The organism is Thalassolituus maritimus (assembly GCF_900156675.1).
Lineage (GTDB): Bacteria > Pseudomonadota > Gammaproteobacteria > Pseudomonadales > Oceanobacteraceae > Thalassolituus > Thalassolituus maritimus.
Map to the genome: position 1 here is coordinate 1 of NZ_FTOH01000007.1, position 55444 is coordinate 55444.

Consider the following 55444-nt stretch of genomic DNA (forward strand, 5'->3'; position numbering starts at 1 on the left):
CTTGACCATATAACACCCAAACTGGTGTATAAACAGTTAAAGACACGAACAGGCAGCCGCCGGTTCGCGAGAGAATCTCGACTCATGTATCCAACCTTATTTTTTCACTTTGGCACGCTGTAGCGATAAGACCGAAGAAGTGAAAAAGCCAGTTTGCTTGACGACAATAGAGCTGTGGAACCACCTGAATCCATTCCGAACTCAGAAGTGAAACGCAGCATCGCCGATGGTAGTGTGGGGTCTCCCCATGTGAGAGTAGGTCATCGTCAAGCTCTTATTCGAAAGCCCCGATAGCTGACGCTATCGGGGCTTTTTTCATTGCGAGCTTGCCGAACACGTCAAGGTCGGGCGCGACCCCGGTCTGTTCAAAACCCCTGATCACTAACGTGGTCAGGGGTTTTTTCTTATCTAGGGTTTATGCCAGGTTGCCTGCTGGGGTATTGGGTAGAATACGATAATCACTTTTACTACCTATCGGGCATGCCGGTGATTGCATCCTGCATAACCGGCATTTCAGATACGTCGGACCGCGCCATCTATGGCGGTCACGAGCGTCATGTGGACGGCGATGCACCGAAGGTGCCAGCCTTGAGCGCCATAGGCGTACCCACAGCACTCACTGCGTTCATGGGGCAGGCCCTGGCGAAGCCAGACAAAGCGTAGCTTTGGACTCATTGAGGTCATCGTCAAGAACTAGGCGTCCCCGTCGGATGCGACTCCAATCTATTCAAAACCCCTGATTGCTTACGCGGTCAGGGGGGGGGCATTGCCCGAGAAAAACAATCCCGCAAGCTTCGCGTTGCGCCTCTATGAACCTGTCCGTGGATAAGCGTTCCAAACGCCTAACTTGGCTATATACTGAGTTTCAGAGGCTGGACCGCTTGCCTTAGCTATTGTGGTTCATAATGAGACAAATGGCGTCTATCTATGGGTTTATGCCGCTGATGCTCGAAATCGACGGCTCGTAAACGTCTTCTCACTGTAAAGAGTACGCTCGTACCGCTATTACCTCTTGAAGCAAAATCCCTAACGAATATCCTATAGGTAACGAGTATTCCAATAATAAAAACAAGCTGTCACCGAGTATCTATCTGTCCTGATGTAGACTGGTTCTACAGTCGAAACGGTGTCTCTTGACCGACAAATGAGGTCGTGAAGTGAAAAACGTTCTCCGCCATCCGTTAACAATCGCAATGACAGCATTGTCTTTGCCAGTCTGCTCTTTAGAGGCTATCAGCGACCGGGAAATGGCTGATGTGTCTGGCCAGGCATTTATCACTATCGATGCATCATCATACAGTGACGGCACTGGTGAATGGGCAGGGCAGTACGAGTTCACCAAGGTGAATCTAGGCTTAGATATTGAAACCCTGATGACTATCGACACACTTAAGGTCGGTGAGTTTGAGCGGACAGTAGGTGAAGACGGTACTGTGCCGATGACCGACGCCCAAGGTAACCCTGTGACTCAAAATGGGAACTTGGTGGCTCATGATGCTGATCTGATCATTGAGAACTTCGGCCTTGGCCGGGTAACCAACTATAAAGATGCAGTAAATGCCAGTATCGAAGAGTTTAAGATCCGTGATCCCTACATTGAACTTGCGTATAAAGTAGAGAACGGTGTTCGGAAGGTTGCGGGAGTACGTATCGGCTTCTCGGAAGCTCAGGGTTGGTTGTCAGGAGATCTTATCTCTTTAACAGGTAATTTGAATGGCCGTATTGAAGGGCCTGCCTCGGTGGTATATGACCAGAACTGTAATGGTCAGGGTACTGCGAGTTGGTTGCAATGTATTGAACTAGGTTTGGCAGATGCTTTGGGTACGCAGTTGGTAAGTACAATCGACTTGGTTGATGGTGCTGTAGGTACCGCTGGTTATAGTTATGGCGCTGGTCGCGAGTTAAATGAAGATGGTGAGCTTCAAAACCCCGATAGCCCATATCTGGACGTCCCTTACCTTAAACGAGCTTCCTGGGCGGGTGTTCCGGGGGGTAGGAGCTTCACAGCTCCAGGTTCTGCGCTTGAATTTATTATTCCCGCGCTTACTGGGTCAGAAGACTGTACTGTTACGGGTACTCCCGCTTGTTTCCCTCTAACTAACTTTCAGAGTGTCTATGTCGGCGATGAAAGTGTTGACTTTGAGAATGGCGGCGGAGCTACAGGTGCGTTTGTATCTCTTCAGACTACTTCTGTTCCGTGGGAAGATTTTTCGGGTATCGAAGGCAGTGATCGCGTATTAACTCAGAGAGGAGCGTTTTTGAATATCGCTAAATTCGATTCTGGCTCTGGTGTGAAGTATCCACTCAACCTTGATTTGTTCAGTGCAACGAACGGTACGCCACGTCAGGCTACCTGTGTTGGTAGCCTGAAGGGGTGCTAATTATGAAAATCTTGCGATCTATGTTAATCACCTCGATGGTTGTCTCTGCTGCGGCATTTGCTGACTTGCAGGCTCTTGATGATAGCCAGATGAGTGCGGCAACTGGTGAGGGGCTTGGGTTTGCCCTTGAAGATTTTGTTTTGGACACGGAAGGAGCTGAGCTTTCAGTAACAGGCATACAAAGCTCTGCGGGCGAAGAGATCGATATTAAGTGGACTAGCCTTTATGTTATGGGGGAAGGCAGTGAAGAGGGCTCCATTCGTACTCCAGGGCAGATTGGCAGTTACCTCCATCCGTACGTCATTCGCTCATTACGAGGCAGTGGTGGCCTCGATCCTAATGATCCTCTGTATAACGAAAAGTACGGTCAGATTAACAATGAACTGGCTCTACTTGAACTTGCAGCTGATGAGTACCAATCAGATGTCCAGAATAGCGCAACTTTTGCCACATTCTCGTACTATCAGGGGTGTGTTTGGGGGCAGCCTGGGTGTGACGACTTGGCAACGGTTGGCTCTAACGGAGTCGCAGTGCAGGCGATTACAAATGAAATTGATGCCCTGAATTCGTCCAGAGCGCAAATTGTAGATACCTATTCTCTGGCATTAAGCGCACTAGAAAATCAGATGAATAGTTACTACTTGAGTGAAATTGTTCCGAAGGAGGCCACTGTTGCACAGGAGCAAACGGAATACGACGCCGAGGTTGTTGAGCTCGGTCAGCGTCTGACTACGGCATTCGATGCTTATGAAGCTTTTATGGCTATTCGACCTCAAGCTGATTGTGAGTTTGGCGATAATTGTACCGGATTGAATGGTTCCGCATGTCCCGCAATCGGGGGAGGTGCTTGTCGGAATGCTCGGACCGCATACAACGATTCTTACGACTCCTACGAGGAACAGCAGTCGGTACGCCAGGATGCATATAACGATCTTATTGAAGCACGTAAAGATCTGGCTGCTGCTAATAATGATTCTGAGAGTTTTGGGCCAGCAGGCTCTTATATTGAAGCGGTCAATAATGTAGAAGAATTCAAGGTGCTGTGTGGTCTGGATTCGAGTGACTTTGGCTCGTGCGACGGTGGCCTGATCACGCGCAAGGGAGAAACAAAAGATGGTATCGAAAGTGTTTCAATAGCTTTGGCAAGTGGTGTGGAGCGCAGGGATGGCCTGGATGTGGGTGCATCCTTCGAATTCGCAGTGAACTCAGTAAATCCTGATGGCTCAACCAGCCCACGTACCGACTACATCGATATCAACATGAAAGGGCTGTTTATCGATGGAACTGCGTTCCGTCTTTGGTCTGCTCCTGACGAGCAGGGTGACGATGAGCTGAATGCTGAGATTCGCTTGAATCTATTTATCAAAGAGTTGGATATCAGTGTTTGTGATCCTTCGGTTTGTGACAATGATCCTGTAGCCAAGGAGGCTTCTACTCTAAACTTGGATAACATGTTTGTCAGTCTTAACCTGGGTTACGGCGAGATTCAGCCAATGCGTCTGTCTGCTACGTCGGATGGTAACTTCGAATTTGAGCTGACCAAGCTCCGTCCTGGTGATGATGTCGACACCACTAGCCAGGAAGACATGCAAGCTTTCTATGATGATTACTATGAAAACTCACCGAAGAGCTTTATATCAATCAGTGACGTGCGGATGGGCAGCAGTCCGGACGCTAGCCTCGGTAGAATCACTGTCGATGGTTTGCGTGCTCAGTACCTTAAAGTTACCAGTCGCGACCTGTAATAGGTGGAGGTCAGAATGACAATTAATAAATTAGTACTTTCTCTATCCACATTGATGGTCGCAACTTCGTCAATGGCCGAGATGGAAGCGATTGATGATTTCGATTTGTCCGAAATCTCCGGTAAGGGTGGTGTTTATCTCTCTGGTGAGTTCGCGATCAACAAAGATGGTGGACCCCTTTGGGACGATCCTAATGAGGTCTCAGGCTTCACTCCAGGTACCCGTCCTATATTCGACGGCGCCGGTAACATCGTTGGCTCTGAAGAATGCGAAAACGGGATCTGTGGTTTGCGTCTCGCTATCAAATTGAATGAGAACAGTGAAGGTTGGTACGTTCTGGATGACGTTTCTGGCGGCATGTCCTTTGAAGGACTAACGCTTCAGACGGAAACTTTGACGACTGCAACAAACTATGACGTTTGGGTTGATGGTGGCTTCGAAGAAAAAGCGGTTGACGATGAGGTTCTAAAAATCGGGCTGCCAGGGACCATTACGTTCAACGATTTTAAGTTTAAGTTCGCTGTGGCTAACAACGGTGAATTCGGTGTGCCTCTTCAGGATGGAACTGCATTTCGTCAAACCGAGATATTTGGTGTTCAGCTAGACGGCAATATCACTGTCGGTGGTAACTTACTCCTGTTTCCGGTGGATTGATTATGAAAAATACTACTTTGACGTTAAGTGCGCTCACACTCGCGATTCAGGCTGTATCAGTATCGGCATTAGAAGCGCTTGATGATGAGACCATGGCGAATGTATCTGGTCAGTCTGGCGTGACGATTGAGCTTGACCCAGGGCAGCTGGATATTGGTGAAATCAGCTACAGCCAGGACGGTGTTGCGGCTAATATGCGTGACATCAATATCAACTCGAGTATTGGCTCTGCCTCGGTAACGACGATAGATATTGACTCTAACGGTACTCTTAATCTGTTCAATCAGCTTGGTGCTCGCGAGTTTACCGTTGGCGGCGTTGGCATGACCGGCACCACTGGTATTACTAATGATTTCTTCAGCCTTCGCGGTGCTACTCAGGCCTACAGTAATGGCGGGACCGCAGACGATTTTTCTGACGATACTGGTGTATTTCGTCTGAATATGGGCGATGACGGTAACGGAAATCTTGCATTTGATGGTTCTCAAGTAGGCGTTTTCTTCGACGGTCTTCACTTTGGTGATGACGGTATGGAGTGGATTATTGATGATCTGGCGATGTCAGCCATCATTAACTACGGTCGCCTCATCGTTAATGAGGGTAATGTCGAGTTCGATTTCGGTACCTTTGATAACCGAGGCTTACGCCTGACTTATGAGGCAGCGGCTATTGGCCTGTCTAGTGATCCTAATCTTGCGGTGGGTGACTACGGTGACCCTGATTCAGCAGGTTATTTGCTTGGTGATACGTTCGGCGCATTGAGTATCGATCTCGAGGCGTACGGTACCTTCACTATCGAAGGTGGTGGTGCAGACATCGGTGAGGGTATTACCTTCATTCCTGCGCTTACTCTCATCAATGATGACGATGATCGTCCTGCGTTTAAGTACACTGATGATGGTTACGTGATTCTTGCTCGTAACTTCCGTGGCGACTTCAGTACAGAGTCTGGTTTGACTCTCGACTTTGAAGAAGACGATGCTAATAATCCCTATCTGGCACTGCGCTACGAAGATCTGACCTTCTCATTCAGCTTAGATGACCTGGTACTTGGTGATGAAAACGGAGCAGCTTTGGGTAGCTTCCGCGGACAGGTGCTTTTCCAGGATGGCTTAGTTGATGGGATTGAGCGTAAAAACTATCTGCATTTATTCCCAGGCGGCGATATTGCAAGTGCTGATGGTTCAACTCAGCAGGGTGTGACGGCACAAGTGGGTTGGAATATCGTATCTGCAGATCCACTGGCTGACCCAAATGGTGGTGACTTCACGACGCCAGGCAACTTCGCTGGTAAAACTGCCGCGGAGAGTAACACCTACTTCGCAATGAATGATGACGGTAACTGGGTTTACTTCAATGGCTTTAACGGCTGGGGTGAAGGTGAGGTAACACTTGATCTTACCTCTGGTCCAGATATGGCGTCGTTGCCCTCTGACTACTATGCCAACCCTTACAACTCTGCGACTGGTCAGTTCGACGAAAATGTAGGTTACGATCGTGAAAACAAGGTTGGTACGTACGATGGCTTACGTATCGACTTCAAAGATTTGCGCGGTGAGTACAGCTTCTCTGGCGTAACTGTTGGAACTAGTGAAGAAGAAGCAATGGACTCACCTTACATGGGTGGTACTGAGCTGCTTCTGGCGATGGAAGTATTCCCATCATACAGTTTCACACTCAATGGTAACCTGACGATTGCACCAGGTGGTCAGATTAACAGTGACGGTGTGGGCGGTACACAAGGTCTGACACTCAACGGTGACCTGCGTATTACTGATGGCGATGCTGCAATTACCGTTGATGAGTTCGGTCGTGGTGTTTGGTTAACAGGTGTAACCTATGACCTCCACATGCGCGGTGCGTCCATCGACGTAACCGAAGACGGTTTGACCTTCAACAAAGGGCTGACGTGGTCGACCATCCAGGTTGGTCAGTACAACAGTGCGACGGGTGAAATCGAGGGCGGTATTATCTTCGGCTCACGAGATGATGGTGATAATTTAGGTGCCTTCACGCTCGAGCGTCTAGAGGATGGCACTACGATTTCAGTAGCGTCGGGTGGTGCTGGTCAGGTATGTATTGGCGGTTCCGGTAGTGATGCCACGTCTTGTGGTTTGGACGGCGGCCGTTTTGAAGATCGCGGTGATCAGGGTTTGACGATTAAAGTGAAAGCCAAGTTTGCTGAGGCTCCTACTGACGTGAACGACCCTAATTATTATCGCTACCTTGGCAAAGGTAACCGCTTCTCCTGGACTCAGGAAAACGGTACTACTTTAACACTTGATAACTTCAGTACTCAGGATGGTCCTCAGGGTGGCAATGATTACGGTCTTAATATTGACCTTGCTCTGGATGTTGCGAGAACCGCTGTTCGTGATGACGATGGCAATCTTGTTAAGTTGGTTAACGGCGAGTACGTACCTTTCTCTGGCACTGACTCAATTGCTGAAAATGGCCCACTCGGCTTTGCTGTATTCGGTCGGGTTCATTTCAAACAGCTGAACATCGATGGTCTGAAGATTGCAGCGACTCCAGACAGCACGCCTCAGACGCTGATCAGTCAGATTATTGTTCAGAATGCGGATATTCAGGCTAACCTGACGGCCACTCCAATCCGCTAACCTTCCTTTGCTGCGATGTCCGATGATCAGGCGTATACTGTACGACTGAATCATCGGCATCGGAGTCTCTCATGAGCCAGCAGAATCGCCTGGTTATTTTCGACACTACAATGCGTGACGGCGAACAAAGCCCGGGCGCATCAATGACCAAAGAAGAAAAAGTCCGCATCGGCAAAGCGCTCGAAAAAATGCGCGTCGACGTTATGGAGGCTGGCTTTGCTGCCGCCAGCCCCGGAGACTTTGCTGCCATTGAGGCCGTTGCCTCTGCCGTTCGCGAGAGTACTGTCTGTAGTCTTGCCCGGGCAGTTGACCGTGACATAGAGCAAGCTGCAGCGGCATTGAAAAACGCTGAGCGGGCTCGTATTCACACCTTCATTGCTACCTCTCCGATCCATATGCAGTACAAGCTCCGTATGGAGCCAAACGCTGTAATTGAGCAAGCAGTGCGAGCGGTGAAGAAGGCGCGTGGACTGGTCGAAGATGTCGAGTTTTCTTGTGAGGATGCGGGTCGCTCAGAAATCGATTTCTTGTGTCGCATTATTGAGGCCGCTATTGATGCCGGTGCCAGTACGATCAATATTCCTGATACCGTGGGTTATGCGATTCCGGAAGAGTTTGGTAATACCATCCGCACTCTGATTGAGCGTATTCCGAACGCTGACAAAGCGATTTTCTCAGTGCATTGCCACAACGACCTGGGGCTGGCAGTAGCAAACTCCCTTGCTGCAGTAACCAATGGTGCTCGTCAGGTCGAGTGTACGATCAATGGTCTGGGTGAGCGTGCGGGCAATGCGTCTCTTGAAGAAGTGGTCATGGCGACCCGAACCCGCCAGGATCTGTTCAACATCGAGACTGGCATTGATACAACTCATATCGTGCCGACGTCGCGACTCGTTTCGAGCATTACAGGTTTCCCTGTTCAGCCGAATAAAGCGATTGTTGGCGCTAATGCTTTCGCCCATGAATCCGGTATTCACCAGGACGGTGTACTTAAACACCGCGAAACCTACGAAATCATGAAAGCTGAAGACGTGGGCTGGGGCGCAAACCGCATGGTTATGGGTAAGCACTCCGGGCGTGCTGCCTTCCGCAGTCGTCTGCAGGAACTGGGAGTCACGTTCGAAACAGACGCCGCTCTGAACGATGCGTTCGCACGCTTCAAAGACCTTGCAGACAAAAAACACGAGATCTTCGACGAAGACCTGCAAGCTCTGGTGACAGAGAGCCGCTCGGCTTCTCTGCCAGATACATACAGCCTGGTATCGCTCGAGAGTCATTCGGCTACGGGCGAGACGCCTGTTAGCGAAATCGTTATCAGCAAAGAGGGCACCGAGCATCGCAGCAAGGCTGAAGGTAGTGGCCCTGTTGATGCCGCTCTCAGAGCGATCGAGGAAGTTGCGAAGTCAGGAGCCAATCTGCTGTTGTATTCTGTGAATGCTATTACTGAAGGCACCGACTCTCAGGGTGAGGTGACAGTACGTCTTGAGAAAGCGGGGCGTATTGTGAATGGTAGTGGTGCTGACACCGATATCGTTGTGGCATCGGCGAAGGCCTATATTCATGCTCTGAATCTGCTGGTCAGTACTAACGATCGAACGCACCCTCAGAACGACGGCGTTTAACCGCTTATGTTAGAGCAGCGTCGGGTCGATTATCTCAAGTCGATGGGCATCACAGTGTGGTTGCCCAGACGGGAGTTACCTCATGCGCCAGCGTCTCGCTGGATGGCTGAGGACTCGCCGTCGGAGCGTCATGAGCATATTCACATCGAGTCGACGCACGATCATGCGCGCCCGGTTGCTGCAGCGGATCTGTTGCGGGCCGGCCAACCTATGCCAGCGCATCCTCAGGTGGCGGCAGAAATCGCCAACGAAGCTGCATCAGAGCCAGCAAGCCCTACAGAGACTAAGCCTCTGACACCTGTTAGTTCAGAAGTAACTGGGCAGACAAGAGTTGCGCCAGTTCTTCCCTCTGCTTCCTCTGGCGAACCGCCGAGGTTTGCTCTGGAGTTTATGCAACTGAGCGGGTCAGGAATCTGGGTTGTTGATGCGAATATCCCACTTGAGCAGGTAACTCCTTTCGCCGGTAGGGTGCTGGCCGCGTTTGGAATGAAGCCGTCTGTGGTGCCTCAGCCAGTATCTTTCCGCTGGCCCTTTATAGAGTCTCGTCATCAGGATCAGAGTGAAGCTGTTGCGGTTCAGGCTCTGAAAGCTCAATGGCAGTATTTCAGCAGTCAGGGCGCCGGGTACGTTATTACCGTCGGTGAAAACGCTCAGAGCTGGATGAACAGAATAGACGTTAAAGAGCACTTTCATATTCCTGATCTGGAAGCACTGATGTCTTCAGCATCGGCCAAGCGTGCTCTGTGGCTGTCATTGTATGCTCTGGCAGAACGGTAGGGGTCTATGACTGATATCCGGGTAGGCGGGATAGAAGACCTTGATACGGTGATGGAAATTGAGCAAGCCGCTCATCAGTATCCATGGTCAGAAAAAATCATGACGCGCTACCTGCGCAAGCCAGATTCCGTTTGGGTATTGGAGGTCGACGGTGAGCATTCCGCACATGCGGTAATCTCTGCTGTGGCTGATGAGGCAGAGTTGTTGATGATCAGCGTCAGGCCTGAAATGCAGGGGCGAGGGTACGGTAAAGCACTGCTTGCACGTGTAAGTCAGTGGCTGCAGGAGAAAGGTATTATTTCTTTCTTTCTCGAAGTCCGTGAGTCAAATGAGAGTGCCATCGGCCTATATGAGTCGCTTGGTTTCAATGAGGTCGGCAGGAGGCCTGGATATTATCCTCACCCCGACGGCAGGGAAGATGCTTTGATTTATTCATTGGAGCTCTGTGACTAATGATCTCTGAACTCAGTAGCCATACTGCGTTAATTCTTTCCTGGCTGATATCGGCCCCCCTCCTTTTTTATACGATCAAAACCATCAACTGGGCTGCATTTTCGCATCATTCCGGCGTACAGCATTTCTTTCTCGGGAGCCTGTTGGTCGTGTCCGGATTCTGGTTTATGCGGGCGGGAGTTCGTCCGGGGCTGGATTTTCATATTATTGCAGCCACGGCGCTGACGCTACTGATGGGGTGGCGCCTGGCGTTATTAAATATGGCTGTTGTACTGGTTGTGATGGTGTTTCTTGGTGTCATCGAGCCGGAGGCCTGGGCGTTATCTTTCCTGCTGGGTGCGGCAATTCCGGTATTCGCCGCCTATCAGTTTTTTCTGAATGTTTATCAGCGGATGCCACACAATCCGTTTATTTATATTCTCGTGGCAGGCTTTCTCAATGCTGGATTTACACAGGTTGTCTATGCCTGCTCCGTGTCCGGCTGGTACTGGTTTGAAGGTATTTACACTCTGGAGCAGATCTGGCGGGATTATCTCAGGATGCTCCCCTTGATGATGTTCCCTGAGGGGATAACGAACGGGATGTTTATCGCCGGTATGGTCAGCTTCCATCCTCGTTGGTTAAGTACTTTCGACGAAGACTCGTATTTCAATTACTGAACAGTATTTTAAATACTCAAAAAATATTAGCGCGGAGCATATTTCTGGAGTTTTCGTTGCAGGGTCCGGCGATGCATATTCAAGGCTCTGGCGGTCGCTGAAATATTACCGTCGTTTTCATTCAGAACTCGTTGAATGTGCTCCCACTCCATCCTGTCGACACTCATCACCTCTGCTTGCTGATCACCTACAGGCTTGCCTTCAAAAGTAGAAATAAGATCCTGCAATGTTGCAGGTTTATGCAGATAGTTGTCGGCCCCACGCTTCACGGCTTCGACTGCGGTAGGAATGCTTGCATAGCCTGTAAGAACGATAATCGACGCATCAGGCCAGCGCTGTTTCATTGGAGAAATAAGATCAAGACCAGAGCTGTGCTCAAGCCGTAGATCAAGGATGATTCGCTGTGGGGCATTTGCAGGGTCGTTCAGATTATCCAGCTCGTCCGGGCTACGGATGAAGGTCGCTTCAGCGCCACTTCGTTCAAGGCTGCGGCAAAGCACCCGCCCGAAATGTTCATCATCATCAATGATCAGATAACGTAATGTCATACGTTGACCCTCCGCGTCACGATGGGGAGTTTCAAGTGACTCAGGCTTCCGCCCGAATTCAGGGCTTTAAGATGAATACTGCCTCCAAACTGCTCAATGCTGGCATTACTCAGGTAAAGGCCGATTCCCATCCCGTGTTCTTTCTGACTGGCAAATACAGCCTCTTCGCTGATGTGACTGGCTGCTTCCGGGTCTGGCTGAATAATATCGAGTTCCCAGAAGTCAGAGGTTGCGCGCGAACGCAACTGCACGGGTCTCTGCCCAGCTTCGGCGGCGTTATCGAGCAGGTTTAATAATGCCTGATCAAGAAGCGGAGACGCCGGAATGAGAGCGGTTGCCTTGCAATCCAGCTCATCCCATAAGGCATGGGGTTTACTCAACCGCCAGCGGTGGAGTTGGCGTAATAGCCACTCCTCGGCATCGTGTTCTGAATGGGCGTTGCTTTGTCGGCCCGCCATTGCCAGCTGCTGCAGTGAATGTCGGCAACGCTCCACCTGCTGGCGCATGACCGTAATATCTTCATCGCTAACCTCGTGTTCGGTGGCTTCGTCGAGAAGCATATCCAGGGTCATCAGGGGTGTGCCCATTTCATGAGCGGTGCCTGCCGCGAGCGTAGCGATACCAATGAGTTGCTCGTTCTTTAGTTGTCGCTCCCGCAGAGCCTGAATCTCAACAACATGTCGTTGTCGATCACGCACCAGTGCGGGCAGAAACGCGGCGATAATAAGAGTACTTAGAACAAAGGTCAGCCACATGCCCCCAAGGTGCCAGTCAAACAAGGAGCCTTTACCATCCATGCCCATCGCCAGCGGTGTATACCACTGCGTCAGTACGCTGTAATCCAGAATCAGTGTGCCGGCCACTATGAGTGCTCGATAGCGGTTAAGGCTGTAGGCCGAGACAACCATCAACACCAGAAAGTACGAGATCACAGGGTTTGTCGCCCCTCCACTGAAAAACAGCAGTGCTGTCATCAGCTGGGTTTCGGCGACAATATTCAGCAACAGGGCGTCTTGCCCCATTCGTCTTGAAGCTTGCCAGAACGGTAGGGCGATCAGTGGGATATAGCCTGCGAGCACCCACCAGATGATGGGCGGCAGATTAAAGCCCACGAATGCGAGCCAGAACAGAAGTACGAGCCAGATCAGAGCGACCGAAAACCTGAGCAGGCCGAGGCGCGTGAGCGTATTACCAAAATTCAATCCGATGACCCCTGACTTCCGGACAAAGTGGCATTTTCATTGAATTTACAGCATACCACTTACAGCAGGAGTATTCTGGAAAGAGGTCATGACCTGAGTCATGCCTGATCGCGAAACACCCCGTGCCTTTACTTCTGGCACCGACGGACAGGGGAGGGATGCGTATGTGGTTCTCAAGACAGGTGCTGGCACTGCGCTACAGAGATGCATTTGTGCCCAGTTTTATCGCCCTGACGTACGTTCTTCTTGGGTATTCATCAGGGCTGTTTCTTCTCTCGCTAGGGAATATCGCCCTTTGGCTGGTGGGAACCCTGCTGCTTGCACATGCTCTGATCATTGCGGCGTACCTTATTCACGACCTCACACACAATGCTCTGTTTGCCCGCCCTGAAACGAATGAGCGTCTGGGACTATTGTTGGCCTGGCTCACCGGGGCCTGCTACTCAAACTATCGGGAGTTACGCCAGAGTCATATGAGGCATCATGTGCAACGTATGGATGTGGTCGCGGTAGATTACAAGGCCTGGCTTAAGAAGCATCCTGTCCTGCGCAGGACAGTGGAAATACTGGAGTGGTGTTACCTTCCGACGGTGGATCTGATGATGCACGGGCTGGTGATCGTCGCGCCTTTTGTGTTTCCGGGGCACGCGCACCGACGCTGGTATGTGCTGAAGACGTTACTGGTCAGGATCTGTCTGTTTACCATTCTGTTTTTGATATCGCCCTGGGCTTTGCTGGGTTATGCGCTCGCGTATGTCCTGATGATTCACGTGCTTCGATTTATGGACATGCACCAGCACACCTATGATGTCGCCTACGGCAGCACCGATGGGCATGCCCGTCCTGATGCTGAATTCGAACAGCAGAACACCTATTCTAACCCCTTGGGGCGCTCCGCCTTGTTGAACTTGCTGGTGTTGAACTTCGGCTATCATAATGCCCATCATGAGCAACCCACTGTGCCCTGGTACCGACTACCGGAGCTTCATCGAAGCCTCTACGGTGACAGCTGTGAGCAGCAGTTATCGGCCAAAGACCTGTTGCGAAATATGCACAAGTACCGCGTATCCCGGGTGATGTCAGGGACTACTGCCGATGGAGACAGGCCCGGGTTCTCGGGTCTGTACGGCGTGTCATTCCTGACCGTTCTCTGAAGCTGCCTCGCGCCGCGGTTCAGGCACTGTTGCTGGCGTTATTAACGGTGCTGGTAACGGCGCCATTATCGACGTAGTTGCGTGCTTCAACCTTTGCGCTAATTTTGCGATAATCCGCCCCCTTCTGAATAACACACTTCTCCGGGCCGGATCTCAATATGAAACCTCAGATTGCCGAGTTACTTAGTGCCGCTGTCAGCGTTCTGAAAGAGCAGAATGTACTTCCAGCAGACCTTGAACCGCGAATTCAGGTCGATAACACCCGCGATAAAGCACACGGTGACCTGGCAACCAATCTGGCGATGATGCTGGCAAAGCCTGCTGGTAAGAATCCACGTGAGCTTGCCCAGCTGGTGGTCGATGCGCTGCCAGAAAGCAGCCTCGTCGAAAAAACCGAAATCGCTGGCCCAGGTTTTATCAATTTCTATCTGAGTGATGAATCAACGTCGTCACTGGTTAAGGCCGTTCTGGATCAGAAAAACGACTATGGTCGCTCTGATGTTGGCCAGGGCAAAAAGGTGCAGGTCGAATTTGTGTCGGCCAACCCAACCGGGCCACTGCATATCGGTCATGGTCGTGGTGCCGCGGTCGGTGACTGCCTGTGCCGCTTGCTCGAAGCAACCGGCTGGGATGTGACGCGCGAGTTCTACTACAACGATGCAGGTCAGCAGATTAACAACCTGGCCCTTTCAGTACAGGCGCGCTGCAAAGGCCTGACACCGGATGACCCTAGTTGGCCGGAAGACGGCTATCGCGGAGAGTACATCATCGATCTCGCCGAAAGCTTTATGCGAGGTGATACCGTATCGTCTGAAGATCAGAGCTTCACAGGCACGAAAGACGCTGAAGACCTTGAAGGTATCCGCCACTTTGCCGTTGCCTACCTGCGGAACGAGCAGGATCTTGATCTGAAAGCTTTCGGTGTCGACTTTGATGTCTACTTCCTTGAATCCTCGCTCTACACCGAGGGCAAAGTCGAAGAAGCCGTTCAGACGCTGATTAAAAATGGTTACACCTACGAAGATGGCGGGGCTCTCTGGCTGCGCACCACCGACTTTGGCGACGACAAAGACCGTGTAATGCGTAAAACAGACGGTGGTTACACCTACTTCGTACCGGATGTGGCCTACCACCTGAACAAATGGCAGCGTGGTTTTACTCGCGTAATTAACGAGCAGGGTGCCGATCACCACTCAACCATTACCCGTGTGCGTGCAGGTCTACAGGCGCTGAAGGCTGGTATTCCAGAAGGCTGGCCGGGTTATGTACTGCACCAGATGGTGACAGTGATGCGTGGTGGTGAAGAAGTTAAGATCTCCAAGCGTGCGGGCAGCTACGTTACTCTGCGTGATCTGATCGACGAAGTCGGTCGCGATGCCACCCGTTACTTCCTCGCAGCCCGTAAGGCCGATGGTCAGCTGACGTTTGATATCGACCTGGCGCGCTCTCAGTCGTCGGACAACCCTGTGTACTACGTTCAGTACGCGCATGCGCGGGTATGCTCGATTTTCCGCAAACTGGCTGAAGCAGGTCAGAGCTGGGATGCTGAAACGGGACTTGCGGCTTTGGGCGCTCTGACGCTTGAGACAGAAAAAGAAATGATGGTTAAGGTCGGTCGCTTCCCTGAAGTCGTGCGTCGCGCCGCCGATGCGAGCGAACCTCATCAGATTGCTAACTTCCTGAGAGAACTGGCCGGTGATTTCCACACCTGGTACAACTCAGAGAAAACCCTGGTAGATGATGCCGACCTGCGTAACGCGCGTTTGGCTCTGGCGGAGTCTGTGCGTCAGGTTCTGCATAACGGCCTGTATCTTTTGGGTGTCAGTGCACCGGAAGAAATGTAATCGGTCACAGTAATACCGGAAGAGTATGGTAGTGTGATCGCGAAAGTATTTCCCTGGGTAAGTTGATGTCTGATAACAGCTCTAAAGTACCGGCCTGGGTGTGGGTAACCACACCCGCTATCGCTATCGGTTTTGTCGGTTTTATTTTTTATCTCTCGACGATTCCGGCGGGCGACGAACTCGAAGCCGTTCGTGGTGATGCGCGTAAAGTACTTGAAGAAAGCGCGGCAAAAGCTCGCGAAGACGCGGCTATAATCGAGAGTAAGGTGAAACCTTCTTATGATTTTTACCGCCTGCTGGAAAAGCAGACCGTTGAAGTACCTGACGTCGAAGAGTACAAATCGACCCCAAAAGACGCTGCCGCCAAGTATGAGTATCGTCTTCAGGCAGGCTCGTTCCGCTCAGACAGTGATGCGGACCGTATGCGTGCAGAGCTGATTCTCGAAGGCTTACCCGCTTACCTTGAAAGCAGTGCGGTCAATGGTTCAACCTGGCACCGTGTATTTGTCGGACCTTATACCGACCGCTCCAAACTCAATAAAGCTCAGGACATTCTCGTCAGCCGTAATGTCAGCCCACTGGTGCTGAAACAGAAAGTCAGCGACTGAGATCAATTACAGGCTGGCTTTACCTTGCCGGGCTTCCCGGGCTGTGTAACATTGAACACATAGCCCTCAGAGGAATCGTCCATGGCATTGGAAACCCACACTCACTTCTACAGTGTTGAGACACCCGAAGGTCGTAAGCAACTGGCTTTCCAGATGTGGCAGCGATCTGCCTCTGAGGCAGCCCCTGTTTTGATCTGTGTTCACGGGCTTACCCGAAATCGCCATGATTTTGACGAAATAGCCTCTGCGCTCGCCTCCCATTATCGTGTGGTCACGGTAGATATGATCGGCCGCGGTGACAGCGACTGGCTGAGCGACCCTAGTCACTACGGATATCCGCTCTATGTCAGCCTTATGCAGCAGCTGATGACTCACCTCGCAGACATCACAGGCGAAGACCGTTTTGACTGGCTCGGTACTTCAATGGGGGGCCTGATCGGTATGATGATTGCAGCCAGTCCGGCGACTCAGATAGACCGTCTGGTGCTTAATGACATCGGCCCCGAGATCCCGGTGGCTGGGTTAAAAAGGTTGGCGGATTATGTTGGGCAAGCGCCTGCCTTTTCGTCACTGGGAGAGGTAGAAGACTATCTGCGTGTCATTGCTGCCGGGTTTGGTCAGTTGACCGATGCTCAGTGGCGCACAATGGCGACTCACGCTGCGCGTAAGGACGAATCAGGTAACTGGCGGCTGACCTATGATCCCGCGATCAGTAATGCGTTTGACGGTCTCAGTGAGGATATCGATCTGACCGGTATCTGGAAGTTGCTATCCTGCCCTGTGCTGGTGATCCGGGGAGAGCAATCAGACCTCCTGACCGAGGAGGGGCTGGCACGTATGTGTGAGCGGCAGAATACCTACCATGTCACTATTCCTAACGCGGGTCATGCGCCGGCCTTATTGTCGGACGAAGAGATCTCTGCAGTGCGCGATTTTTTGACGACGTAACCGAATGTAAGGCTCGCAAACAACAAAAAGCCACAGACTGTATCTGGAAGAATTACCGCTCATGGTTCTTACTATAAACAGTCGTTCAATGGTTTCAGGATTGCGGGCAATGGAAGAAACAGAACTCAGCCAACCGGCGTTTTTACATGTTCACATTATCGGTGCGTTCGCGTCAGCCAGCATACTCATGTTGGTGATGTTAGTGGGCTGAAAAGGGGAGGGGGTGTAGTGGCACCTCCTTGTGCCATAACTTGCGTCGAAACGCTTATTCAGGGTTAGCATCTACCGTTACTGTACCGTCGGTTTCGATGGTAACTACCGCACTTACGAAGCTGAAACCTTCGCCCTGACCAAATTCTTCGTCATCCACTTCCGGATCATCCAGTTCAGCCTGACATGTCACAGCGACAGTGTAATCGCCTGGTGTCAGGTAAGACGCTGTGTACGAAAGTTCAGCATCGACTGACGCTGTTGCCACTGGCTCGTCATCGGTTCCCAGGTCGTCTGGTTCTGTAACCTCACCTTCATAGACATACACGGCTTTCGTGTCTTCGCTGTTGCAAAGTTCAGAAGATAAGGTGCCGGTAATTGAACCGTAATCGGCCAGATCAATTAAACGGATCGTCGGACGAAGCTTGTATTCACCGGTACCTGTCACTGTAATCGCCTTACGCAGGTCGAAGTCCAGCATGAAAGAGACTGACTCATCGGCAGTCACAGTGAAACCACTGACGAGTTTCAGACCCGTCTGCTCGCCGCTTGGAATCTCAAGCTCAAACGAGCCATCGGCAAATGAAATATAAGTATCGCTATTTCCTTCGGTGTCTACCATCAAGCGGATCTGTGAATATTCACCTGCTTCAACTTCAAAGTCAGTGAATAGTTCCACGCTGTTGCCAGCCTGATAATCCAACAGGTTAATCTGCTTTGGCTCATCGAACGTCAGTTCTTCCTGTGTTTCATCATCTTTAATCAGAACAACACCAGAGAACTGAACATATACGCCAAGTGCTGAATTTACCGGCGCATCGGTCACACTCATGGATACTTTACCGGTCTCGCCGTCATCATCATTACTGCTGCTATCACCACCGCAGCCAGTCAGAATTAAAGCCGACGTCGCGACTGCCAGAAGTGACGGTTTCAGTGAACCAGAAGAAATAAACATACATACTCCAAAATCAATGAGGTTACTTATCTGTACGCGTATTTATCTAAAGGTTCCTATATTTTTTACGGAACTTTTCGTTGAAGTGGTGTGGGTCGATCTATCATCAAGCAATACACGGCTGTAGGCAGCTCTGCTCACCATACGTCGCGGTGGTTTGTCTCAGGCAATAAAAAAAGCCCGTATATTTCTGTACAGGCTTTTGGAATAGGCGGACAAATCTGATGGGATCAGATTTGCACGGCCGGAGGGGCAAAGCCAGGGATGTCTTTGATGAATCGAACAAGTTCGATGGAGTGCTTCCCTTTCTTGTAAGCAATAAAAAAGCCCGTACATTTCTGTACGAGCTTTTCGAATAAGTGGTGCACAGAGGCGGACATCGAACGGGGGCGCCCAGCTCACCGACACGTGTGACGGTGTTTCTTTCAGGCAACAAAAAGCCCCGCATATAGCGAGGTTCTTTGTAGAAAAAAGTGGTGCCCAGAGGCGGACATCGAACGGGGGCGCCCAGCTCACCGACACGTGTGGCGGTGTTTCTTTCAGGCAACAAAAAGCCCCGCATATAGCGAGGCTCTTTGTAGAAATAAGTGGTGCCCAGAGGCGGAATCGAACGGGGGCGCCCAGCTCACCGACACAGGTAATATCCCTTCATATCCCGCATTCTAACTGACGTGGGTTCAATTGTCAGCGCTAGTTTGTACCAGTTTTTTGTACCAGTTTTCCCTGAGGATAAGTAAGTGCTGTTAGACTATGGCGTAGTTTGAACGTAAGATTTAGCGCCATACCAAGGAACAGGTGTTTAGCAACAGGTACGATATGATCAAAATCTTTTTAGAGAACAGTGCCTATGCTGCGTTCGCAGTCTTTATCATATGTTGTACCGGTGCCTTGCTGCATCTCAGCGGGTTAGGAGCGTTTGCAGCAGATTTATTCATTTCGACCATAACGGCCCTTGCAACAGCAACAGCAGCATGGATGGCCGCAAGATCGGCGAAAGCAGCCAGAGAGTCTGCGAACCAATGGAAAGAGCAAAAACACTACGATAGAGAGTTAGATGCAATCATTGAGGTTCTCATCAGTTTCAGCGAATGGCGGAATACACTGAATCAGATTAGGCACAACGTCGCGTCTACTTCAATTGAAGTTACTCCTAGTAGCAGCGCATCGAGGGGATCTTGCCGGGGGCTCCGCGATTTAGATTTACCAGAGAACCTAATTCAGCACCTAAAAGCTTCCACCCGATTTAGGGCGGCTGTAGATCAAGCTAGAATATTGGGGACTTATGAGGAACTTGTCGTTAATGACGTCTATCGGCTGGATAAGTGGTTTACCAATGCCCTACAGCGATTAAACATCGTAAGGTCTGACCATACAGCATTTAATAATTCAGACATAAGGTACATCGCTGTTCTAGACCCGAAACGAGGTGATGATTGGTTCGGTAATGAACTACATGGCTCTTGGATAAATTTTGAACGCCGCTATCAAGACCTCCTCCATAAGAAAAAAGAAAAGTAAGTCCCCGAAGAAAGTAGTTAGTGGATTGAATCCGCTGACAAGCCCCCCAATAATACCTATAGGGCGCACTGAACCGCCCGGTTAACGTGTTTGGTTGTTCCTCTTCTAATACAGGACTAAGAATGTTCCTAAGTAGAAGAGCGATCAGACGTATTTTGAACGTAGTAAGAGCAATGCTCCGCGTATGCGGTCGAGATGACTTGAAGGCGCGCAGAACCGCGGGGAAAGTCCTTAGGACGGCCCTTGGAACCATCCGAATGCTTGCCCACATTAGGCTTATATGGAAGGTTCTGGAGCTTGTGGAGTGGCTTACAGACACCCTGATTTAACCATCTAAAGGTCTTCTCAGAGGCAGTCAGTAGATGCTTATGTATTATCGAGTCAGGCTCAGGACGCTGGTATTCAACTTCTAGTAGTACTTCATCTACCACTGGGGACAGTAGTTTCAAAATAGAGTTGAGATGAGCCTCTCTGCTATAGCTGATCTCAGCCAGGAGGTCTAGAGTAGTGATGTGATCCTCTGCATCACCTTGCACAGACAGGTATGCGTAAACCTCATCGGGGTTTTCATAGAGAGCATAACTAGCCCTGTTTTCCCAATGCTGAGCGAGTGCTTTGACCTCTTGAAGGCTAGAGAGCACTTTCGTGGCCTTTTGCAGTCGTACTCGTGCACGTTGGAATTCACCCTCAGCCTTGGCAGCTTCGACGATGAACATGGATTTAGCCGTGTGGGGGTCTCTGGTTTTAAGCGACGTCTTTAGCTCTCGCTTCCCTATGATAGGGCGGAGATCTTCAGGAACTACTCGTCGGAAATAATAAATACCAGATTTTGGATGCTTCCAGGGAGACGCCATGAGAATTCTCATTTGTACCAACCTTTTGTACCAATTTAAATGATACGAAGGTTTTTACCGTGTCCAGAAACAGAAAAACCCTGAAAAATCAGGGCTTTAGAATAAGTGGTGCCCAGAGGCGGAATCGAACCACCGACACGCGGATTTTCAACCCGTTCTGATACCTCCAGACACCCTGTAACGCCCGCCGCTACTGACATTGATTGCCGTTACTTGTGGTTGCTTTCGGAAAATGTGGCCCAAAAGTGGCCCAAACTTCGCGCAACGACTTAAACCCATGTTCCAGCGTCAACAGGCGACGATCAAAGCGCCAGAGCACAGCCAATAACCCCCAGATACCGACATCACCAGCCGCCGCCAGAGCCTCTAAAGCGCCCAGCTCCATCAATCAGCGCTCATAGCAATATCAACAGCAGAAACAACACCAGTTAGGACTTCAGGCGGCAACACAACCCCCACAGCACCCAGCCCCAGTGTCAGAAGGCCCGCAATCAACCGCTTACGCCCAAACCCAGCCAGAACACCCATAACCTTATCTTTACGCATTCTCGTAACCCTCCGTGGCCATAGCCACCCCTGTATTAATCAATTCGTCCGAGTACGGCTGAACTCCGTTCTCATGACGTGTAATCACAGCAACAAGCCCCGGCAGATGCTCCGCAACTTCGATTGTCTGATCAGGATGCACCCCCAGCGATTCAGCGACGTGACCGACATATGCCCCGGTGTCGTTTTCGTTTGGTGGTGCCCACCTGTTAATAAGTCCGCGCACGGTATCAATGCCATATAGAGCCTGATAGTTCATAAGAAGCTTTGACATAGCCCGAATTCCGTACTCTGGCGCGCCGAATATCGCAAACTGACCATCAGTGCCCGTCTGGCCATTCCAGAGGCTTCCCGTAGTCTCCCGGATATTGCCCGGATTGTTATTCCGCAGCCCACGCGGAGCAGTAGAAAGCGCAATTTTGCGACCGCCCAGGATAATAAACGCGGCAACGGCTGCCAATGTCATTACTGCTTTCACCCCATCTCCCTGAGACTGACATAGTCAATGGCGTCACCCTTACCGTTTACAGATAAACGCACCTCCGCCTCAACAACATCACTAGGAACATTAAACGCGGCTTTTCCCAACTGCCACCCACCTCTGTCAAATGTTATAAATCCTGCAGCAGTTGACGGGTAACCCAGAATTACATTCTCAACGACACTCCCCGCAGCATTCCGTAAAAACAGATCAACAACAACCCAACCAACAGAACCGCCCTTTGTAGCTCTAACCTCTAGCTCTAACTTAGAAAGTGCAGTTACCGCAATAATCTGACTGATTCGGTCTGTTCCGTACATTTGACCACCTTGCAGCACACTACCAACTACCGCAGGGCTTCCAGACAACGTCCAACCGTTCAGACCATTCGAAAAATCACCGTTACTAATCAGCTCGACACCGTGATACTCAGGTTGCGGAAACAGGAACGCCCCGGAATCAAACACATCAGGGATATACGCGGCCCGGCTCATTCTGAAACCTCATACAATCGACCGCTTTTAAACTCCAGTGCGACGCCTTCAGCGCGGCATTCTTTCACGCGCTCAAGCTGTCCTGTACTGATCTCGCCCGTCCCCGTTTCTTCGGTTTCCAGCAGATAGCACTGATCCTCTGGCAGTTCCTGATAACCGGTAACGATGCCCGTTTTTTTATCAAATGATACGAACGCCATCAGCCGACCCTCACAACTTTCATTATAAAAATATCCTGCCCCTCACTTAGGGTATAAACCCCCAGCGTGTCATAAGTTGTATTATGGCTCGCGCTCAGACGCCCCGCAGAACCGGACGCAATGGTCCCATGTGTCACGTGATCATTCACACCATCTGATGTTATTGAAAACATACCTACCAAATTTGGATTACTGGCGCCCGCATATCCCGCCGCGATCTCATAAATACCGTATTCAGAGGTAGAAATGTTGAATTGCGATGTTTCACCGCTGAAAACCACTTCAGAACGCGACGAATCAAACACCCCCGACAAATCAACATGGTTATTCACGGTCTCAGCTGTTACAGCTGCATTGATCTGCTCAGCAGTAATGGCGCGTACATACATCAGTTCAGATACTCCAGAATCTCGACCACTGTGTCACTGTCAGCACTGGCCCAAAGTGAACCCGACGCCTCGTGATTCAGCACGCCCGCGACTGTGAATGATGCCCCGCCCTGAGTACTTGCGATACGGATAGGCCCGGCAGGGGAAATAATCGCACATCGTCGATTAGTCACAGCGCCTGACAGAATTTCAAGCCCCGAAGGCCCGACAGTGTATGACCGAATATCACAGCTACCGGCAGCTGCGTTAATTTCCTCAGTATTGACGATCTCAACGGCCCCGGAATTAGATTCCAGATTGCCACGCGCAACAGTCGCAAGTGCCAGAGTTACGCTCTGATCCGCCCCGGTCTTGTTATGAACAAACAGTTTTCCAGCTTGCACTTCAAACGAAATATTATCGCCCTGGCTCGCTTCAACTTCTTCATTTTTATCAGTCTTGAGTACGATAGGCCCGCCCGACTTACGCACAACAACCCGTTGCACCTCTCCATAAATTGCCTGAGCCGATCCAGCAGGAATAAATAGATCACGATCAAGCACGAGCAACCCCCACGAGCAAAGATGCGCCAACAAGCCCAGCCATCAACATGACTATTTTCATAGTTTGATCTTGAGTTTCACGACCGACAGTCGAATAGATTTCATCCATTCGTTTATTATTCTGACTGATAGCTCCGAACGATTCAGCCCTCGCCGCGTCACTACTATCAATAGCACGTTCAAACACGCTCTCAGCAAACCCGAACGCTTGCCCCGTGTTATCGTCCAGAGAGTCGAGAACGCGGGACATACTCCCGCCCGCAAACTCTAACGCCATCTCCTGAGAATCCGCCATCCCATCAATTGCAGACTCTCCGAACTCGAACGCATTTTCTACAGCCCCATAATCTGAGGTCTGATGCACCACGTAGTTATTATTACCCGCAACGCCGCCGTCAGCCGCCTGATTCTGGCGCTGATCATAATTATTCGTCGTTGATTTAGACGAATTGCCACCACCGAAAAGCCCCATTACTTACGACTCCAGAAGTACAGCCCGACCACAGCCAGCGCCGCGAACATGACAGGCTTAGAAATACTGGCACCATCACTACCGCCCGAAAAAATAGAACCCATCTGAGGCCCTTTATTTCCGAACTGATCACCACCGCCAACGCCCGAACTGGTGGAATTTTGAAAACTTGAACCCTGAGGAATCATTTTTTTACCGCCCCTGAGTAATACATAAAAAGCGCGGCCCCAATGGTTACCGCCATGGCGATTTTTATAGAACCGTTCCCGGCCTCATTCAGGCCAGACCCCGCCATTTTCGTTCCCGCACCGACGCCCAACGCCCCGGCACCAATCAACAACAGCAGCGGCATTACTTCAACACCAACGCAAGCACCGCAACACCTACACCTACGGCGCTCCAGTTAATACCGCCTTTCGGTGTTGCCCCTACACCCTTACCAGCCACGCGCGAATCCTGAGCACCCGGAATAGCCGCCGCCGTTTTTTCAGCCTCAGCCTTAGCCACCGGATTACCACCCAGAAAATCCTGCTTAGTATCGGCCCACGCTTCCGAGACATACTCTCGACCTGTGGTTACAACGTCACCCCACATACTCGACGCGCCGCTTTTAATCTGATCCAGAAAATCCATACACCCCCCGATTTTCGGAAAAGAGGCCCGAAGGCCCCTCAGTTACCAGTTACGCCCACTGACGTGGCTCCAGCGCTTCCAGCTGCTCTACCAGAACCTCGATGTTCTGAGCGCCACCACTGGTTACGTCCAGACGGAAATTCAGGTTTTGATACGCTGTTTTCATCGCATCAATCAGCGGATAGTTACGTGCCGTAGGATCAAAGACAAAGAAGCCCGCCGGGATTTCCTTACCGCGCATTTTCAGAAGGTAGTCATTTCGCGCCTTTGACAGCTCATACGCAACAACGCCATTCTGCTTCACTTCGAGAGAGCCGATATTAGGCGACTCAAACCAAGCACGAAGAATGCGCGGCCCGCGTTCAATGGCGGTAAAGTCAATTTTACCGTTTGCACCCACCGGGATCGTATAACGCTCGAACGTACGCACGACCTCACGAACGCCGTTATGCTCAGCCACTTCAGCAAACGCCTTCAGCTCTGGCGCTACCGCGTTAGATGCAAACTTCACATCCAGCACGACATTATCACCCGGGCCAGTCGGCAGCCCGGTAAAGACCTGGCTTTGCAGTGGCACGGCATAATGAAGAGCCAGAGGCAGCGCAATAAAGTTACTGGAACCCTGAATCTTGTCATACGACAGCTGACGATCCAGCTCCGCCTTTGTCAGCTCAAACACAACTTTTGCATTCAGCTTAAGACGCACCCACTCGATCTTATTCGCTTGATTCGATTCAAGATGAATTTCGTTGTACTTCGGCCCAATATCCAGAGGCAGGTTAGCAACTTGCCCCGGCGCTACCGCTGAAAATGAACTCAGCTCAATATAATTCTGCATACAGCCCCCGCTTAGCCGATTGCGTCTTCAACAGCATCAACGTTATTTGATGCCCACACGACAGCCGCAGCGGCAGCAAGTGAGATTATCACAACGCGCATAGTTGTTTTATTCATAGGATTACCCCAAAAAGTTAATTAAACACCCAACCAAAGGAGCCTGAATTACATCCAGAAACTGAATAAAACGCACGCGCAGCGCCGTTCGTACGTACATACGAGAAAACGCCCAACGAAAAGTAACCGGGCACAAAAAAGGGCGCACAGTGCGCCCTTTTTTCCGTATGAATGTTTACTCAATAGGTTTTTTATTGCCCGATTTATCGAACGCGGCCCATTGTTCGCGACCCTTATATTTAACATGCTCATAATATGGGTCAGGCCTCAATTCTAAGAACACCTTTTCGGGGATGCCCGTCTCTTTTGCCATATACGCATGATCATCTGGCCGTTCAAGATACCCCACAAACAGCTTGTTTTTCTGGCGCATCAGGGTTTTATCAATCTCAGTCGGTGACTGCGCCCCGGCAAAGACTTTGCCTCCGTATTTCCGTACGCGCGTCAATATCTGATGCCATGCGGGCGGCGCTTTGCTCACAGTCGTCACACCCGCCAACTCGTCAACGATGATCGCACAAGGGCGGCGACAATCAGCGAGAGCGAATACCAGATTGCACCACCAGTTAAAATCAGCTTGACCGTTCCCCTGATACGTCAGTTTTACATTGCCTGAGCCACGCGCCAGACGATAGAACTCCGCCCGGTCAGTCGTACAGGTGAAGCCGTCCGACGAGTTGAACGCGCCCTCAGGATCGAACGCCAGCACACGCGGCAACGCCGCCGTATCCTTTTTGATATTGTGCGTTTTCCCCGATCCAGACGACCCGAAATAAGCCCGGATGTCTTTACTTGCTGACTCGTCAATCCGCTGATTCTGGCTCACCCTTCACCCCCTCATCATTTGCAGCATCACCGCCGCTCATATTACCCATTTTCGTCAGCATCAAGCGCGGCCCCACGATAGTGGCAGCAACTAGCCCCAAGTTACCGACAACCCCCAGATTTTCACCTGATGGCATATAGCGGTGGATCACCTGAGCACAAGCGACAGAAAGACGCTCGCAGTCTTCAGGCGGCAACTGCCAGTGATTACCCCACTTACTAGCCGCGACCTTAAAACCGATATCAGAGAAAACCCTGACGTTCTGCTCAATCACTGGATCATACGGAAACAGGATACCCCCGTTTTCCTCAATCTCCGCCACAGCTTCAGCAGTGGCGGACACTTCCCCGGCAGCCTTTCCCAATTCTGCTTCTATCCGATCAAGCTCCGCCTGATCCCCTAGGCTCCAGTATTGTTCAGCCGTTCCAATCATCTAACCAATCCTCCTTTTCCTTGGTTGATACTGGTTTTTTATACAGTGGTTGCACCTCCGGCTCAATGGCAGGAGGCGACACCGCCGCCGCTGGCTCGTACTGGTGTTTCTCAATATACGCCCGGTACATAGCACCTCTGGCATTGATAGGCCCGCAGCGCTGGCAGCTAATAAAGGGATCAAGCCGCGCATTTTTCTTAACAGCGGCCACACCCTCACAGAACGGACACTTAATTTTTTTATCCGACATTTTCCGCCACCTCTGCCAGCCCCTGAATCAGAGCCGCCAACGAATCCGCCAGCCCCTCAATAACGCCGATAGAGTCAGAAACGGCCTGTTCAGCCAGCGCCGCCTTTTTCTGAATCTCCAGCATACCCAGCGACTGCGCCTGACTGTTCACAGCTTGCAAACGCTCGATACCGTCGCGCACATCCTCAAGGCGTAAACGCCCCTCATCAATTAAATCAATTACATCAGCCATTTTTCCCACTCCCCGAACGGCTCCGCCGATTCGTTCCGTACAGTTATTGTCACAAGTCCAAGTTCGGCGGCTTCGCCGCCTCCTGATCCTCCGGCTCACGCCTTCGGATTTTCCACACCCGGTCACGGGTAATCAGGGCAGAGCGCCCCATGGCACGGCCCACAACTTGAAGCCATAGCCCAATCATTTTTTTAACCGGCTCACAGTAAGCGTTATCAAACTGGTCAGCCTCTTGATACAAGGGGCGTAATGTCTGCCCCTTGCGTTCAACCAATGGCCCACCCATCAGCTCAACAAAGCGCGCCCAGTCGCCACGATCCGCCGCCGCCCTCAGGTCATCAACGTCAGAATCTGGCAACTCGAACAACTCGCAATTCCGGCGCAGTTCCCGGTAAACCGTGACCGACACAGAGCCGATCTGCTGGAATTGACGAATACCCCAAACGGAGGCCCACGCACGCGCCCGGATAGCACCGTCAGCCCCGTGACAGTCTCCCTCATCGTCGTAATCAACGGCAAAACCGTCGATATTTTTCGCGACGTACTTAGCGATATATCCGGACGCCGTGCCTTTCTCTGGGTCAATAATCTTTGAATCCCACCGATACTTGTCAGCCCCTGGCTCGTCTCCGTCTTCTTCCATTGCGTAACGTCCGAACACGTCCAACGCCCGTCCAATAGAGTCAGCGGGCATAAACAGCATAAAGTGGAAATGGGGCGTCCCGTCATGGTGAGGCTCAGCAACCCGGAAACCAAAACAGCGAACACCAGAGCGCGCCCACTCCGCGCGGATTCGTGCCCAAACATCATTCAGATACTCCATACATTCGCGGGGCGTTGCCCCTTCATACTTCGGATTCAACCCACGACCGTGAGTAATTGCGTGATACTTCGACGGGCAGGTAAGGGTAAGAAAAACGCCGGTCAGCCCTAACCCGGTCGCGACTTCCTCATAACCGCGCATACGGACCATTAATTCATTGCGACGATTTACAGGGTTAGAAACAGAAGAGGCCACGCATTCATCCAGCGGAACAGAAACTGATTCGCCGTCAATCTCTGTCACCGCCTCCATGGCCTTGAGCGTCTCCGCGTTGCGGTGACTGGCTTTTTTCCAACGCTCCAGCGTGTAGTTACTCACGTACGCAGAACGCCCGGCACAGACGCCGCCAATCTCCCGCAATGTGGACTCAACACACCGACCAGTAACAGTGCGCAACTGACGCCGCCACCACTTAGCGTCAGACACACGAAGGGCAGCCGATACAATCTTTTTTGATATTGCTGCAGGAGTGTCCTTCTTTCCGATTTTCAGAGGGAAAACAACGCCCCCAGCCTCGCAGAACTCCTCTAACCGTCTGCGCACCGCGTCAGTGTCACCAACCCCCGCGGACTGGTGGTAAATACGCTCGCACAGCTCCGCCCGGACTTTTGCTATGTTGCATATAGACTCATCGTCCATAGCCGCCGATTTATAGCCATCAAAAACCAGAGAGTCAGACACGCGGCGCAATGCCTTATTCGCCACCACAGCGCCAAACGAGCGCGCCTGACGAGCGTGAAACGCCGTCAGGTACTGACTAACATGAAAGTGCTTAGCAAGAATCCCGGCGACAAACTCCGCGTTTTCCTGCTTCGCTTTATTGACCGGGGCGTTTTTGTGGTCGGATACCAGACAGAGAGGATTAGAGGTCATATCCCGAAAATCTCTGCATTAGTCATACCGGCTGCCCGCGCCTCACAAATCGGACATATAAGGGAAGGTGTGCAGCTTGTGACATCCAATCTCCAGCCAGCTTTACGTATAGCCGCGAACGCCTCCTCCGAACTGTCAAAGACATCACCACTATCAATCTTTAGCCGCCGCTTGCATCGGTCACACTCCACCCGGCATACCTTACGAATCACGCAGCCACCCCCGAACGTCTCCGCACTTCCTCAAGCTGCACCAGTTCACGCCAACGCTTATCAAGCGCCGACCGAACCACGAACAACTCCTGACACTTGTCCTGAGCCTCTTTATAGGCCCGCGATTCCGTACCCAGCTCAGCACCCAGAGCACGGGCAACGTGCGCTTCAGTGGAAAAATGGAAGTCCATTTTCTCCAGCATCAGCCGCACTTGTTCCGCCGTCAGGTCATTCAGACTCATGTTCACCCCCACGACACGCGGCCTCTATGTCAGTCGCGATACGGTCACAGAACAGACCGAAGCAGAACGACGCCCCGGAAACACCGAAAGCGATAGCGGCAAAAATCAGATATTCAGTCATCCTCTTGGCACTCCATCCAGTAATTGATCTCTTCATCCAAACGTCTAACCGCCATCGACAAGTCATACTCCAGCGCATACTCTGTTTGCAGCCGCTCCAGTTCGTCCTGTAGTTTCTCCAGCTCTTCAAGCATCACGCCGCCCCCTGAATAACCAGATTCACAGCATCAGCCTGAGCCGCCGCTTCGATGCTCTCCGCCATGTTGTTGACCAACACCCACTTACCGCGCTTGATCGTCTTAATCAGTCCGGCCTTTGCCCAGCCATACACGGCCCCTTTACTTACGCCGACCTGATCCGCGTATTCCTCTAACGTCACATACGGACGGGCTACCGCCACCTGAATAACCTGATTGCCTGCTGTCATTTGTTTAATTCCTTTGGTTTTTACTGGTTATCTGCTAATTATCATCAATACACCCCTTTTGGGTGTATAGAATTGATGTATTTCATTAGTTACTCAAATCTAGCAGCCATATTAGCTGTAATGCAATAGGGTGCTGGCATTTAATAATTGATATTTAGGAATAACACTATGTCCAAAAAGGAAAGAATGGGCGAAAGGCTGCGCACACTTCGCTTGGCTCTAGGCTTCTCAAAGCGCCCAATATTCGCGGATAAAGTGGGCCTACCCGCTTCACGCCTCGCTAATATCGAAAACCTGAATATGAGAATGAATGAAATTGACTTCGAAGCTATCGGCGAGCACTTCCCATGGGCTTTAGCGTATCTGGCTGGAGCTGAACCCCTTCAAATACCTGATGATATCGACGCACCCGCTCAAGCAGTCGGCAAACTGGCAGCACAGAGCAGCGCCGCCCCGGCGTCACTTGATCCAGCCGACCTGATGCAGGCACTGACCAATGACCCAGAGCTGAAAGCCGCTTTTCAGCAAATGATGATAGAGACGCTAAAGGCAGGATTGGGCGGTGACAGTAAGTAAACTCAGTAACGGCAGCTACCAAGCCCGCTTTCAGTGGGACGGAAAACGCTACAAAAAGAACTTCCCGAAAGCCGCTCAGGCCCGAGCATGGGAAGCGGACACACTGCGCAAACTGGCAGCCGGTGAAACGGTCATCAGGACGAAGGACGCCCGGCAACTATCCGATCTGGCCCAGCTCTGGTATGACTTGCACGGACACACGCTCAAAGACGGAGCGCGCCGCCTGAACCGCCTGAACTACTGCGCCACTGAGATGGGAAACCCAGAGGCTCACAAGGTCACGCCATCGTTTTATCTGACGTATCGTAAAGCCCGGATTGATGCCGGCAGTACAGAGAACAACGAGAACCGCATGCTGACGTACTGGAAAGCGGTTTTCAATGAACTCCGCAGACTGGAGCACTGGCAGCAGGAAAACCCACTACGGAACGTAAAACCTCTGTCATTCGATGAGACAGAAATGGGCTTTCTGACCTCTGACGAAATAGCCCGGTTACTGCATGAATGCGAAAACAGCAAAAGCACCGATCTGCCCCACGTTGTCCGCCTCTGTCTGGCCACCGGGGCGCGATGGAATGAAGCGGCCCAGCTTGACCGGTCACACATCCAAATGATGCAGGGCAGGGCGCGGGTAATCTATCAGGGCACTAAATCAGGAAAGGTTCGCCGCATACCTATCGCCGTTGAACTGGCACAGGAGCTACTAGGGGCGGGCAAGCCATCAGGGCGGCTTTTCGGGGATTGCCTCAGCGCATTCAGGCGCGCAGTTGAAAGGGCAGGGATTGAACTACCAGACGGGCAGCTAACGCACGCGCTACGCCACACGTTCGCCAGTCACTTTATGATGAATGGCGGGGACATACTTCAACTAAAGGAAATACTGGGACACAGTACGCTAACAATGACGATCCGTTACGCGCATCTGGCCCCAGATGCTTTAGAGCAGGCGATACGGTTTAACCCGCTGGCGACTACTTAGAGCAGTAAACGCGCTTACTCTCTGGGGTGTACAGGCCAGAGGTAAACAGGGCAATAACGCCATCAATGACAGAGGTAGACGATTGCACCTTGACCACCTTATCAGCGCCGCCGCAGACCTCCGCCGCGTTTACCGTGTTCTCCTGACCCACACCAAACAAGAAGAAATGACTCTGCCCCTGAAGGTTCGCAAAGTCTTTTTGCTCCGCTTCCTCATTGATATAAAAGGTCTGAGTGGCGCAGCCAGTGACAACCAACGAACACACTACAGCAGATAGAAATTTAACCATCAGATACTCCCTTACCGTTAAAAGTGGCCCAAAAGTGGCCCGCGTAAAATTCGCTCATAAAAAAACAGGCACCCCGTTGCCGTAAGTGCCTGTTTTTAAAGTAATTTGTGGTGCCCAGAGGCGGAATCGAACCACCGACACGCGGATTTTCAATCCGCTGCTCTACCGACTGAGCTATCTGGGCATCTCGTCAGGACTGTCCGTCCGTTGAGTGGCGCGTATTAAACCGCGCTCGCTGCATACTGTCAACAGCTATTCAGCGATTTTTCTTAATTTTCAGGAACATAGCCTTCAGCCTGATCAAAATCACCGCCGCTGAGAAACTTCTCGCGCTGTTCTGTCAGGTACTTGCGGGCTTCGGGGTCCATTACGCTCAGGTGCTTCTCGTTAATCAGGCGCTTCTGGTGTTCAGTCCATTCGTGCCACGCTTTTGCAGAGACGGTCTGCATAATTTTTTCACCGGCTGGTCCGGGGAAAGGCGGAGTGGTCAGAGCGGGGAGTTCTTCACCGTATTTACGACAGTGTACCGTGTTGGCCATGCTTACTCCTGAGTGATCAATGTAAGTAGTTTCTTCACCGGTGCAGCCAGACCAATGGCGCTTGGTGAAGATGTATTGTACCAGTGGACGTTGTTTTCATGCACCGTGGCTGCTGGCCGTTTCATTTTTACGTGCACAGGGGTGATGTCCAGGTGGTAGTGAGAAAAGGTGTGCCTGAAGGTATTCAGAACCTGAGTCTCAGCCTCTGTGTGGCCTGTCTCGCTGAGAACAACCTGCTCCATCTCAGCGGTGCCCCCGACTTCGGGAAAGCTCCAGAGCCCGCCCCAGATACCGCTCTGAGGCCGCTGCTTCAGTAAAAGCTCACCCTGTTCATTTTCAAGAATCACCATTACGGTACTTTTTACTGGTTTTTCTTTCTTTGGCTTGCTGTTCGGGTACTGCGTTGGATTACCTTCAGCGTACCCTTGGCAGTCAGGCTGCAGCGGGCATATGCCGCAGGCGGGTTTAGAGCGTGTGCAAAGAGTCGCACCCAGGTCCATCATTGCCTGCGTATATTGCTGGTGGCTGTGTTCTGGGGTCAGTCGGCCGGCAATCTCCCAGAGCTGTTTTTCAACCGCAGTGGTGCCTGGCCAGCCAGAGATCGCGTAGAAGCGGGTCAGTACGCGTTTGACGTTGCCGTCGAGGATCGGTGCGCGGATGCCCATGCTAATAGAAGCGATAGCTCCTGCGGTTGAGCGGCCTATGCCGGGCAAGTCGCCTAACCCTTCAACCGATCTTGGGAACTCACCATCGTATTCGCTAACAACTGTCTGAGCGCATTTGTGCAGGTTTCTTCCGCGTGCGTAGTAGCCGAGGCCAGTCCAGTGGTGGAGCACGTCATCCTGAGTGGCGTTGGCGAGCGCTTCGACAGTAGGGAAGCTGGCCATAAAGCGCTCATAGTAAGGAATAACGGTGGCGACCTGAGTCTGCTGCAGCATGATCTCAGACACCCATACACGGTATGGCGTGATGTTCTGTTGCCAGGGAAGATGCTTGCGACCGTGAACCTCATACCAGGCGAGCACGGTCTCACTGAATGCTGAGTCTTTCATGGTGTCCGGTTTCTGTTAAAACGGCGGGCAGTATGAAGGATCTGACTCAGATTTCGTAGCTGTTGCTGCGTCGCTCAGCAGAGATCACAAGGTACTGATGCAGCTGTCCGAGAGATAGCGGACGGCTGAACAGGTAGCCCTGACCCTCATCACAGTTATTCAGACGCAGATACTGGAGTTGCTCATCCGTCTCTACGCCTTCGGCGACCACGTTCAGATCGAGCTTGTGAGCCATCGCAATCACCGCTGCGGTGATCGCCATGTCGTTCTTATCGTCCGGAATATCCATGACAAACGAACGGTCCACTTTGAGCACATCAATCGGGAAACGCTTGATGTAGGAGAGTGACGAGTAACCGGTACCGAAGTCATCAATGGCGATAGACACCCCTGTCGATTTGATCTCCTGCATGATGCGGATAGCCGCTTCAACATCATCCATCAGGGTACTTTCGGTGATTTCCAGTTCCAGACAGCGCGGTGGAATCTCGGTGATCTCAAGCACATTGCGGATACGACCGGCGAGATCCGGGTCGGTGAACTGCTTGGCTGACAGGTTGACCGCAACTTTGGCATCCGCAGGCATGATGTTCTTGCGGATCAGGCTACTGATCTGACGGCACGCCTGTTCAAGAACCCAGTTACCAATATCAATGATCTGGCCGGTTTCTTCAGCGACCGGAATAAAGTTATCCGGCGTAATAATGCCTTTGTCAGGGTGTTGCCAGCGGATCAGCGTCTCGACGCCTGTGGTGCGGTAGTCGAACAGGCTGATCTTTGGTTGATAGAACAGAGTGAACTGATTCCGTTCTATCGCTTCGTTGATTTCTTTCTCGATAGCGAGGTGCTCGAGAATGGAGTGGTTCATCTCTTCAGAGAAAAACTGGAAATTATTACGGCCCTGCTCTTTGGCAGAGTACATGGCCAGGTCAGCATTTTTCATCAACACATTGGTGTCTGTGGAGTCATCCGGCGTCATGGTGATGCCGATACTGACTGAGGTAAGGATGTCCTGACCTTTGACGCGGATTGGTTTCGACATGGCGCGCAGAATTTTCTCTGCAACGGCGCGTACGTCCTGCACAGAACTGATGTCTGTCAGCAGAATTGTGAATTCATCACCACCGATCCTCGATACCGTATCGTTTTCCCGCACTGTGTTGCTCAGGCGGTTCGAGACTTCTTTGAGCAGAACGTCGCCAGCATCGTGCCCGAGCGTATCGTTGACGCGCTTGAACTGGTCCATATCCAGAAACATCAGAGCCATAGACTTGCCGGAACGGATCGCCCCTTTCACTGAAGTCACCAGGCGATTCTTAAACAGACGCCGGTTCGCTAACCCTGTCAGTGGGTCGAAGAAGGCGAGGGTTTCCATCTGCACTTGAGCCGCTTTCAGTTCAGAAATATCTGAAATCGCACCTAAGTAACCAAGCAGCTGGCCGTCGCGGTCGTAGAGCGCACTCGCCATCAGGTGAATCCAGGTATAAGCCATGTCCGGGCGGGTCAGGCGGATCTCCAGAGCAATACTCTCCTGATCCAGAACCAGCCGGTTCCAGGCTTCCTGAACATTCACAAGGTCTTTCGGGTTGATCATCTCGAACCAGTCCTGAAGGTCAGGGTGGTCGTTTGTCATGCCGTGAATATCACGCCAACGTTGATTCACGTACTGCAGGTTCTGGTTGGGATCGACCTGAAAAATACCGACAGGAGACAGGGCGGTCAGCTTTCTGAAACGTTCTTCAGATGCTTTGAGCGACTGGTTTTCATCATCAATGGTCGTCAACAGGCGGTTAAACAGATCAACCAGATCACCGAGTTCGTCGTTATTCGTCTTTGTTGCACGAATCGAATAAACCTTCTTGTTCAGGATCTCAGTCAGAGTGTCACTCAATTCCCGCATTGGTCTTGAGATCACGTCTTTAAGCTTATTGGCGAGGAACAGTGCAAGCGCGAACGCCGTCAACATAATGATGATCGAGAACACCAGGAACTGGAAAAAACGTTCGAGTAGTTGATCCCGGCTGCTTTCAATATACAGCGTGCCTATTGGCTCTTCGGCACGGGTGACCGGAAAAAAGCGCGAGAAGTTATAGGTCTTAAGAGTATCGACACGTGGCAGGTAATTCGGGCAATCGATGCGCTCGTGGGCTTTGGAGTGATAACTGGCAGCCAGTGTCTGATCCTGACGGTAAATACAGCCACGCACAATGGCACCATCTGACTGAAGTGTGTTCAGGTTGCTCTCAAGCAGTGCTTTGTCATTGAAGGTCAGCGCCGCAGTGATACGGTCTGATATGACGTCACCCAGCACCTGTAATTTGTTTTCCGTGTCCCGCTTAGCCAGATAATACTCGAGCGAAATATAGGCAAAGTTAGCCAGCAGGAGTGTCAGGCCGGTGGTGATCAATGAGATAAGAACAAGGCGCCGGCGTAAGGACTGGGTCTTGAAAAGCGTCATGGCACTACTCTCCCGACGAGAGTGTTGTTTGGCAGCCAAGGAAGCGCTCCTTCCTGAAGTGTCATTGTGATGTACATACTGCTGCCAATCATACTGTGCCGGTTATCCGAATAAACGCGCTCTACAGAGTGCGTCGTCAGTTATCTGAATTCAAGACGGCCAATACGGCCTATTTATGGTCAATTTTTATCATTTGGCGCATTTTGGGGCGCCCTGGTGGAAATCCCAATCCCATCAGTTTAGTACTAATTCGCGGGTTTTACCGGTGGCGGGTCACAAAAAAAGCCGCTGGTCAGCGGCTTTTCCGACAGAATCTGAGGCTTAAGAGCCTGCCTGAAGCTCTTCAGGGTCGTATGGTTTGACTGGTTCGCTTTCCAGCTCGGCAATAAGTTCGCCGATACTGATGTTCTGCAAGCGATCAGAGAGCTGTGTGCGGTAGGTTTTCACCATACTCAGACCAGAAATTACAGCGTCGTATACCAGCCAGTCGCCAGACTCTTTGTTTTCATACAAACGGAAATCTACTGGGACTTTGTTGCCATTGCTCTGGGTGAACTCGCCTTTCACGATAGCGCGACCACCGTCCGGGCTGTAGCGGGTATCTGAAAACTCCAGTGTTTCGCCACTGAACGCTTTGAAAGCACCGCCATAAGTACGTAGCTGACGATCACGGAAAATCGTGATGAAGCGCTGCTGTTCCTCAGGCGTAGCACGCTGCCAGTATTTACCCAGTGCGCCCATCGCGATCTTTTTCTGGTCGATGGCCGGCAGGATGTACTCTTCTACCAGTCGCTCAACCATCTGGGCGTCGCGTTCTTCAGGTTCGGTTTTCTTCAGTTCAGCAATCACGCCATTGGTGGCTTGCTCAACCACTTTCAGTGGCTTGTCGTCACTGGCGAAGGCCTGCGTTACCGCAAGCATCATCAGCGTAAAAAGGGAGAGTATTTTTATCACGGTTACGTCCTTATCATTTTTAGTCAGTATCTAACGATACGTCGCAGCTGCCTAGACGGATGTTCACAATTATTTGTTACATCTGTGCAACAGTGGCTGCTCAAACAGTCCTTTTGTAGACCAACAGGTTACCCTGACGTTCAAAGTTTCTGCGTACGATGGCTTCTGACAGTGAGTCTTCACTATCGATAAACTCCAGGGTCAGCCGCTCTTCGTCTGCCCATTTGCACAGAAAATGCAGCATCTGGTGCATAACACCTCGACGCTGGGTAATGCGACGAACGCCAGCATTTGCCAGTCTTACGTGATCGCCATTCCGCTCTGCCAGTAACGCGCCAATGATGCGGTCGTTAAATCTACCACCAATAACCCAGCGATTCTGATTAATCCACTCGCGCAGAGGCGTATCAACGGCAAGCCCGTGGGGCTCGGTTTCGCTGCGGATTTTCTCAAAGTCTGCGAAGTCGTCTTCAGTTGGATCAGTCAGGTGCTCCAGTTTTACCGGCACATCAGGCTCCTGTTCGTTGGCTTGTTCACGGTGTTGTGCATCAGTCAGGCAGGATTTATTACTTTCAGAAGTTTCCGGCCTACTTTCTGGTGCGCTTTGCTTTATAATGCTTTCTTTTCTGTTTTGCGAGAGTCCGGAGACAATCTCACTATGGCACGCACGGCGTCAGTAGAGCGTAACACGCTCGAAACCCAGATTACCGTTAAGATCAACCTTGATGGCACGGGTCAGGCCAAATTCGATACAGGTGTTCCCTTTCTTGAACACATGATGGATCAGATCGCGCGCCATGGCCTGATTGATCTGGATATCACCTGCAAAGGCGATACTCATATCGATGACCACCACACGGTTGAGGATATCGGCATCACCTTGGGGCAGGCGTTCGCACAGGCGATCGGCGATAAAAAAGGCATCGTCCGCTACGGTCATTCGTATGTGCCGCTGGACGAGGCACTGTCACGTGTTGTGATCGACTTCTCCGGACGTCCGGGTCTGGATATGAAAGTCGACTTTACCCGTGCCGCGATCGGCCGACTGGATACTCAGTTATTCTGGGAGTTCTTCCAGGGCTTCGTGAATCACGCCAAAGTCACCCTGCACATTGATAACCTCAAAGGCTTCAACGCACACCACCAGGCAGAGACGATCTTCAAAGCGTTCGGCCGGGCATTGCGTATGGCGGTTGAGCAGGACCCACGTATGGCCGGTGTGACACCATCGACCAAGGGCAGTCTGTAAGAGGTCGGAACAGTGACAGTTAACAGTAAGATTTGTGCCGTTATTGATTACGGCATGGGCAATCTGCACTCCGCTCACGGTGCGCTTCAGAGTGTGGCCCCGGATACTCAGGTGCTGGTGACAGGAGACCCAGAAGTGATCCTCAAAGCTGATCATGTCGTGCTGCCCGGTGTTGGCGCTATCCGCGACTGCATGGCTGAGATTTATGCTCAGGGTATCGATGCGGTTGTGCGCGAAGTTGCGGCATCTAAGCCATTACTCGGTATCTGTGTTGGTCTGCAGGCCATGATGGAGCGCAGCGAAGAAAACGGCGGTGTTGACGGCCTTGGTCTGTTCCGCGGTCAGGTTAAGTACTTTGGCGATGATCTGAGAGAAAACGGTGAGCGCCTGAAAGTACCCCACATGGGCTGGAACACCGTAAGTCAGGGAAAACACCCACTTTGGAATGGCATTGCCGACGATACCCGTTTTTACTTTGTTCACTCATATCATGTGAAAGCAGAGAATGAGGAACAGGTGAAAGGCCGCGGTCACTATGGTGTCGATTTTGCCGCTGCCATGGGACAGGACAATGTCTTCGCCGTCCAGTTTCACCCCGAAAAAAGCCACAACGCGGGTCTCGCATTACTCAAGAACTTCCTGAACTGGGATGGTCAGGCCTGATCTGGCCGCCCGGTTAATGATTCAAATTTAAGGTTACTCTTTTAAGGTTACTCTCATGCTCGTTATTCCTGCTATTGATCTCAAAGATGGCCAGTGCGTTCGCCTCCGTCAGGGCCGTATGGATGATTCCACCGTGTTTGGTGATGATCCTGTGTCTATGGCAAAGCGCTGGGTTGATGCGGGCTGTCGTCGTCTGCACCTCGTTGATCTGAACGGTGCGTTTGCCGGTGAGCCAGTGAATGGCGAAGCCGTGACCTCAATTGCTAAAGCCTTCCCGGACCTGCCGATTCAGATTGGTGGCGGTATCCGTTCACTGGAGACTATTGAGCACTACATCAAAGCGGGCGTGAACTACGTCATTATTGGTACGAAAGCCGTTAAAGAACCTGCGTTCGTCAAAGAAGCCTGTGACGCTTTCCCGGGCCACGTGATTGTCGGTCTGGATGCACAGGACGGTTTCGTTGCAACTGACGGTTGGGCTGAAGTCTCTGAAGTGAAAGCCGTCGATCTGGCGAAACAGTTCCGCAACGATGGCGTATCAGCAATTGTGTACACCGACATCGCTCGTGACGGCATGATGCAGGGCGTGAACGTTGAAGCGACCGTTCAGCTGGCAGAAGAGGGTGGTATTCCTGTGATTGCATCAGGTGGTGTCACCAACATCGAAGATATCCGTCAGCTGTCGAAGGTAGCGTCCCGCGGTATTCTGGGTGCGATCACTGGCCGTGCAATTTACGAAGGTACGCTGGACGTTGCTGAAGCTCAGACTCTTTCAGACGAACTCACAGGTAAATAATCATGGCTCTGGCGAAGCGCATTATTCCGTGTCTGGATGTTGATAAAGGTCGCGTCGTAAAAGGCGTCAACTTCGTTGGTATCCGCGATGCGGGTGATCCGGTCGAAATTGCTAAGCGCTATAACGATCAGGGCGCGGATGAAATTACCTTTCTCGATATTACCGCCAGCCACGAAGAGCGTGAAACCACAGTTCACATGGTTGAAGCGATCGCCGAGCAGGTGTTTATTCCCCTGACTGTTGGCGGTGGTATTCGTGAGATTGCCGACATCCGTAACATGCTCAATGCTGGTGCCGACAAAGTATCGATTAACTCGGCTGCAGTTTATAACCCGGATTTTGTGCGCGCAGCGGCGGACAAGTTTGGCTCGCAATGCATTGTGGTTGCGATTGATGCTAAACAGGTTGATGACCACTGGGAAATTTTCACTCACGGTGGCCGCAAGCCGACCGGCATTAATGCAGTGGAGTGGGCCGTAAAAATGGCCGACTTCGGTGCCGGTGAAATCCTGCTGACCAGTATGGATCGTGATGGTGTTAAAACAGGCTTTGATCTGGGCGTTACCAAAGCCATCTCGGATGCGGTTAATATTCCGGTCATTGCGTCAGGCGGTGTGGGTAACCTTGATCACCTGGTCGATGGTGTAAAACTTGGTGGAGCTGACGCCGTTCTAGCGGCGAGTATTTTCCACTTCGGTGAATATACGGTTCAGCAGGCAAAAGAGCACATGGCTGCCGCTGGCATCGAAATGCGCCTCTAATTAAATCTGTCTTTATTTGTCACTCTTCGGTGGCCTGACTGGCCATCGAATTCCTGTCGATCTCTACAAAAGCGTCTACTCTGAAGGCAGAGCTGTTCTTCTTTATCTGAGAAACAGCAGACTTTCTAACTGAACTCTGCCCGCAGGCTGAGAGTGGCGCAATGACTCAATTTCAATCCGTGAAGTGGAAGATACTCACACCTATGATCCTGGTTTTTCTGCTGATCATGGTATTTATCAACCTGTATTCCTCACATCAACAGAAAGCGCGTCTTCTGGAGACTACCAAGCAGCACCTGAATCAGGTGCTCGACAATTATCTTGATGGCATCAATATGCTGATGCTGACTGGCAGCATGGCAAGCCGGGATACTCTGCGAGATAAGTTTGCTCAGCAGGACGGCATCGAAGAAGTGCGCGTATTGCGTGCCGACGCCGTAAACAAGCTATTCGGTCCGGGGTTTCCGAGCGAGAAACCTCAGGACGAATACGATCGCCGTGCACTGAACGGCGAAGCTGTATCGTTTGTTGAAACCGTAAATGGTGAACGTAAGCTCACGGTTATTGAGCCTTACATCGCTGTTGAGAACCGTCATGGCACTAATTGCCTTGGTTGCCATCAGGTTGCCGAGGGGACCGTTCTTGGTGCGGGGCGGATTACATACTCTCTCGCGGAGGAAGACAGCCAGGTGCTGGGAGATCTTATCAATAGCAGCCTGATGAACGCCGTTCTTATGATTGCCGGACTTTCCGGTATTTATTTTGTGATTTATCGCATCGTGATTCAGCCACTGCGTCGCCTGGAAAAAACGATGGGGCAGATAGGCACGAACTCTGACCTGACCCTGCGTGTAAACCTCGGCACCAATGATGAATTCAGCCGGGTCGAAGAAGCGACTAACCGCATGCTGAATAGCTTTCAGCCGGCGATCAGTGATTTATCTCATACCATGTCTGAGCTGTCTGGGGTGTCGGGAGAACTGGCATTAATCACCCGTGAAACGCGGGATGGAATGGGTGAGCAGCAGCGCGAGAGTAAAGACCTGCTGGTGGCGGTAGAAGAGCTATCAGACGCTGCAGGGCGAGTGAACGAAAGTGCGGTCAATGCTGAAACAGCGGCCGTATCGGCGAAAGAGAATGCCGAGGGCGGTAGCGAAGTCGTTGTTCAGGTGACAGGCACGATTCAGGAGCTGGCGGCAGAAGTTGAGAACGCCGTGACGGTTGTACGGCAACTTGCTGAAGATACGCAGGGGATTGGTCACGTTGCGAAATCGATCAATGAAATCGCTGAACAGACGAATCTGCTTGCCCTTAATGCGGCGATAGAGGCTGCGAGAGCAGGTGAGCAGGGGCGTGGTTTTGCCGTGGTCGCTGACGAAGTCCGTAGTCTGGCAATACGGACTCAGGATTCAACCAAAGAGATTAACGATATCATTGAGCGTCTGGTCAGTGTTTCTGAGAAAGCCGTTCAGGTGATGGATGCCAGTAAAGACCGTGCGCAGCAGGGTGTTCAGGATACAGAGCGTGCCCGCGAAGCGCTTCAACAGATTGCAACAGGTGTTGAGAATATTCGCTCAATGAACAGCAGAATTTCTGCAGCGGCGGATAATCAGAACAATGTGGTCTCAAGAATTAACGAGAACATCCGTGTAATCAGTCAGGCTTCTGAGCAAACCCTGAGTGCCTCAGGAAGAACCTTTGAGCACAGCAACGACCTTGGTCAGATAGTGCAGCGGTTACGGGAAATTGTCGAGCGCTTCAGGGTGTGAAGCATGTTTGCTGATAATAAAAATGGCCGCGATTGCGGCCATTTTATTTTGACTGTTATTTCTTAACAGCGAGTTCTACACGGCGGTTCTGTGCTCGACCTTCAGCAGTATCATTGGTCGCAACAGGGTCCGCTTCGCCATAGCCTTTCGCGCTCAGTTTCTCTGCGCTGACGCCTTTTTCTACCAGGTACGAACGGACTGATTGTGCGCGGTCTTCGCTGATTTTCTGGTTCAGTGCATCGCTACCACGACTGTCGGTATAAGCCTGAATTTCGATCATCAGGTCAGGATATCGTTTCAGTTCTTTTGCAACGTCATCGAGGATGGCTTCACTGTTTTCAGTCAGTTGTGCAGAGCCTGTTTCGAAGAAAACGCCCTGAAGCTTGCCGTCGAAGTTCGGGCAACCGTCACTGTCGACCATGGTACCTTTGGGCGTGTCTGAGCACTTATCTTTGCGATCAGGAACGCCGTCTTTATCGGTATCCAGCTTCGCAGCAATACGGGCTTTTTCAGCGGCCAGTTCGGCGGCACGGCGAGCATCTTCCTCGGCTTTCGCGCGCTCTGCTGCTGCAGCTGCGTGTGCAGCTTCAACGTCATTGGTCATATTATTTGCAGCTTCATCGCGTGATGATGTCACGCTATTGCCGCCAAAGCGCATGCCGGCTTCCAGCACATAGTTATTGTGCTCAATGTCTTCGTTTACCATATCGTCGTAACGGTATTCGGCACGGGCGAAGAAGGTATCGGTCGCCGCCAGTTGCAGACCTGCGCCGACACTCACCAGAGCGTTCTCTTGAGCAAAATCGTTCAGCTCTGCCTTGCCATAGCCAAGACCAGCGCTCACGTATGGCTGAATCATCTCGTCACCGAAGAAATGCAGACCACTGACGCGAGCCTGCTGAACATCGGCACGGCCGTCAATCTGATCTGGAGAAGGCTGTACGATACTGAGTTCAAGCGCGGTGTCGTTGTTCAGCATATAACCGGCTGAGAGCTCCAGGTCGTAGCTGTGCTTGATGTAATCATCGAAGTATTCGTTGGTGACCTCGTGGTCGGTGTGGGCACCACCCAAAGTCACGTAATAAGGGTTTTCGGCCAGTGCAGTAACGCTGATCGAAGAAATGATTGTAGCGAGTAAAGTGCGTTTCACGGGTAGTCCATCCATATTATAAATTGATACAGCCTGTATAGGGTGGCCGTGCTTAAATGGACTGGACGTTGGTGAAACAGTTCAAAAAAAATAAAAAATTCATAAAAAAACCCGAAGTTAAATTTCGGGTTTTCAGGTGTTATAAAATCTGAGAAAAGTTCCTGTTGATTTCAGAGCCCGTTAATTTAGGCTCCCACTGATTAAAGTTCCTGGAGTATTTCAGCCTTCTTCTGAGAGTATTCCTTCTCTGTAATCAGTTCGTCATCTCTAAGGTTCTGAAGGATCTCCAGGCGTTCTTTTATCGACTTCTTCTCTGCTTTTCTGGCCTTGCCACTGTGGGCGTTTGCAGGCTTCTCTTGTTGCAGGTGTTGTTGCATACAGTCGTATAACTCTGCTTTCAGGCTGATTTTGTTTATCGTCTTGATGCCGCCAGCCAGTGTCGGCTTACGGAAGCGGGATTCGCTACTGTCGAGGATAAGAATACTGTCGGCCCTGACTTCGAGGGCTTCTTTTTTCAGTTTTTCGATGCACTTTTCTTCTGTGCTGCTACTGCAGGATTCTTCTTTTACTAATAAGCACTGCTGTGCTTTTTCGGCGTCTATGATTCGAACTTCAGCCGCTTGAGCTGCGCTGGCGGCGGATAAAAAAAGTAAGGAAAACAGAAGTGGCGATGTTTTCATGGAATTATTTTCTCGTCATGTAAATATATTCGGACCAACAAAAAGGCCGGTAAAAACCGGCCTTTCTGACATCAGTCGTCGAGCATAGCTTTGTCGCGGACGGCACCCTTATCGGCGCTGGTGGCGAACTTGGCGTAGGCTTTCAATGCCGTGGTCACTTTACGTGGGCGTTCCTCGGCAGGTTTCCAACCTTTCTTATCCTGTTCGTGGCGACGGTGAGACAGCTCTTCAGCCGTCAGGTCGACATTGATCGAACGGTTCGGGATATCAATGTTGATGATGTCGCCGTCTTTCAACAGGCCAATGGCACCGCCAGACGCAGCTTCTGGTGAGCAGTGGCCAATCGACAGACCAGATGTACCGCCAGAGAAGCGACCGTCAGTCAGCAGGGCACACTCTTTACCCAGGCCTTTCGACTTGAGGTACGACGTTGGGTACAGCATTTCCTGCATACCCGGGCCGCCTTTCGGGCCTTCGTAGCGGATGATCACGATATCACCGGCAACGATTTCGTCGTTCAGGATGCCGGTAACGGCGTCGTCCTGGCTTTCAAAGATGCGCGCACGGCCTTGGAATACATGAATCGATTCATCCACACCAGCTGTTTTAACCACACAGCCATCAAGGGCGATGTTGCCATACAGAACGGCTAAGCCACCTTCCTGTGAGTAGGCGTTTTCAATACTGCGGATACAACCGTTTTCGCGGTCGCCGTCTAACGTTGGCCAGCGAGTGCTCTGGCTGAATGCCGTCTGAGTCGGGATGCCGGCAGGGCCAGCTTTGTAGAACTGAACCACTTCTTCGCTTGGGCTGCGCATGATGTCCCACTTATCCAGCGCTTCTTTCATGGTGGCGCTGTGTACGGTTGGCAGGTCATTGTGCAGCAGGCCAGCGCGATCAATTTCACCCAGGATACCCATGATGCCACCGGCGCGGTGCACGTCTTCCATGTGGTACAGCGGTGAGTTCGGCGCCACTTTACACAGCTGAGGAACAACACGAGACAGACGGTCGATGTCTTTCAGGTCGAAGTCGACTTCGGCTTCCTGAGCAGCGGCCAGCAGGTGGAGGATAGTATTGGTTGAGCCGCCCATGACGATATCGAGGGTCATGGCGTTTTCAAACGCTTTGAAGTTGGCGATAGAGCGAGGCAGTACAGACTCATCGTCCTGCTCGTAGTAACGCTTGGCGTTTTCAACAATCTTGCGGCCGGCTTCGAGGAACAGTTGCTCACGGTCAGCGTGAGTCGCCAGTACCGAGCCGTTACCCGGCAGCGCCAGACCCAATGCTTCAGTCAGACAGTTCATGGAGTTCGCTGTGAACATACCAGAACACGAACCACAGGTCGGGCAGGCGCTGCGCTCATATTCGGCGACTTTCTCGTCAGACGCAGAATCGTCAGCGGCGATGACCATGGCATCAACCAGATCCAGCTTGTGCTCAGACAGTTTGGTCTTACCGGCTTCCATCGGGCCGCCAGAAACAAAGATCACTGGAATGTTCAGGCGCAGAGCGGCCAGCAGCATTCCCGGAGTGATTTTGTCGCAGTTTGAGATACAGACAATCGCATCAGCACAGTGCGCGTTAACCATGTACTCAACAGAGTCGGCGATGATTTCACGGCTCGGCAGGCTGTAGAGCATGCCGTCGTGACCCATGGCGATACCGTCGTCTACGGCAATTGTATTGAATTCTTTCGCTACGCCACCGGCTTTCTCGATCTCGCGGGCAACCAGCTGGCCAAGATCTTTCAGGTGAACATGACCCGGAACGAACTGAGTGAATGAGTTCGCAACAGCGATGATAGGCTTCTGGAAATCATCGTCTTTCATACCCGTTGCACGCCACAGGGCGCGGGCTCCGGCCATATTGCGACCAGCGGTAGACGTCTTGGAACGATACTGAGGCATGATCTCTCGTCTCTTTATACGTAAAATAGTGGGGTATTGTATCAATCACAGAGGTTGCGTGCATGTCTGAACTTACCCTGTATTACGATGGGCTTTGTCCTCTTTGTGCTCGGGAGATTGATCATCTCTCGCGGCTCGACAAGGCGGGGAGACTGGCATTTGTGGATATTCAGCAGGAGGACTTTGCTGAGCGTTACCCGCACATTGATCCGCAGGCGGCGAGCACCATCCTTCACGCCAATACTGCTGGCGGTGAACTCCTGCTGGGTTTGGATGTCACTTACCGTGCCTGGTCGCTTGTTGGACGAGGCTTCTGGATTGCCCCGCTAAGATGGCCTGTCGTTCGCTGGTTTGCAGATAAGGCCTACCTCTGGTTTGCGCGCAATCGATACAAGGTGTCTGGCTGGCTGACGGGTCAGCAACGATGTGACACCTGTGGTCCACAAGGATGTTCAATTGACGGTAAGAAACAAGGTGATAACTAAGTACGCACCAATACTCCCTCGGGCTAAGGCCTTACCTGTAACTGTATTACTCGGTTGGCTGTCGCTGATACTGGCGGGTTGTTCTTCATCGCCCGTAAAGCCTCTGGACTCTGAGGTCGCCAGTCTCAATTCACGGCTCTACCTCGCTCACGGTGCCAGTGCAGGAGATGCGCCTCTGAATTCCTTACAGGCGATTGAAGCAACTCTGAAGCGTAGTGATTATGACGGCATCGAAATTGATATCGTTCTTGCCGGCGACAGTGTTCCGCTCTTGGCCCACGATCCCTGGATCAGTGAACAAAACTGTCGTCGATACGATGGTCAGGCATTTGAACCTGTGTATATCCGTGATGTGTATTCAGATGAGTTGAATGAATTGTTCGAATGCCACTTCCCTGCTGGAAAGAACGGTGCTGCAGAAAAGACGTCTGACTATCACCCGCTCGTAACGCTTGCTGAAGCTTTTTCTATTATCAGAGGTTACCCTGAAAAAACAATTTATCTTGATCTTAAAATTCAGGCAGGCGCAACGCTCGATGTTGAAGAATACGGAGCCGAAATTTACCTCGCGCTGATTGAGCAGGAAATAGAAAACCCTGTATTTATTGAGGTTCCTGAAAAATATCAGGTGGAAAAAATAAAGAACTCTCTCGAAGATTTTAATGCTCGGATCGCACTTTCATATTCCGCCTTTTATGCCGGTGATGACTGGGACTACATTGGAGCACTGGCTGCGGTCCGTACCTTATTTTTTGCAGAAAATCCGATAGCCGCCGCGAACGAATCGGGCGCAGATGTGTTGGTCAGTCCAACGATTGTAATGTCACATTCTTCTGTCGAGAATCTGCATAAAAGTGAGATTCTTTATGGCACGTTTCTGGTGGATGATGCCGAATCTCTGAAGTCGGCCTGCGATCATGGAGCCGATATTATTATTACCGATATTCCTATTAAGCAGCGCTGTGAGCCTGACTTATGACGCCTTCAAGTTCCGATCTGGTCTTTCTACCCTTAGGCGGCACTGGCGAGATCGGCATGAACATGAACCTCTATGGCCACGATGGAAAGTGGCTGATGGTCGATTGTGGCGTCACCTTCCCTAAGCCCGGACGCGTCAGTGCGGATGGTACACGGCATCATAGCGGCGAACCTGATACTCAAATGCCTGACCCTGAGTTTATTGAGGCGCGCAAAGATGACCTTGCGGGGCTGATTATTACTCATGCTCACGAGGATCATGTCGGCGCTGTGCCGTATCTCTGGCATAGGTTGCGTTGCCCGATTTACTGCACCCGGTTTACCGCAGAAGTACTGAAGAAAAAGCTCGCTGAGCACGGCATTCTGCATCAGGTAAAACTTATTATTCCTGAAACTGGCGAGCGTTTGCATATCGGCCCGTTTGATGTGCAATGGTTGCCGTTAACCCATTCGATTCCTGATCCGAACTGTTTAATGATCCGCACGCCCTTAGGCAATATTTTTCATACCGGTGACTGGAAGCTGGACCCTGACCCGGTCGTGGGGCATGGCTATAAAGAAGAGACCTTCCGTAAGCTGGCCGATGAAGGCGTGCTGGCGATGGTGTGCGACTCGACCAATGCCACAACAAAGGGACATTCGGTGTCAGAAGGCGATCTGTACGATGGGTTACGCCATTACATCGAGAGTGCGAAAGGTCGCGTGGTTGTCACCTGTTTCGGCAGTAATATAGCGCGCTTGCTGACGTTATCTCATATTGCCGAAGATACCGGGCGCTACATGGGGCTGTACGGCCGTTCCCTGATTAATATGCATCAGTGTGCCAAACGGGCGGGTGTCTGGCCTTACAGTGCAGGTGCCGTGGATACCGGCCATCTGGGCTATTTACCTCGCAGCGAAGTGCTTGCTGTCGCCACCGGCAGTCAGGGGGAACCCCGCACCGCGTTGCGCAGGCTTGCCACCGGAACACATCCGGATTTTGAATTGGAGGCAGGCGATCGGGTGATCTTCAGTGCCAGAGCGATCCCCGGTAATGAAGAAGCCATTCAGGGCGTGATTGATCAACTCACGGCGCTCGGCGTTGAGGTCATTACGGTCGATAATGCAGAGCATGATATCCATGCCTCAGGGCATCCGGCGCAGGATGAGTTGAAGATGTTGTACAACTGGGTTCAGCCTGAGATTGCGATTCCCGTTCATGGTGAGTCTGAGCATATGAAAGCCCACGCTGGGCTGGCAAAGGGCTGCGGAATCCCGCGCACCATGACCGGGCGGAACGGTGACTTGTTTATGTTGCGACCGGTACCGGGAATGCAACGTCAGAAGGTCAGGACGGGCCGCCTCGGATACGAAAAAGGCGGCCTGGTAAAAGTGGAATAAATTTCAGAGAGAGCGGGTGTCGATTCGCTTTCTGAATTCTTCTGCACTTTCTTTTCGCTCCGAGTAGCGGTCGGTAAAGTAGTCTTTTTTATCCCTAAGCAGCAGGGTAAATTTCATCAGCTCTTCCATAACGTCGACGATGCGGTCGTAATAAGGCGACGGCTTCATACGATCGTTGTCATCAAATTCCAGCCAGGCCTTTGGGACCGAAGACTGGTTGGGGATCGTCACCATACGCATCCAGCGCCCCAGAATCCGCATCTGGTTAACGGCGTTGAATGATTGCGAGCCGCCACAAACTTGCATGATGGCCAGAGTTTTCCCCTGAGTTGGTCTAACGCCCTGAAGTGCGAGGGGTATCCAATCTATTTGTGCTTTCATTATGCCTGTCATTGCCCCATGACGTTCCGGGCTGCACCAGACCATTCCCTCGCTCCAGTTAGCCAGCTCGCGCAGTTCTTTCACTTTGGGGTGATCCGCGTCGGCGTCATCGGGCAGCGGCAGACCTGATGGGTTAAAGGTCCGGGTTTCGGCTCCGAGCCATTCGAGAATCCGGGCGGCTTCCTCCGTTGCCAGGCGGCTGAAAGAGCGCTCTCGCAGAGACCCGTAGAGCAGCAGAATCCGGGGCTTGTGATCACTTTCTTTTTCGTTAAACAAGGTGCTTTCGTTGATCGGATTCAGGCAGTCGTCGTCGATATTCGGCATGTGTTGGGACGTTGGGAGGGTGGTATCGCTGTAGTCGGTCATAGTTGGCTCGGGATGAATTGATTGGCTCAGGCGTATGCTAACCGGGTTAGTGGACGTTACACAAAGTGCATGGTTTCTGTGTATGATCCACTGCGCAGCAATTTAAAAGTGCTCAGGTAACGATAAAAATAACACCAAGCTGATAAAGGGCAGGCGCATGGATCTTAATGCTCACGACGGTTCTGAAAATACTACCCATGAGAAGAGCGAGGGCCTCTATCGTTGGTTATCAACATTTCCGGCATTTTTGATACTGCTTGCAGTCGTACTGCTGAATACCAGTCATGCAATTCATGCTCAGCTACTGCTGTTAGGGGAAGCTCAGTGGGAAGGCTACTATCAGTTACGGGTTGATCCTCAAGCACCTGCCTGTAATCCCGATCAGGATATCGAACAAGCCTTGCAGCGAATGATCAGGGAGCAGGAAGAAGCGGATGACGAGTTTGATCTGCTGGCCTCCGATCCGGTTCCGCCAGAGGTCTTGCGTCAGTCGCTTGAAGCGGCAAAAGCAGATTGTGAGTTTAAGTTCGACCGTTATCACGGCATTGTTGAGCGCATTACTCCCACGGTGGAAGCCTACCGGTCGTTAGAGAAGTGGGTCGCTGATCTCGGCGAATTCCGCATGGTCGCTTCCGGGATCATGCTTGCAGTATTAGTTCTGATCTGCGGCGGAACTGCACTGCTGCGTAAGCATCATATTTCGCTGCGCCCGGCGGCGAGTGTGCTGGATTATCGGGTATCGGCACTGGCCCAGCTTGGTGCGTTCGCCATTCTTTTCTTCTCCATGGTCAGCTTTAAAAGCGTTGCTTTGTCAGCGGGCATCAATGTCAGCTCTGAGCACCTGACGCTGCTTTGGGTCTGGATTCTCGGGTTCGGCTCCGCCATGGCGATCTGCCTGTATCAGGTTATCAAGGTTCCGGAAGATGCTGTGCCGGGCGGGAATATGGGCAACGCACTTCTGTCGACACCGCTGTATGCCATTTTTACGCTTATATCTGGCAGCTACTTTCTGTTAAACGGGCACGCTTCGGGCATCGGTATTTACATCAATCAGATGATGGAACTGGCGTCCCTGATGCTGAATGTCGCTCTGTATGTGCTGATCGGTATGTTGCTGAAACGTACCGATCTGGCGCAGAAGGTATTCGATGTTTTTCGTCCGTTTAACTTCCGTCCTGAAATGCTGGCGGTGATTGCGGTTGCCGTGTCGGCGGTGCCTACAGCCTACACGGGCGGTTCCGGTATTTTCGTGATTGCCGTCGGCAGCCTTGTGTACCTTGAGGTGCGCAGAGCCGGTGCACGTCGACAGCTGGCGCTCGCTGCGACAGCAATGTCAGGCTCTCTCGGTGTGGTTTTGCGTCCGTGTCTGCTGGTGGTCATTGTCGCCGCACTGAATAATGAGGTGACGACGGACGAGTTATTCGGCTGGGGGGTAAAAGTCTTCCTGTTAACAACCGCGCTTTTTGCTTTTTACGCATTTATCACCAGTAAGAAAGACGACTATCAGAACCTTCAGAAAACAGACGGTAGCGTCTGGCCAGCATTCTTTAATGCACTCAAGCCACTGATTCCTTATGTGCTTCTTATTGCGGCCACGCTGGTCGTTTACGCTCTGGTGCTGGCCGCGTATCTGGATGAGTTTTCGGCGCCGACTATCCTTCCCGTTTTGCTTGCCGTGATTCTGATTTATGAGCGTATCGCGGATAAAAAAGCGCGGGCCTCTGGCGAGGTCGATGACAATACGCCAGAGAAGCCTTCGTTATTTGCCAACCTTCAGTCATCCACGTCTGAGGCGACTGTGCATATCGGTGCCTTGCTGATGTTGATGGGCACGACCATGACGATCGGTGGTGTGATTGAGCGCGCTGAGTTGATGACTCTGCTGCCTGCAGAGTTCAGTTCGGTATGGATGGCGATGCTGGCTCTGGTCACTATTCTGGTGTTGATCGGCATGATCATGGATCCATACGGCGCTGTGCTTCTGGTCAGCGTCACCATTGCCGGTATTGCCTACAAAGCGGGTATCGATCCGATTCATTTCTGGATGGTCACTCTGGTAGCCTTCGAGCTGGGGTATCTGAGTCCGCCGGTTGCACTGAATCACTTGCTGACAAGGCAAGTCGTTGGTGAAGAAGAAATCCGACTGTCCAAGCTGGAGACTCAGGGAGAGAGCTTCTGGTATCGCCACGAGAAAATTCTGCTGCCACTGGTCACCATGGCAACGGCGCTGGTGATCGTCGCCTTCGGACCTCTGCTTTGGCAGGACTATTTCTGACAAGAATGTCTGACACGAGCAGAGAGCTTTCTTTCTGCTAAAACAGGGTGATTCGATCACCCTTTGAACAGAAGGCCGCTTTCAGGGAGAATAGCGGCCTTTCAATCTTCAGTTCAGAGAAGTCATGTCTGATACACCATTTCAGCAGGAAGTCGGCAAGCGTCGGACTTTCGGCATTATCTCCCACCCGGATGCGGGTAAAACCACGATTACCGAAAAGCTGCTGCTGTTCGGGAATGCGATTCAGCTCGCCGGTACCGTAAAGGGCAAAAAGACCGGCCGTATGGCCACGTCTGACTGGATGCAGATGGAGCAGGAGCGTGGTATCTCGATCACGACCTCGGTGATGCAGTTCCCGTATCGTGAGCGCATGGTCAACCTGCTGGATACCCCGGGGCACGAGGACTTCTCAGAAGATACTTACCGCACACTGACCGCTGTTGACTCTGTACTGATGGTGATCGACGGCGCGAAAGGTGTAGAAGACCGGACCATCAAACTGATGGACGTGTGTCGTCTGCGTGACACGCCGATCTTTACCTTCATCAATAAGATGGACCGCGAAGTCCGCGATCATATCGAAGTACTGGATGAGATCGAGACAGTACTGAACATTAAGTGTGCGCCAGTGACCTGGCCGATCGGTATGGGCAAGGCGTTCAAAGGCATCTATGACCTGATGGCGGACACTATCCATGTGTTCAAGCAGGGGCAGGCGAGCGTTGTTCCAGACGATATTCAGATCAAGGGTCTCGATTCACCGGAAGCGCTTGAGTTGCTCGGCGAAGAGCTGGTGGAAGAAGTCAAAGAAGAGATTGAACTGGTACAGGCAGCGAGCCACGAATTTGATCTGCAGGAATACCTCGACGGCAAGCTGACGCCCGTCTTCTTCGGGACTGCACTGGCGAACTTCGGTGTGCGTGAAATGCTCAACTACTTTGTCGAGTGGGCGCCATCACCGTTACCGCGTGGTACTGATCTTGGCGAAGTGGCGCCGGATGATGACAAGTTCACAGGCTTTGTCTTTAAAATTCAGGCCAACATGGACCCGAAACACAGGGACCGTATTGCCTTTATGCGCATCTGCTCGGGTACTTACAGCAAGGGCATGAAGATGAAGCACGTCCGTATCGGCAAGGATGTAAAGATTGCCGATGCTGTGACCTTCCTTGCGGGTGACCGCTCGGCGGTGGAAGAGGCCATCTCCGGTGACATCATCGGTCTACATAACCATGGCACTATCCAGATTGGTGACACCTTTACCATGGGGGAAGATCGTCAGTTCACCGGTATTCCCCATTTTGCTCCGGAACTGTTCAAGCGGGTACGCTTAAAAGACCCTCTGAAAATGAAGCAGCTGCAGAAAGGTCTGCAGCAGCTTTCAGAAGAAGGGGCGACCCAGCTATTTATGCCGCTCAATAACAACGACCTGATTCTGGGCGCTGTGGGCGTGCTGCAGTTTGACGTCGTGCAGCAGCGTTTGCGGGATGAATACAAAGTTGAGTGTATCTACGAGCCGGTGAACGTAAATACCGCTCGTTGGGTCTATTGCGACGATGAGCGCAAGCTCGAAGAGTTTAAGCGTAAGGGCGGAGAGAACCTGGCGATTGATGGCGGTGGTTACCTCACCTACATTGCGCCGACCCGCGTCAACCTGTCGCTGACTGAAGAGCGTTGGCCGGATATTCAGTTCCGCTCAACGCGTGAGCACTGATCATCGTAATCGCGCGCCATTGATATTCGTCTGACTTTCCTTGCGGACAGGTCATTCTGAACTAAGCTTTCCTGCATGGATATCATCGCTGTGCGGGGGCTTAGCGACAATGGCGATTTACTTTTTATCAGGCGTACTTATCACATTGGTTCTTTGTGGTGGCATACGCTGGTGGATTCAGACTCTCCTGACTCAGGAGAAACTGATGCTGGACGATGCAAAAGGTTACTTTCTGATTACCTGTATTGTGGTTGGCTTTCTGGTCAGCGCCGGATTTTTCTGGGCAGGGCAGGTAATGGGATATGACCAGGCAGAAGAGACGTCTCAGGCAATGGGGCTGGCGATTCTGTTAGACGTCATGGTGGCTCTTCTGAGCCTGATCTGGGGCCTGGTTTCTCTTAAGGAGCCAGAGCAGTACTGAGGTTTTACCTTGTAATGCAGGGACTTAAAAACTAATTGAATTAGTCCTTGCACTACCCCAATCCCTCCTATAGAATGCCGCCCTCTTTTCGAATCAACAATGCCCTTGAAGGCGAGAATTTGATGAAAACTTACAGCGCAAAACCAGAAGCCGTAAAACGTGAGTGGTTTGTTGTTGATGCAGCTGATAAAACGCTGGGTCGCCTGGCCACTGAGGTTGCTCTCCGCCTGAGAGGAAAGCACAAGCCAGAATACACTCCACACGTTGACACCGGTGATTACATCGTTGTTATCAACGCAGACAAAGTAAAAGTAACCGGCAAGAAAGCTGGCGATAAGATGTACCATCGCCACACAGGTTACCCGGGTGGTCTGAAATCGATCTCTTTTGAGAAGCTGATCGATTACAAACCAGAACAGGTAATCGAACTTGCGGTGAAAGGCATGCTTCCTAAGAATCCTCTTGGTCGTGCTATGTTCAAGAAAATGAAAGTTTACGCAGGTACTGAGCACCCACATACTGCTCAGCAACCGCAAGAACTGAAACTGGGATAAGATGATGGCAGTAACACAATACTATGGTACCGGTCGTCGTAAGACCTCCACCGCGCGCGTCTTTCTGCGTCCTGGTACTGGCAGCATCGTAGTAAACAAGCGTCCTCTGGACGAGTACTTCGGTCGTGAAACGGCTCGTATGGTTGTTCGTCAGCCACTCGAACTGACTGAAAGCCTCGAAAAGTTCGACGTGATCATCAACGTACAAGGCGGTGGCGGTAATGGCCAGGCCGGTGCAATCCGTCACGGTATCACCCGTGCACTGATGCAGTACGATGAAACTCTGCGTCCTTCACTGCGTGCAGCGGGTTACGTTACTCGTGACGCTCGTGAAGTTGAACGTAAGAAAGTGGGTCTGCGTAAAGCACGTAAGAAGCCACAGTTCTCCAAGCGTTAATCCAACGCTGCAGAGCAGAAAGAAGCGCTTATTGGCACAGATCAATAAGCGCTTTTTTTATGCCCAAAACCCCATGCCTTGTGGGTATTTCTGGTTGTTTCCTGACCCTGTTTTCTCTATTATGTGCGCCGCCCTGTATGCTACGCTTGATCTGTATAAATTATGTACAACTAGCGCAGGTCGTGTAGCTGCATAAGAATTTAAATGATGGGAGAAGATGGTAATGAGTCAAGACGGCGTTAATAAGGCCCGGCGTACTCTGCTGGTCGGCGCTACTGCCGGTGTCGGTGCTGTCGGTGCTGGCTTCCTTGCGGTGCCCTTCGTTAAGTCCTGGATGCCAAGCGAAAAAGCAAAGGCAGCAGGTGCTCCGGCGAAGATCGATGTCAGCAAAGTTGAGCCAGGTGCAATGGTCACCGCTGAATGGCGTGGTAAGCCGGTGTATGTCGCCCGCCGTACCGAAGACATGCTGAATACTCTGGAAGGCCTCGCTGGCCGGTTGAAAGATCCTGAGAACGCTAATAAAGCGCAGCAGCCTGAATACGCTGACAACGTTTACCGTTCCCGCAAGCCTGAGCTGATCGTTCTGCTGGGTGTATGTACTCACCTGGGTTGTGCACCTAAGTATGTACCTGAAGTTGAGCCTCAGCCGTTTGATCCAAACTGGCAGGGTGGTTGGTTCTGCCCATGTCACGGTTCGCGCTTCGACCTGTCTGGCCGTGTATACGGTGGTTCTCCGGCGTCTGACAACCTGGTTGTCCCTGCCTACATGTTCGAGAGCGACAACGTAGTCGTGGTCGGTGTTGATGAGGAGAACGCGTAATGA

General features: G+C 51.6%; 66 protein-coding genes, 1 tRNA gene and 1 rRNA gene (1 of these 68 cut by a window edge). 32 read left to right on the plus strand and 36 right to left on the minus strand.

Annotation, left to right across the window (positions count from 1 at the left end; translation table 11 throughout):
* Positions 1-156 precede the first annotated feature (156 nt).
* The 10 genes from rrf (at position 157) to BW941_RS11650 (ending at position 10912) form a co-directional block, all read left to right on the plus strand.
* Positions 157-272: ribosomal RNA gene (gene rrf / locus BW941_RS11605) — 5S ribosomal RNA — on the plus strand.
* A 145-nt stretch (positions 273-417) separates the two neighbouring features.
* Positions 418-663, plus strand: a complete 246-nt coding sequence (locus tag BW941_RS11610) for a hypothetical protein (protein ID WP_076516255.1) — start codon at positions 418-420, stop codon at positions 661-663.
* A gap of 494 nt (positions 664-1157) precedes the next feature.
* The gene (locus BW941_RS11615; RefSeq protein ID WP_245820098.1) at positions 1158-2381 is read left to right on the plus strand and encodes a hypothetical protein; all 1224 of its coding nucleotides are present in this window, start codon (positions 1158-1160) and stop codon (positions 2379-2381) included.
* A 2-nt stretch (positions 2382-2383) separates the two neighbouring features.
* On the plus strand, positions 2384-4126 hold the full coding sequence (locus BW941_RS11620; protein ID WP_076516259.1) for a hypothetical protein: 1743 nt from the start codon (positions 2384-2386) through the stop codon (positions 4124-4126).
* A 15-nt stretch (positions 4127-4141) separates the two neighbouring features.
* Positions 4142-4780: a DUF6160 family protein gene (locus BW941_RS11625; RefSeq protein ID WP_068439146.1), complete on the plus strand. Its 639-nt coding sequence runs from the start codon at positions 4142-4144 to the stop codon at positions 4778-4780.
* Positions 4781-4782: 2 nt separating this feature from the next.
* Positions 4783-7401 (plus strand): DUF6160 family protein, encoded by a 2619-nt coding sequence (locus tag BW941_RS11630; RefSeq protein WP_076516261.1) that lies wholly within the window; start codon positions 4783-4785, stop codon positions 7399-7401.
* A 71-nt stretch (positions 7402-7472) separates the two neighbouring features.
* Entirely contained in the window at positions 7473-9023 is a 1551-nt protein-coding gene (locus BW941_RS11635) for a 2-isopropylmalate synthase (RefSeq protein ID WP_076516263.1), read from the plus strand.
* A 6-nt stretch (positions 9024-9029) separates the two neighbouring features.
* On the plus strand, positions 9030-9800 hold the full coding sequence (locus tag BW941_RS11640; RefSeq protein ID WP_139325831.1) for a hypothetical protein: 771 nt from the start codon (positions 9030-9032) through the stop codon (positions 9798-9800).
* A gap of 6 nt (positions 9801-9806) precedes the next feature.
* The gene (gene rimI, locus BW941_RS11645; RefSeq protein WP_076516267.1) at positions 9807-10253 is read left to right on the plus strand and encodes a ribosomal protein S18-alanine N-acetyltransferase; all 447 of its coding nucleotides are present in this window, start codon (positions 9807-9809) and stop codon (positions 10251-10253) included.
* A complete protein-coding gene (locus BW941_RS11650; RefSeq protein ID WP_076516269.1) occupies positions 10253-10912 on the plus strand; it encodes an energy-coupling factor ABC transporter permease in 660 nt (219 codons plus the stop codon). Before rimI ends, BW941_RS11650 begins: the two co-directional genes overlap by 1 nt.
* Before the next feature lie 26 nt (positions 10913-10938).
* Here the strand turns inward: BW941_RS11650 and BW941_RS11655 are convergent, their stop codons facing one another.
* Both BW941_RS11655 and BW941_RS11660 read right to left on the minus strand, forming a co-directional pair.
* Entirely contained in the window at positions 10939-11460 is a 522-nt protein-coding gene (locus tag BW941_RS11655) for a response regulator transcription factor (RefSeq protein WP_076516271.1), read from the minus strand.
* The gene (locus tag BW941_RS11660) at positions 11457-12662 is read right to left on the minus strand and encodes an ATP-binding protein (protein WP_076516273.1); all 1206 of its coding nucleotides are present in this window, start codon (positions 12660-12662) and stop codon (positions 11457-11459) included. Before BW941_RS11660 ends, BW941_RS11655 begins: the two co-directional genes overlap by 4 nt.
* Before the next feature lie 164 nt (positions 12663-12826).
* Between BW941_RS11660 and BW941_RS11665 the strand changes: the two genes are divergently transcribed.
* The 4 genes from BW941_RS11665 (at position 12827) to BW941_RS11680 (ending at position 17216) form a co-directional block, all read left to right on the plus strand.
* Positions 12827-13816: a fatty acid desaturase family protein gene (locus tag BW941_RS11665; RefSeq protein ID WP_076516684.1), complete on the plus strand. Its 990-nt coding sequence runs from the start codon at positions 12827-12829 to the stop codon at positions 13814-13816.
* 158 nt (positions 13817-13974) lie between these two features.
* Positions 13975-15660 (plus strand): arginine--tRNA ligase, encoded by a 1686-nt coding sequence (argS, locus tag BW941_RS11670; protein ID WP_076516276.1) that lies wholly within the window; start codon positions 13975-13977, stop codon positions 15658-15660.
* Positions 15661-15725: 65 nt separating this feature from the next.
* Complete coding sequence (locus BW941_RS11675; protein WP_076516279.1) at positions 15726-16268, plus strand: SPOR domain-containing protein; 543 nt, start codon at positions 15726-15728, stop codon at positions 16266-16268.
* Positions 16269-16349: 81 nt separating this feature from the next.
* Positions 16350-17216, plus strand: coding sequence for an alpha/beta fold hydrolase (locus tag BW941_RS11680; RefSeq protein WP_076516282.1), 867 nt, complete (start codon positions 16350-16352; stop codon positions 17214-17216).
* Positions 17217-17481: 265 nt separating this feature from the next.
* Here BW941_RS11680 and BW941_RS11685 read toward each other — a convergent pair whose 3' ends face one another.
* On the minus strand, positions 17482-18384 hold the full coding sequence (locus tag BW941_RS11685) for a DUF4382 domain-containing protein (RefSeq protein WP_084188901.1): 903 nt from the start codon (positions 18382-18384) through the stop codon (positions 17482-17484).
* 816 nt (positions 18385-19200) lie between these two features.
* Between BW941_RS11685 and BW941_RS11690 the strand changes: the two genes are divergently transcribed.
* Positions 19201-19902: a hypothetical protein gene (locus BW941_RS11690; RefSeq protein ID WP_076516284.1), complete on the plus strand. Its 702-nt coding sequence runs from the start codon at positions 19201-19203 to the stop codon at positions 19900-19902.
* A 128-nt stretch (positions 19903-20030) separates the two neighbouring features.
* Here the strand turns inward: BW941_RS11690 and BW941_RS18095 are convergent, their stop codons facing one another.
* From BW941_RS18095 to BW941_RS11780, 22 genes are all read right to left on the minus strand, one after another.
* A complete protein-coding gene (locus BW941_RS18095; protein ID WP_076516286.1) occupies positions 20031-20768 on the minus strand; it encodes a DUF6538 domain-containing protein in 738 nt (245 codons plus the stop codon).
* Positions 20769-20946: 178 nt separating this feature from the next.
* Positions 20947-21144, minus strand: a complete 198-nt coding sequence (locus BW941_RS11700) for a hypothetical protein (RefSeq protein WP_139325832.1) — start codon at positions 21142-21144, stop codon at positions 20947-20949.
* Entirely contained in the window at positions 21141-21302 is a 162-nt protein-coding gene (locus tag BW941_RS17835; protein WP_175607902.1) for a hypothetical protein, read from the minus strand. Before BW941_RS17835 ends, BW941_RS11700 begins: the two co-directional genes overlap by 4 nt.
* Positions 21295-21780: a structural protein gene (locus tag BW941_RS11705; protein WP_217693597.1), complete on the minus strand. Its 486-nt coding sequence runs from the start codon at positions 21778-21780 to the stop codon at positions 21295-21297. Before BW941_RS11705 ends, BW941_RS17835 begins: the two co-directional genes overlap by 8 nt.
* Entirely contained in the window at positions 21777-22277 is a 501-nt protein-coding gene (locus BW941_RS11710) for a hypothetical protein (protein WP_076516291.1), read from the minus strand. The genes BW941_RS11705 and BW941_RS11710 overlap by 4 nt, the downstream gene beginning before the upstream one ends.
* On the minus strand, positions 22274-22477 hold the full coding sequence (locus BW941_RS11715) for a hypothetical protein (RefSeq protein WP_076516294.1): 204 nt from the start codon (positions 22475-22477) through the stop codon (positions 22274-22276). The genes BW941_RS11710 and BW941_RS11715 overlap by 4 nt, the downstream gene beginning before the upstream one ends.
* Positions 22477-22866, minus strand: a complete 390-nt coding sequence (locus BW941_RS11720) for a hypothetical protein (RefSeq protein WP_076516297.1) — start codon at positions 22864-22866, stop codon at positions 22477-22479. Before BW941_RS11720 ends, BW941_RS11715 begins: the two co-directional genes overlap by 1 nt.
* Positions 22866-23408, minus strand: a complete 543-nt coding sequence (locus tag BW941_RS11725) for a hypothetical protein (RefSeq protein WP_076516299.1) — start codon at positions 23406-23408, stop codon at positions 22866-22868. Before BW941_RS11725 ends, BW941_RS11720 begins: the two co-directional genes overlap by 1 nt.
* Positions 23401-23880: a hypothetical protein gene (locus BW941_RS11730; protein WP_076516301.1), complete on the minus strand. Its 480-nt coding sequence runs from the start codon at positions 23878-23880 to the stop codon at positions 23401-23403. The genes BW941_RS11725 and BW941_RS11730 overlap by 8 nt, the downstream gene beginning before the upstream one ends.
* Positions 23880-24068 carry a hypothetical protein gene (locus tag BW941_RS11735; RefSeq protein ID WP_076516303.1) on the minus strand — a complete coding sequence of 63 codons (189 nt, stop codon included), beginning with the start codon at positions 24066-24068 and terminating at the stop codon, positions 23880-23882. The genes BW941_RS11730 and BW941_RS11735 overlap by 1 nt, the downstream gene beginning before the upstream one ends.
* On the minus strand, positions 24065-24232 hold the full coding sequence (locus BW941_RS17840; RefSeq protein WP_175607903.1) for a hypothetical protein: 168 nt from the start codon (positions 24230-24232) through the stop codon (positions 24065-24067). Before BW941_RS17840 ends, BW941_RS11735 begins: the two co-directional genes overlap by 4 nt.
* Positions 24232-24513: a hypothetical protein gene (locus BW941_RS11740; RefSeq protein WP_076516305.1), complete on the minus strand. Its 282-nt coding sequence runs from the start codon at positions 24511-24513 to the stop codon at positions 24232-24234. The genes BW941_RS17840 and BW941_RS11740 overlap by 1 nt, the downstream gene beginning before the upstream one ends.
* A gap of 49 nt (positions 24514-24562) precedes the next feature.
* Positions 24563-25351, minus strand: a complete 789-nt coding sequence (locus tag BW941_RS11745; protein ID WP_076516307.1) for a major capsid protein P2 — start codon at positions 25349-25351, stop codon at positions 24563-24565.
* 291 nt (positions 25352-25642) lie between these two features.
* Positions 25643-26293, minus strand: a complete 651-nt coding sequence (locus BW941_RS11750) for a type IV secretory system conjugative DNA transfer family protein (RefSeq protein WP_076516309.1) — start codon at positions 26291-26293, stop codon at positions 25643-25645.
* On the minus strand, positions 26271-26726 hold the full coding sequence (locus tag BW941_RS11755) for a hypothetical protein (protein WP_076516311.1): 456 nt from the start codon (positions 26724-26726) through the stop codon (positions 26271-26273). Before BW941_RS11755 ends, BW941_RS11750 begins: the two co-directional genes overlap by 23 nt.
* Positions 26710-26976, minus strand: coding sequence for a hypothetical protein (locus BW941_RS11760; RefSeq protein WP_076516313.1), 267 nt, complete (start codon positions 26974-26976; stop codon positions 26710-26712). Before BW941_RS11760 ends, BW941_RS11755 begins: the two co-directional genes overlap by 17 nt.
* Entirely contained in the window at positions 26966-27208 is a 243-nt protein-coding gene (locus tag BW941_RS11765; protein ID WP_076516315.1) for a hypothetical protein, read from the minus strand. The genes BW941_RS11760 and BW941_RS11765 overlap by 11 nt, the downstream gene beginning before the upstream one ends.
* Before the next feature lie 49 nt (positions 27209-27257).
* Positions 27258-28904, minus strand: a complete 1647-nt coding sequence (locus BW941_RS11770) for a replication endonuclease (RefSeq protein ID WP_076516317.1) — start codon at positions 28902-28904, stop codon at positions 27258-27260.
* A gap of 208 nt (positions 28905-29112) precedes the next feature.
* Complete coding sequence (locus BW941_RS11775) at positions 29113-29358, minus strand: hypothetical protein (RefSeq protein WP_076516319.1); 246 nt, start codon at positions 29356-29358, stop codon at positions 29113-29115.
* Positions 29345-29479: a hypothetical protein gene (locus BW941_RS18050; RefSeq protein ID WP_281251179.1), complete on the minus strand. Its 135-nt coding sequence runs from the start codon at positions 29477-29479 to the stop codon at positions 29345-29347. The genes BW941_RS11775 and BW941_RS18050 overlap by 14 nt, the downstream gene beginning before the upstream one ends.
* On the minus strand, positions 29472-29612 hold the full coding sequence (locus tag BW941_RS17845) for a hypothetical protein (RefSeq protein ID WP_175607904.1): 141 nt from the start codon (positions 29610-29612) through the stop codon (positions 29472-29474). Before BW941_RS17845 ends, BW941_RS18050 begins: the two co-directional genes overlap by 8 nt.
* Complete coding sequence (locus tag BW941_RS11780) at positions 29612-29845, minus strand: helix-turn-helix domain-containing protein (protein ID WP_076516321.1); 234 nt, start codon at positions 29843-29845, stop codon at positions 29612-29614. The genes BW941_RS17845 and BW941_RS11780 overlap by 1 nt, the downstream gene beginning before the upstream one ends.
* Positions 29846-30013: 168 nt before the next feature.
* Between BW941_RS11780 and BW941_RS11785 the strand changes: the two genes are divergently transcribed.
* Both BW941_RS11785 and BW941_RS11790 read left to right on the plus strand, forming a co-directional pair.
* Positions 30014-30421, plus strand: a complete 408-nt coding sequence (locus BW941_RS11785; RefSeq protein WP_139325833.1) for a helix-turn-helix domain-containing protein — start codon at positions 30014-30016, stop codon at positions 30419-30421.
* Positions 30408-31400: a phage integrase gene (locus BW941_RS11790; RefSeq protein WP_076516325.1), complete on the plus strand. Its 993-nt coding sequence runs from the start codon at positions 30408-30410 to the stop codon at positions 31398-31400. Before BW941_RS11785 ends, BW941_RS11790 begins: the two co-directional genes overlap by 14 nt.
* Here the strand turns inward: BW941_RS11790 and BW941_RS11795 are convergent.
* From BW941_RS11795 to BW941_RS11825, 7 genes are all read right to left on the minus strand, one after another.
* A complete protein-coding gene (locus BW941_RS11795; RefSeq protein WP_076516327.1) occupies positions 31393-31689 on the minus strand; it encodes a Bor family protein in 297 nt (98 codons plus the stop codon). The genes BW941_RS11790 and BW941_RS11795 overlap by 8 nt on opposite strands.
* A 108-nt stretch (positions 31690-31797) precedes the next feature.
* Positions 31798-31873, minus strand: a tRNA-Phe gene (locus BW941_RS11800).
* Between the two features lie 85 nt (positions 31874-31958).
* Positions 31959-32228, minus strand: a complete 270-nt coding sequence (locus tag BW941_RS11805) for an oxidative damage protection protein (protein ID WP_076516329.1) — start codon at positions 32226-32228, stop codon at positions 31959-31961.
* A 2-nt stretch (positions 32229-32230) separates the two neighbouring features.
* Positions 32231-33280: an A/G-specific adenine glycosylase gene (gene mutY / locus BW941_RS11810; protein WP_076516331.1), complete on the minus strand. Its 1050-nt coding sequence runs from the start codon at positions 33278-33280 to the stop codon at positions 32231-32233.
* Between the two features lie 46 nt (positions 33281-33326).
* A complete protein-coding gene (locus BW941_RS11815) occupies positions 33327-35738 on the minus strand; it encodes a bifunctional diguanylate cyclase/phosphodiesterase (protein ID WP_076516333.1) in 2412 nt (803 codons plus the stop codon).
* Between the two features lie 321 nt (positions 35739-36059).
* Positions 36060-36692 carry an MlaC/ttg2D family ABC transporter substrate-binding protein gene (locus tag BW941_RS11820; protein ID WP_076516335.1) on the minus strand — a complete coding sequence of 211 codons (633 nt, stop codon included), beginning with the start codon at positions 36690-36692 and terminating at the stop codon, positions 36060-36062.
* Positions 36693-36792: 100 nt separating this feature from the next.
* Entirely contained in the window at positions 36793-37200 is a 408-nt protein-coding gene (locus BW941_RS11825; RefSeq protein WP_076516337.1) for an acetyl-CoA sensor PanZ family protein, read from the minus strand.
* A 150-nt stretch (positions 37201-37350) separates the two neighbouring features.
* Here BW941_RS11825 and hisB point away from each other — a divergent pair, with 150 nt between their 5' ends.
* The 5 genes from hisB (at position 37351) to BW941_RS11850 (ending at position 41930) form a co-directional block, all read left to right on the plus strand.
* The gene (gene hisB, locus BW941_RS11830) at positions 37351-37941 is read left to right on the plus strand and encodes an imidazoleglycerol-phosphate dehydratase HisB (RefSeq protein ID WP_068443808.1); all 591 of its coding nucleotides are present in this window, start codon (positions 37351-37353) and stop codon (positions 37939-37941) included.
* A 12-nt stretch (positions 37942-37953) separates the two neighbouring features.
* Positions 37954-38604 carry an imidazole glycerol phosphate synthase subunit HisH gene (gene hisH / locus BW941_RS11835; RefSeq protein ID WP_076516339.1) on the plus strand — a complete coding sequence of 217 codons (651 nt, stop codon included), beginning with the start codon at positions 37954-37956 and terminating at the stop codon, positions 38602-38604.
* Between the two features lie 55 nt (positions 38605-38659).
* The gene (gene hisA, locus BW941_RS11840) at positions 38660-39400 is read left to right on the plus strand and encodes a 1-(5-phosphoribosyl)-5-[(5-phosphoribosylamino)methylideneamino]imidazole-4-carboxamide isomerase (protein WP_076516341.1); all 741 of its coding nucleotides are present in this window, start codon (positions 38660-38662) and stop codon (positions 39398-39400) included.
* 2 nt (positions 39401-39402) lie between these two features.
* Positions 39403-40161 carry an imidazole glycerol phosphate synthase subunit HisF gene (gene hisF / locus BW941_RS11845; protein WP_068443815.1) on the plus strand — a complete coding sequence of 253 codons (759 nt, stop codon included), beginning with the start codon at positions 39403-39405 and terminating at the stop codon, positions 40159-40161.
* Positions 40162-40322: 161 nt separating this feature from the next.
* Complete coding sequence (locus tag BW941_RS11850; protein WP_084188906.1) at positions 40323-41930, plus strand: methyl-accepting chemotaxis protein; 1608 nt, start codon at positions 40323-40325, stop codon at positions 41928-41930.
* Between the two features lie 55 nt (positions 41931-41985).
* Here the strand turns inward: BW941_RS11850 and BW941_RS17970 are convergent, their stop codons facing one another.
* The 3 genes from BW941_RS17970 to ilvD all read right to left on the minus strand — a co-directional run bounded on the left by BW941_RS17970 (position 41986) and on the right by ilvD (position 45670).
* Complete coding sequence (locus BW941_RS17970) at positions 41986-43080, minus strand: OmpA family protein (protein WP_281251180.1); 1095 nt, start codon at positions 43078-43080, stop codon at positions 41986-41988.
* 200 nt (positions 43081-43280) lie between these two features.
* Positions 43281-43760: a hypothetical protein gene (locus BW941_RS11860; protein ID WP_076516347.1), complete on the minus strand. Its 480-nt coding sequence runs from the start codon at positions 43758-43760 to the stop codon at positions 43281-43283.
* Positions 43761-43831: 71 nt separating this feature from the next.
* Positions 43832-45670, minus strand: coding sequence for a dihydroxy-acid dehydratase (gene ilvD / locus BW941_RS11865; protein WP_076516349.1), 1839 nt, complete (start codon positions 45668-45670; stop codon positions 43832-43834).
* Positions 45671-45732: 62 nt separating this feature from the next.
* Here ilvD and BW941_RS11870 point away from each other — a divergent pair, with 62 nt between their 5' ends.
* The 3 genes from BW941_RS11870 to BW941_RS11880 are packed head-to-tail and all read left to right on the plus strand — an operon-like array spanning position 45733 to position 48513.
* Positions 45733-46155 carry a thiol-disulfide oxidoreductase DCC family protein gene (locus BW941_RS11870; protein ID WP_076516350.1) on the plus strand — a complete coding sequence of 141 codons (423 nt, stop codon included), beginning with the start codon at positions 45733-45735 and terminating at the stop codon, positions 46153-46155.
* Positions 46127-47134, plus strand: a complete 1008-nt coding sequence (locus BW941_RS11875; protein WP_175607905.1) for a glycerophosphodiester phosphodiesterase — start codon at positions 46127-46129, stop codon at positions 47132-47134. The genes BW941_RS11870 and BW941_RS11875 overlap by 29 nt, the downstream gene beginning before the upstream one ends.
* Positions 47131-48513, plus strand: coding sequence for a ribonuclease J (locus BW941_RS11880; RefSeq protein ID WP_076516354.1), 1383 nt, complete (start codon positions 47131-47133; stop codon positions 48511-48513). Before BW941_RS11875 ends, BW941_RS11880 begins: the two co-directional genes overlap by 4 nt.
* Before the next feature lie 3 nt (positions 48514-48516).
* Here BW941_RS11880 and arsH read toward each other — a convergent pair whose 3' ends face one another.
* Positions 48517-49260, minus strand: coding sequence for an arsenical resistance protein ArsH (arsH, locus tag BW941_RS11885; protein WP_076516356.1), 744 nt, complete (start codon positions 49258-49260; stop codon positions 48517-48519).
* A gap of 157 nt (positions 49261-49417) precedes the next feature.
* Between arsH and BW941_RS11890 the strand changes: the two genes are divergently transcribed.
* The 7 genes from BW941_RS11890 to BW941_RS11920 form a co-directional block, all read left to right on the plus strand.
* Complete coding sequence (locus BW941_RS11890; RefSeq protein WP_084188908.1) at positions 49418-51535, plus strand: TRAP transporter large permease subunit; 2118 nt, start codon at positions 49418-49420, stop codon at positions 51533-51535.
* 124 nt (positions 51536-51659) lie between these two features.
* Positions 51660-53249, plus strand: a complete 1590-nt coding sequence (locus BW941_RS11895; protein ID WP_076516358.1) for a peptide chain release factor 3 — start codon at positions 51660-51662, stop codon at positions 53247-53249.
* Between the two features lie 109 nt (positions 53250-53358).
* Positions 53359-53670: a hypothetical protein gene (locus BW941_RS11900; RefSeq protein ID WP_076516360.1), complete on the plus strand. Its 312-nt coding sequence runs from the start codon at positions 53359-53361 to the stop codon at positions 53668-53670.
* A gap of 122 nt (positions 53671-53792) precedes the next feature.
* Complete coding sequence (gene rplM / locus BW941_RS11905) at positions 53793-54224, plus strand: 50S ribosomal protein L13 (protein WP_068438803.1); 432 nt, start codon at positions 53793-53795, stop codon at positions 54222-54224.
* A 4-nt stretch (positions 54225-54228) separates the two neighbouring features.
* Complete coding sequence (rpsI, locus tag BW941_RS11910) at positions 54229-54621, plus strand: 30S ribosomal protein S9 (RefSeq protein ID WP_068443028.1); 393 nt, start codon at positions 54229-54231, stop codon at positions 54619-54621.
* 223 nt (positions 54622-54844) lie between these two features.
* A complete protein-coding gene (gene petA, locus BW941_RS11915) occupies positions 54845-55441 on the plus strand; it encodes a ubiquinol-cytochrome c reductase iron-sulfur subunit (RefSeq protein ID WP_076516362.1) in 597 nt (198 codons plus the stop codon).
* Positions 55441-55444: the beginning of a cytochrome b gene (locus tag BW941_RS11920; protein ID WP_076516364.1), read on the plus strand. The gene runs 1223 nt beyond the window's last position; 4 of the gene's 1227 nt are visible here — the first part of the coding sequence; the start codon lies at positions 55441-55443; the stop codon falls past the right edge of the window. Before petA ends, BW941_RS11920 begins: the two co-directional genes overlap by 1 nt.

What these genes read in the sequence shown, in the direction of transcription:
- BW941_RS11610 (WP_076516255.1), top strand. Translation starts at nt 418, where the DNA reads ATGCCAGGTTGCCTGCTGGGGTATTGGGTAGAATACGATAATCACTTT.
- BW941_RS11620 (WP_076516259.1), top strand. Translation starts at nt 2,384, where the DNA reads ATGAAAATCTTGCGATCTATGTTAATCACCTCGATGGTTGTCTCTGCT.
- BW941_RS11625 (WP_068439146.1), top strand. Translation starts at nt 4,142, where the DNA reads ATGACAATTAATAAATTAGTACTTTCTCTATCCACATTGATGGTCGCA.
- BW941_RS11630 (WP_076516261.1), top strand. Translation starts at nt 4,783, where the DNA reads ATGAAAAATACTACTTTGACGTTAAGTGCGCTCACACTCGCGATTCAG.
- BW941_RS11635 (WP_076516263.1), top strand. Translation starts at nt 7,473, where the DNA reads ATGAGCCAGCAGAATCGCCTGGTTATTTTCGACACTACAATGCGTGAC.
- BW941_RS11640 (WP_139325831.1), top strand. Translation starts at nt 9,030, where the DNA reads ATGTTAGAGCAGCGTCGGGTCGATTATCTCAAGTCGATGGGCATCACA.
- rimI (WP_076516267.1), top strand. Translation starts at nt 9,807, where the DNA reads ATGACTGATATCCGGGTAGGCGGGATAGAAGACCTTGATACGGTGATG.
- BW941_RS11650 (WP_076516269.1), top strand. Translation starts at nt 10,253, where the DNA reads ATGATCTCTGAACTCAGTAGCCATACTGCGTTAATTCTTTCCTGGCTG.
- BW941_RS11655 (WP_076516271.1), bottom strand. Translation starts at nt 11,460, where the DNA reads ATGACATTACGTTATCTGATCATTGATGATGATGAACATTTCGGGCGG.
- BW941_RS11665 (WP_076516684.1), top strand. Translation starts at nt 12,827, where the DNA reads ATGTGGTTCTCAAGACAGGTGCTGGCACTGCGCTACAGAGATGCATTT.
- argS (WP_076516276.1), top strand. Translation starts at nt 13,975, where the DNA reads ATGAAACCTCAGATTGCCGAGTTACTTAGTGCCGCTGTCAGCGTTCTG.
- BW941_RS11675 (WP_076516279.1), top strand. Translation starts at nt 15,726, where the DNA reads ATGTCTGATAACAGCTCTAAAGTACCGGCCTGGGTGTGGGTAACCACA.
- BW941_RS11680 (WP_076516282.1), top strand. Translation starts at nt 16,350, where the DNA reads ATGGCATTGGAAACCCACACTCACTTCTACAGTGTTGAGACACCCGAA.
- BW941_RS11685 (WP_084188901.1), bottom strand. Translation starts at nt 18,384, where the DNA reads ATGTTTATTTCTTCTGGTTCACTGAAACCGTCACTTCTGGCAGTCGCG.
- BW941_RS11690 (WP_076516284.1), top strand. Translation starts at nt 19,201, where the DNA reads ATGATCAAAATCTTTTTAGAGAACAGTGCCTATGCTGCGTTCGCAGTC.
- BW941_RS18095 (WP_076516286.1), bottom strand. Translation starts at nt 20,768, where the DNA reads ATGAGAATTCTCATGGCGTCTCCCTGGAAGCATCCAAAATCTGGTATT.
- BW941_RS17835 (WP_175607902.1), bottom strand. Translation starts at nt 21,302, where the DNA reads ATGCGTAAAGATAAGGTTATGGGTGTTCTGGCTGGGTTTGGGCGTAAG.
- BW941_RS11710 (WP_076516291.1), bottom strand. Translation starts at nt 22,277, where the DNA reads ATGAGCCGGGCCGCGTATATCCCTGATGTGTTTGATTCCGGGGCGTTC.
- BW941_RS11715 (WP_076516294.1), bottom strand. Translation starts at nt 22,477, where the DNA reads ATGGCGTTCGTATCATTTGATAAAAAAACGGGCATCGTTACCGGTTAT.
- BW941_RS11720 (WP_076516297.1), bottom strand. Translation starts at nt 22,866, where the DNA reads ATGTATGTACGCGCCATTACTGCTGAGCAGATCAATGCAGCTGTAACA.
- BW941_RS11730 (WP_076516301.1), bottom strand. Translation starts at nt 23,880, where the DNA reads ATGGGGCTTTTCGGTGGTGGCAATTCGTCTAAATCAACGACGAATAAT.
- BW941_RS11735 (WP_076516303.1), bottom strand. Translation starts at nt 24,068, where the DNA reads ATGATTCCTCAGGGTTCAAGTTTTCAAAATTCCACCAGTTCGGGCGTT.
- BW941_RS17840 (WP_175607903.1), bottom strand. Translation starts at nt 24,232, where the DNA reads ATGCCGCTGCTGTTGTTGATTGGTGCCGGGGCGTTGGGCGTCGGTGCG.
- BW941_RS11740 (WP_076516305.1), bottom strand. Translation starts at nt 24,513, where the DNA reads ATGGATTTTCTGGATCAGATTAAAAGCGGCGCGTCGAGTATGTGGGGT.
- BW941_RS11745 (WP_076516307.1), bottom strand. Translation starts at nt 25,351, where the DNA reads ATGCAGAATTATATTGAGCTGAGTTCATTTTCAGCGGTAGCGCCGGGG.
- BW941_RS11755 (WP_076516311.1), bottom strand. Translation starts at nt 26,726, where the DNA reads ATGATTGGAACGGCTGAACAATACTGGAGCCTAGGGGATCAGGCGGAG.
- BW941_RS11760 (WP_076516313.1), bottom strand. Translation starts at nt 26,976, where the DNA reads ATGTCGGATAAAAAAATTAAGTGTCCGTTCTGTGAGGGTGTGGCCGCT.
- BW941_RS11765 (WP_076516315.1), bottom strand. Translation starts at nt 27,208, where the DNA reads ATGGCTGATGTAATTGATTTAATTGATGAGGGGCGTTTACGCCTTGAG.
- BW941_RS11770 (WP_076516317.1), bottom strand. Translation starts at nt 28,904, where the DNA reads ATGACCTCTAATCCTCTCTGTCTGGTATCCGACCACAAAAACGCCCCG.
- BW941_RS11775 (WP_076516319.1), bottom strand. Translation starts at nt 29,358, where the DNA reads ATGAGTCTGAATGACCTGACGGCGGAACAAGTGCGGCTGATGCTGGAG.
- BW941_RS18050 (WP_281251179.1), bottom strand. Translation starts at nt 29,479, where the DNA reads ATGACTGAATATCTGATTTTTGCCGCTATCGCTTTCGGTGTTTCCGGG.
- BW941_RS17845 (WP_175607904.1), bottom strand. Translation starts at nt 29,612, where the DNA reads ATGCTTGAAGAGCTGGAGAAACTACAGGACGAACTGGAGCGGCTGCAA.
- BW941_RS11780 (WP_076516321.1), bottom strand. Translation starts at nt 29,845, where the DNA reads ATGACAGCAGGCAATCAGGTTATTCAGGTGGCGGTAGCCCGTCCGTAT.
- BW941_RS11785 (WP_139325833.1), top strand. Translation starts at nt 30,014, where the DNA reads ATGTCCAAAAAGGAAAGAATGGGCGAAAGGCTGCGCACACTTCGCTTG.
- BW941_RS11795 (WP_076516327.1), bottom strand. Translation starts at nt 31,689, where the DNA reads ATGGTTAAATTTCTATCTGCTGTAGTGTGTTCGTTGGTTGTCACTGGC.
- BW941_RS11805 (WP_076516329.1), bottom strand. Translation starts at nt 32,228, where the DNA reads ATGGCCAACACGGTACACTGTCGTAAATACGGTGAAGAACTCCCCGCT.
- mutY (WP_076516331.1), bottom strand. Translation starts at nt 33,280, where the DNA reads ATGAAAGACTCAGCATTCAGTGAGACCGTGCTCGCCTGGTATGAGGTT.
- BW941_RS11815 (WP_076516333.1), bottom strand. Translation starts at nt 35,738, where the DNA reads ATGACGCTTTTCAAGACCCAGTCCTTACGCCGGCGCCTTGTTCTTATC.
- hisB (WP_068443808.1), top strand. Translation starts at nt 37,351, where the DNA reads ATGGCACGCACGGCGTCAGTAGAGCGTAACACGCTCGAAACCCAGATT.
- hisA (WP_076516341.1), top strand. Translation starts at nt 38,660, where the DNA reads ATGCTCGTTATTCCTGCTATTGATCTCAAAGATGGCCAGTGCGTTCGC.
- hisF (WP_068443815.1), top strand. Translation starts at nt 39,403, where the DNA reads ATGGCTCTGGCGAAGCGCATTATTCCGTGTCTGGATGTTGATAAAGGT.
- BW941_RS11850 (WP_084188906.1), top strand. Translation starts at nt 40,323, where the DNA reads ATGACTCAATTTCAATCCGTGAAGTGGAAGATACTCACACCTATGATC.
- BW941_RS11860 (WP_076516347.1), bottom strand. Translation starts at nt 43,760, where the DNA reads ATGAAAACATCGCCACTTCTGTTTTCCTTACTTTTTTTATCCGCCGCC.
- ilvD (WP_076516349.1), bottom strand. Translation starts at nt 45,670, where the DNA reads ATGCCTCAGTATCGTTCCAAGACGTCTACCGCTGGTCGCAATATGGCC.
- BW941_RS11870 (WP_076516350.1), top strand. Translation starts at nt 45,733, where the DNA reads ATGTCTGAACTTACCCTGTATTACGATGGGCTTTGTCCTCTTTGTGCT.
- BW941_RS11880 (WP_076516354.1), top strand. Translation starts at nt 47,131, where the DNA reads ATGACGCCTTCAAGTTCCGATCTGGTCTTTCTACCCTTAGGCGGCACT.
- arsH (WP_076516356.1), bottom strand. Translation starts at nt 49,260, where the DNA reads ATGACCGACTACAGCGATACCACCCTCCCAACGTCCCAACACATGCCG.
- BW941_RS11890 (WP_084188908.1), top strand. Translation starts at nt 49,418, where the DNA reads ATGGATCTTAATGCTCACGACGGTTCTGAAAATACTACCCATGAGAAG.
- BW941_RS11895 (WP_076516358.1), top strand. Translation starts at nt 51,660, where the DNA reads ATGTCTGATACACCATTTCAGCAGGAAGTCGGCAAGCGTCGGACTTTC.
- BW941_RS11900 (WP_076516360.1), top strand. Translation starts at nt 53,359, where the DNA reads ATGGCGATTTACTTTTTATCAGGCGTACTTATCACATTGGTTCTTTGT.
- rplM (WP_068438803.1), top strand. Translation starts at nt 53,793, where the DNA reads ATGAAAACTTACAGCGCAAAACCAGAAGCCGTAAAACGTGAGTGGTTT.
- rpsI (WP_068443028.1), top strand. Translation starts at nt 54,229, where the DNA reads ATGGCAGTAACACAATACTATGGTACCGGTCGTCGTAAGACCTCCACC.
- petA (WP_076516362.1), top strand. Translation starts at nt 54,845, where the DNA reads ATGAGTCAAGACGGCGTTAATAAGGCCCGGCGTACTCTGCTGGTCGGC.